Below are 57,671 nucleotides of genomic sequence, written 5' to 3'. Positions count from 1 at the left end.
GAGCCGAAGAGTAATATTATCTGTCATCATCGATTAACTTTCCTTTCCGTAATTCTTCTTGAAATGCACGCAGGCGGGAGAAGGTTTTGGATAACACCGTAATGTATGCATTCCATTCTGCCTGCCGCTTCAATTTTTTATAAAGAATGCGAAGGCGTTTTAAATACCGGACAGCGATGCGGTACGACTGTCTATTTTTTTGTTGTACGGTTTGCATGACCGCATGATGATAGAGAGGAAGCACAGCATCCTGCTCCTCTTTTTCGATTTCCTTTAATGTACCCCGCAAGGATTCAATCGTTTCATAGCCCATGAACATTTGGAGTTCCGTCCACGTACGGTACTGTTTTTTTTCTAGTAAATATTGATCGTATTCATAGAAACTATAGGGAAGAAGATCCTGGATCACCATTTCATAACCGGGCTCTTCATTGGTTTCTTCGGCAAATTGCGAATAGGTGGAAAGGTAGAAACGAACTAAATCTCGTTTTTTGTACACGTTTTCTTCTTTTTCTAAATAAATCTTCAGCTTTTGATAAGTAAAGGAAAGCCAATGTTTCACGCGATCCCATTCTAGCTTGGCGCAAACTTCATCTAACCAGTAGAAATATAATTCTACAAGTAGATAGGATTGCGAATCAAGTTGCTGCATAGCTACTTCATCTTGTCTTTGTAAAAAAGCAAGATGTGCATACGCTAACGTTTGTAAAAGCTGGTCTGGTTTCGTTGCAATGCGTGCTCGCTCTTCCTCTATCCATAAATCCCGGCGAAGCAATTCGTCCCAAATTTCACGATACAAAAAGAATCGTTCCTGTATGTAATCGGTGTAGGAAAAAAATAATGTATGAACGATTTGCCCAGTTGCAGTAAATATTTCATCGTATGCAAGTGGAATGGAATCACTCGCTAGTTTATGAATAATCATCGTGGCTTCCTCTACGAAACGCTGGGCAATCGAGGCTGGTTTATAGTATGAATGGATATGTTTGTTTTCAAAATCCTCCGCAATTTCAAGTAAGCGCTCAAAACAAAACAGAGCTGCATGTAATTCAAATAGTTCACGCAAAACAGCTACGCGCGGTGCCTTGCGCGTTAGTTTCATGTATAAATCTTCAAATAGGTTAATAAGAAGATATGATTGTCGAAATGGATATCGATTCTGCTCTGCAAGAAAAGAATCGAAGTCTCTTTGAAAATACGTATGCCAGCTGCTCGGATCCTTTTCCTCGTAAATAGAAGATTGCAGGAGCTGCTTTGCTGTTTTTAATTTAGGTAAAGTCGGCTTGTTCTTTTCCTTAAACCGCTTCATCACTTCTCCAACAAGACCAAAGCTTGCTGCTGTGTAAAATAAAACAGCAATCTCATGCTCACAATATCCATCTTGAAAGCAAGTGCAAACACTTCCATCAACGTTTGAAATGGGCAGTTCAACCGAACAAACGGTACCCTCACTGGACACGGTTCCCTTTAGCACATCATCTTCCAAGTACACATTATACACAAGACCCTGCCGATATAAATGTAACCCACTCGCCATCATCAACCGATCTGCCTCAGACGCTGGATCCATTCTTTCGATAATACGATCCACAATCTCCAGCACATCATCTTTACCAATTGAATCCTGTAACATAAAACTCCTCCATCGTCATTCCGCACTTTCATCTACTGTTGAGAATGAAAGAAATCCTTATCTTATCATTATAACCGAATTTACAAAGGAGTAGAAAAAAACGATGTAGATTTTTGGAAAGCCACTGAAAAAGTACTATGGTTTCAGTGGTCACATTCATGAGTTAGGAGGGGGACGATTTAGTAGGATTCGTGCCCGCCAGAGTGAAAAAAACTCTCTGACGGTAATGAACGGGAATCTCTTGTATTAAATTTTGTCGCTTAGTAAATGTAGGCAATAGTCCAAGTCTGCTTCTAAGTGTTGTTTCATAAGAAGTTCCGCAGATGCACCGTCTCTTGCTTTAATCGCTTCATATATTTTTTCATGTTCATCTATTAAAAAAGGTCGGTTGTAATACACAACGGTATGTCTAAATAAATATATGATGGATTGCATACGATCAATCATATTAATCATGACCGGATTATTACTTGCGTTTACAATGATGGCGTGAAAGTCTTCGTTCGCTTTCATAATTTCTTCAAGCGTTCCTTTTCTTCCGATTTCCACACATTCTTCAAGAGATTTCAATGCTGCTTCGTTAAGGTACATAGCAGCACATTTTGCTGAAAACCCTTCCAATAATATGCGAACTTGAAACATATTTCGCAAATCTTTTTCAGTTGGGCTTACTACCCTTTTATTTGAAATGAGCCCCTCTTGTTCTAATCTTCGAATCGATTCTCGGATTGGCGTTCGACTCACACCAAGTTCTGCTGCGAGTTTTTCCTCTACAATTTTGGTTCCATGTTCAATCTTACCATGTAGGATCATATCTCGAATCGTTTCATAGGATTGCTTATAAGCGAGACTTGTTTTTTCTATATTGTGTGACATATGATTCACCTCATTCTTGCTTTCTCTCACCTAAATTATATAGACAATACCAGTTTTATTCAAAGGTATTAGGCTGTTCAATCAACGTTTATTACGAAAAATAAAAATCTTTGTATACAAATTAATATAAATTGTATACAACATTTAACTTTATGTGTACAATATAGACATACTAAACAAGCAAGAGTGTGATTAAAGTAGCGTGTTTTGTAAGCGCTTGATTTATTGAAACTTACTACATGTAGAATTGGAGGAAATCATTTTGAATAAGAAAATTGGATTTATAGGGTTAGGGATTATGGGACGACCTATGTCATTAAATTTACTTAAGGCGGGCTACGATGTAACCGTTTACGATTTGAATAAAGAAGCAGTCGAAAATCTCGTTCAAGCAGGAGCTGCTGCGGCCAACTCTCCAAAAGAAGTAGGGGAGATGAGTGATTTCATTATTACGATGCTTCCGGCCTCTAAGCATGTACAGGAAGTTGTTTTAGGTGAAAACGGAGTGATACGCGGCGCCAAAGAAGGAACAGTCATTATCGATATGAGTTCGATTACTCCTGTTGTTTCGAAGCAAATTGCGAGTGAGGTTGCAAAAAAAGGTGTGGAAATGCTAGATGCGCCGGTGAGCGGCGGTCAGCCGAAGGCAATCGATGGTACGCTTGCTATTATGGTTGGTGGCAAGAAGGAAGTGTTTGAAAGTTCCCTACCTTTGCTTCACAGCATGGGAAAAGATGTTACCTTAGTAGGGGAAAATGGATGCGGCACAACTGCAAAATTAGCCAATCAAATTATCGTAAATTTAAATATTGCAGCGATGTCGGAAGCACTTGTACTTGCGGCAAAGGCTGGAATTGATATTGAAAAGATGTACCACGCAATCAGAGGAGGACTTGCAGGAAGCACGGTGCTCGATGCAAAGGTTCCGTTAATTCTGGATCGAAACTTCGTAGCAGGCGGCAGAATTGATATTAATCTGAAAGATATTACAAATGTGATGGAAACCGCACATGAAATGGATGTTCCGCTTCCACTCAGCAGTCAGCTTTTAGAAATCCTCCATGCCTTGAAGGTGGATGGAAAAGCGACGGATGACCATGGCGGTATCGTACAATATTATGAAAAACTTGCACATGTGGAAGTGGGGAGAGCATAAATGATGAGTACCCTTTCGCATCATGAAAAGAGAGTAGCAAAGGATGTTTTTAGTAGCATACCAGCAGTAGATATAGATCTTGTAAATAAAATGTATGAAAAAGAATTACTAGATTTAGATAAAAAAATTATCGTGCTCGATGACGATCCAACGGGTGTACAAACCATTCATGACATATCCGTCTATACAGACTGGTCGGTGGATAGTATTGAAAAGGGATTTCTCGAAAGCAATGCGATGTTTTTCATCCTTACGAATTCTAGAGGATTTACTGCAGCTGAAACAGAGAAGGTTCATAGAGAAATTGCTGCTACTATTTTAGAAGTTTCTAGTAAAGTAAAGAAAGACTTTATTATCATTAGCCGCGGCGATTCGACGTTAAGAGGTCATTATCCACTGGAAACAAGCGTCATCAAGGAAACGATCGAATCAAAATCAGATTATACGTTTGATGGAGAAGTTTTGCTACCGTTCTTTAAAGAAGGCGGCCGCTTTACGATTGATAATATCCACTATGTTCAGTACGGGGATGATTTGGTACCAGCTGGCGAAACGGAATTTGCAAAGGATCGAACATTTGGTTATACAAAATCGCATTTAGGTGAATGGATTGAGGAAAAATCAAATGGCGAATTTACGGCTGAACATACAACTTACATATCTCTAGAAAGTATTCGAGCGTTGGATATAGAAGCCATTACGAAGCAATTCCTTGCGGTGCACGATTTTAATAAAGTAGTAGTGAACGCAGTCGATTATGTGGATGTTAAAATTGTTACGATTGCTCTCATACGCGCCATCAAAGCAGGGAAACACTTTCTATATAGAAGTGCGGCGGCTTTAACGAAAGTACTTGGCGGTGTGAGCGACAAGGCATTATTAACGAGAGCTGAACTTATAAAAGAAGAAACCAATCATGGGGGACTTATCATAGTTGGCTCGCATGTAAAGAAGACTACTGAACAGCTCGAGGAGTTGAAAGCATGCAATTTCATTGAGTTTATTGAATTCAACTGTCATCTTGTCCTGCAGCCTGACCAGTTTCAAAATGAGATCAATAGAGTCGTAGAGACATGTGAACAGCTCATTGGCTCAGGCAAAACGGTAGCCGTTTATACAAAAAGAGAACGACTGGACCTAGGTGAAAATAAAAAGGAAGAAGAGCTTCTTCTTTCTGTGCAAATATCAGATGCAGTAACAAGTATTGTGCAAAGAATCAAAACAAGACCAAACTATATTGTAGCAAAAGGTGGCATTACATCAAGTGATGTCGGAACAAAAGGTTTGAAGGTACAACGGGCAACGGTTGCGGGCCAAATTAAGCCAGGCATCCCGGTATGGATAACGGGGGCGGAAAGTAAGTTTCCAGGCATCGCGTATGTTATCTTTCCAGGGAATGTCGGAACAAAGGATACATTAAGAGAAACAGTTGAATTGTTAAATAACTAAAAAACAAGGGTAGGATATAGTGATGGCTGTCTATATCCTACACCTTACTAAAATTTTATTGGGAAGAGGGACAGTATGCCAATATTTATTATTTGTGTAGGGATAGTATTGCTATTAGGGTTAATGATTGTTTTTAAAGTAAACGCTTTCATATCATTAATTATAGTTTCGTTAGCCGTTGCGATTATGGAAGGAATGACTCCTGTAGCAGCAATAGCCTCTGTGAAAGCAGGTTTAGGCGGAACGCTAGGAAGTTTAGCGCTTGTGCTAGGCTTTGGTGCGATGCTAGGAAAACTCATGGAAGATTCAGGAGGAGCGCAACGAATTGCTACCACACTGATTGCTACATTTGGAAAGAAACAAATCCAGACAGCAGCTGTTTTATCAGGCTTTATCGTAGGAATTGCACTATTCTATGAAACAGGCTTCATTGTATTAATCCCATTAGTATTTACCATTGCAACGGCAGCTGAACTACCTGTACTTTATATTGGCATGCCTGTCGTCGCAGCTTTGATTACGGCCCACGGATTTTTACCACCACATCCAGGTCCGACAGCGATTGCTGGAATCTTTCATGCGAACATAGGTAAAACATTACTATATGGCATTCCGCTTGCAGTGCCGGCAGTTATCTTAGCAGGTCCAGTTTATTCAAGATTCTTCAAAAAAGAAGAGTTGGAATGTAATATTCCGAAAGAACTCTTTAACCCGAAACAGTTCACAGAGGAAGAAATGCCGAGCTTTGGAATTAGCTTATTTACCGCAATCTTCCCAGTCATTTTGATGTCAATCCAAGCCTTTATTGAAATCTTTATACCGAAATCACCGTTACTACCTTTTGTTAATTTCGTAGGTGACCCTGCTGTTGCATTGCTCATCTCCATTATTATTGCGATCTTTACGTTTGGAATTAACCGAGGTAAGAAGATGCAAGACGTAATGAAATCCGTTTCCACCTCTGTTGCATCCATTGGGATGATCTTACTAATCATTGCAGGCGGCGGAGCGTTCAAACAAGTGTTAATTGACAGCGGAGTAGGGAAATACATTGCGAGTATGATGCATGGCAGCAGTTTATCACCGCTCCTATTGGCATGGTGCATTGCAGCTGTTTTGCGTATCGCACTAGGTTCAGCTACGGTAGCTGGTATGACAGCAGCCGGAATAGTAGCACCGCTTATCGGAGCAACTCATGTAAGCCCTGAACTTATGGTCTTAGCAATCGGTGCAGGAAGCTTAACATTCTCACACGTAAATGATGCAGGATTTTGGATCTACAAAGAATATTTCAATCTATCCATTGGGAAAACAATTAAAACGTGGTCTGTTATGGTTACCATAATTTCTTTGGTGGGACTAGCTGGCGTATTATTGTTAAACATGATTATAAAGTAATAGAAAATGAGAAAGCTATGATCAGCGAAACAACTGGTCATAGCTTTCTTTTGTATAACTAAAATAATAACTTATTAGCTTTATTTAACGGCTTTTTCGATTCATTTCCTTCAATCCCGAATATATTTCCGATGTATTTGACATACTCGTCAAATACAATGTGGCGGCCGTTTTTACTTTGCCACCAAGAATGAGGATCAAAACCAGGTGTGTCTACTGCAACATACGTGAAGGAAATGCCGGTACCTTGATACACTTTGTTAAAATTCATTTTTGTTCTTCTTGTATGAAAATTCGATGTTACAACGATAGCAGATTTCAAATGGTGTTTTGTCATAATTTCTTTTGTATAGAGAGCATTTTTATATGTACTATCTGCATTTGTTTCGAAAAATACGGAACGTTTTGGTACGTTTCTTGCGATGATATAAGCGTCCATATTATCTTCGTTTGCATTGGATAAAATTAAATACGGTGCATACTGTTGCTTATATAATTCAATTCCTTTTTGAATCCGATTTTCTCCGCCACTAAGCACGATAATGGCATCTGCCTTTTGCGGAGCTTCGTTTATTACTAAAAATGGTCCTATTACATAGCCGATTCCATATATTATAGTAAAAAGAATGAAGAGAACCATTACCCACACTACTTTTACATTCTGTAAAACACGCACCGTATCACCCCTATAGAGAGATTTTACTATATGTTAGGTAATAGTGGCTTGCATATTAGAAAGAATTAACAAAATAAAAACAACAATGTGTGAAAGATAAAGACTTGCTTTTTAAGTCAGTTAGTAAAACGCGATGAGAAAAAAACAATCGTACTATTTACGATTGTTTTTTTCTGGATTAACTTAAGTTATAAGCTTCAACTTGCTTGCAAATCTCATCAGCTGTATAACCGCTTGCTTCAATTACGGGGCCTTTTATAGAAGTGCTGCTAATACCCATTACATTTTGATGTTGCCCGGTAACTATGCAACAATCACAGCCTTGTATGTCATGTTCCGAACGTAATGGTATGACATCATATCCTTTTTCTTGTAACACTTGTTGTACATCACTTAGGGATTGTTCTACTCCAATACGTGCCATTTTCTCACCTCCTACCATCAGTAATGTGCATCATTTGTAAGAAAATATGCAAAGTAAATGGAGTAGATGTAGAATTGTTGATTTTGAATAAAGTCTGGTCGTTTACAAAAAATACTGTACATACGGATCAGACAAAATGGCATCAATTAGAGGGCTGGTTTTATTTTCGTAACGATAATCGGTATCTTTTAAAAATGGCTTTTGTGCACCTTTGATAGAGCCATATTGCTTAATTTCATAACGTTTGTTTTCTCCCTCTATTTGTATAACGAGCTTATAGCGAGTATCGTCGCCACGCAGGGAGAAGTCGATGGAGATGGCTGTATGTATGATTCCGTTCTCTTCATACGAGTGCTTGCGCGGAGTTCCAACCCAGTCTGGTTTGATATCATCGACATGCATGGTAGTATAGCTCCTTTTTCTATCTATTATATACAAAACGAGCAATCCCCCACAAATAAGAAGGATTGCTCGTTCGGCTATTGTAATATACGTACGGTTACTGTTTTGCGGCCCCATTGATTTGCTTGGTTAATAGAAGGCATTAATACATCAATTCGATTGCCTTTAATCTTGCCACCTGTGTCGCCGGCAATGGCTTCTCCGTAACCTTCCACCCATACTTTCGTTCCGAGTGGAATGACTTTTGGATCGACAGCAATCAACTTCATGCTTGGATTTTTTGTAATATCATATCCCGCTGCGGTTAGATCGCTATTGCCTGCTTCACTTGCACAATAAGCAGTTGCAACAACTTGCAATTCTGTAGCAGCCTTTACTTCTGGCTGTGCTTGAATGGTTCTTTTTTCATTTCCACTTGCTCGTTGTAGGGTTTGCATCGGTTGTTCATAGGTGAATGTATTTTTAATCGGAGCATGGATGCCCGTTGCTTGTTGGATTGTTAATCCGTCTGTATTTACCAAAGTTGATGCATTGGCAGAAGCTGAAAATAACCCGATTCCAAATATAGCTCCTGTTATAATCGTAAGTAATTTTTTCATATACATACCTCCTTGTAACGTGCTACGTGCCAATGATAGCAGAATACGAACTCCCATCGGTCGTTATCATACAATTAAAACAGAAATGTAATCTGGTGTAATTTCTTGTAATAAGTAACAAATTGAGAAATATCATGTGAGCGCAGCCCTATCATAGGCTAATCTGCTCCATTAGAAGATGCAGATGATGTCTATTTCCGGAGAAATAATAGGAATGATGTAATATACCTGTCTTTTTTGTCATGAATACGATTTGCAAGAGGAGTTCAATCAAATCTATGAAGAAATCGTTACAAATCTAGTAATTTTTCGTGAAATAGAGGTTGTCTTCATTGCTAATATACGATATAATTAATTTTGGAAGCGGTTACACATTGACTCGTCTTATATAGGAGTGGGAACACATCTATGAAAAGATACGAACGAAAATGGAAACATATTTGTTTGAAGCGTCAAGCTACTGTGCACCGCGAGCATGCATCAATTGATTTACAAAAAGCTGAGAAGACGGAAATCGAACGGAAGAAGTCTTCTGCTGCTTATAGAGAATGATACATCGGTCGTAGATTGGTTGGGGAGCCAATTCGAAGGACATGAACGTGAGAAACTAATGGGGTATGTTTTATATATGAAGAAAAGCAGAGATTGGGGAATCTCTGCTTTTTTCATTTTTCAAAAAGAATCTGGAAGCACTGCAAGGTAGAACCCTAATTAGCAGAAATATCAAACAAATAGTATAATAATAAGATTAAAAATTCCTATTATTTAAAGGTATGTAAAATTAAGATGTGGGAGGTTTTCTTGTGAGCAGGAGTTTTCTTATTTTGCATGGTCTTGGCGGAAGTGGTCCTGACCATTGGCAAACATGGCTTAATCATGAACTAATAAAATATGGTGAGAAGGTCTATTATCCCGACTTCCCGGAACCAGATCATCCTATGAAAAACGATTGGCTAGAGCGCCTCTCCATGATTCTTTCGGAAATTCCAGAAGATGATGAATTGATAGTGGTTGCCCACAGCTTAGGTTGCATTTTATGGTTGCATTATGCAACATCGTCTCCTAAAAGAAAGGGGAAAAAAGCAATACTTGTAAGTCCTCCTTCCCTACATACAGATTTTGAAGCAGTGAACACCTTTTTTCCACTGCCTGCTAGATTATCTGATATCACAAACGGGGCAGAAAAAACAGTTATCATTCAATCATCCAACGATCCTTACTGCTGCATAGAGGATACAATATATTATCAAAATTTAGGGATTCCACATATCACTCTACCTAAAATGGGACATATCAATACAGAGTCAGGTCAAGGACCTTGGCAGTTGATACTAGATTTGAGTTTAAAAGAATCAATTGCTCTAATCTAGGTAACCAAATTATGAAGTACAAAAGAGAGGATATCTATTGTTTGAGCCCTGGTCAAGTAGGTTCGGATCGTATCAGTATGGTTTTGGATCATATCCGAGGGGATTCGGATCATAAAGTATGGGAGTTGGATCGTATTTCATGGGGAACAGCTTGTTTGAGCTATGGTCAAGTAGGTTCGGATCGTATCGGCATGATTTTGGATCATATCCGGGGGGATTCGGATCATATTTCATACGGAACAGCTTGAAAAAACAAAAGAAGCTAACTATCCATGAATAGATAGTTAGCTTCTTTTTTTCATTCTTTAATACGGCTTTGAATAACCAAGGAAGTGGGCACTCCAGTATGAGTTATTTACAGAAGAAACGGCAACCCCGTTATCTGCTGCACTGATAAAGCTTCCATTTCCAAGATAAATACCCATGTGAGAGGCTCCGTTTGTGTTATACGTGCCTTGGAAGTATACGAAATCGCCTGGTTGTGGGTTATTTGTTTTCGTAAAACTGTTCCAATAACTATTTGCGCTTTGGCGTCCGAATGAGAAGCCAAATTTGTGGTAAACGTAATAAATAAAACCACTGCAATCAAAGCCGTTTGGCGTTGTTCCACCATATACATAAGGTGTACCTTCTAATGATTTTGCATAAGATAGCAATGTTGACACATTAGAAGATGGAGTTGCTTGGCTTTGCGCTGGTGCCTGTGTTTGTGCCTTTGCCGGTGCAGGAGCTTGCGTTTGTGCTTGTGCAGGTGCTGCTGTTTCCGTTTTGGCTGGGGCAGGGCTGGCTTGTACTTGTGCCGGAGCCGGACTTTGCGCTTGCGCACTTGTATCTACTTTTGTTTCAGATACAAAGTTTTGTCCGATATAGCCGGTTTGTCCGTTGTACGTAATTTTCAACCAACCGTTTTCACTGCCGGTTACTTGTACTTTGTCGCCAAGTGATACAGAGCCGATTGCATCGAATTGTGTACCAGCACCGCTTCTAACGTTTAACGAGCTTGTCGTTACGTAATAATCGCGCACAGTTGCTGTTTGTTCCTTCACTGCAGGTTTTGCTTGAACGGCTTGCGTGCTATCAGTCTTTGCCTGAACAGTTGGCGTACTTTCCGCCTTTGCTTGTTCTTTTGCTTTTACCGTAGCTTTTGCGACTTCAACTGGCGTTTGGGATACATAATTTTTGTTAATATAGCCGGTTTGTCCGTTATAGGTAACTTTTAACCAGCCGTTTTCTGTGCCAGTTACTTGTACTTTGTCACCGTGCGAAATCGTGTTTACAACATCAAACGTTGCACCAGCGCCGCTTCGGATGTTAAGGCCATCTGCGGTTACATAATAATCAGTTGTAGTAGGTACAAATTTTACATATTTTGCACTGACATATCCATCCTTGCCATTTCGATTAATTTTGTACCAACCGTTTTCGATGCCGGTTACTTGAAGCGTTTGTCCTTGCATCACACCTCCGGTCACTGGATAATAGGTTGCTGCTCCTGTCCGAACGCGTAAGGAGGCAACATCTACTATGTAACTACCATTTTGGTCAACGGACTGCAAAGTTTGCGGCGTGGTATCTTCATTTGTGCGAGATACATAGTCTTTGCTAACGTAGGCCGTTTGCCCCTCGTATGAAATTTTATACCAATCTTGTACTTCACCTAAGATATCGACCACTTCGCCTCTTGATAAACCACCAATGACGTCATGATTTGTACTTGGACCTGTTCGAACGCGTAGGGAAGATACAGTCACTTTATAATCGTTATCTGGCTTCGCGGCATTTTCTGTTACGAAATCTTTGCTAACATAAGCCGTTTGCCCGTTATATTGTACTTGATACCAACCTTGCACCTCTCCAAGAACCTTGATCGCATCTCCTTGCATCACGTGACCGAGAATTTCATCTGTCGTACTCGGACCTGTTCTGACATGAAGAAGATCTGCTTGTACCGTAAAACTATGTGTGGATGTTTCTGCTGAGACAGGGGCAGTTTGTACTTCAGGCGCGGCCTGTGCTACATCTGCGACTGCTCCCCCTACAACAGATACTGCTGCAATGCTGGCGAGAACATTTTTCATTATTTTATTACGATCCTTTCTATTATACTTTTTTACTAAAATATTGGGTTCCACCCCTAGAAAATACTAGAATAGCTATCTCTAAGAGTCAATATACATTGAATAATTGGTATATATAAACGAATGCTGATAAAATGCGTTTTCTACCATCTCGAACATAAAAATGAAGAAGTTGGACAAACTATTTTAAAATAGAAATTTCATGGAGTGATTCGTATGGAAACAAGGGGAAGAGGAAGGAAATAGAGCAAATGAAAAAGTGATTTCTGAGAAAAATGGTAGCTGTAGGCATTCATTTATCTTACATTTTTTAGCTGAAATTGGGTATCAAACAATGTGATAGAGAGGATGAAAATATGCATAATGTTTTCCTGAAAGTGAACCTATTTATAATTATGCTCCTGGCATGCACAAATGTGGGTGCGGCTGCTGAAACATCATCTGTACTGTGGTACCAAACATCAGGAGAGGCAAGAGCGCTATATTATCAAGGCTTTCAGCTTGGAAAAATGAAGCTGCTGGAAGCCATTCGAGATAAACCAAAGGAGCAGAAAAAGCCACTTGCTGTTGTGCTCGACCTGGATGAAACCGTATTCGATAACAGCCCTTTTTTAGCCAAAGCTATTCTTACAGAAACAAAGGCGTACCTACTTTGGAACGATTGGGTTCGGCAAGCAAAGGCTACCGCTCTCCCAGGAAGCATTGATTTTCTAACCTATGCAGATGGAAAGGGAATCAACATTTACTATGTGAGCAATCGTAATATTGCGTACATGGACGCCACGCTTGAAAATTTAAAGCGAATCGGTGCACCTCAAGCAACAAAGGAGCATGTACTGCTGCAGGTAAATGAAAAAGGAAAGGAAGCACGCCGGCAATTTCTTGCTGCCAAGCATACAATTACTCTCTATTTTGGTGACAATATCAATGACTTTCTAGCACTTGACGGTGAATCTGTAGCGAAGCGAAACGAAGCCGTTGATCAAAATCGAATGAAATTCGGACAAAATTTTATCATCTTTCCTAATCCAATGTACGGTGACTGGGAACAGGCGTTATATAACTATGAGATGAAGACAGAAGAGGAAAAACAAAAATTGCAACAATCTTACTTACGGCCGTATTAGGGTGGAGAGGGCCGAGATGTATCATCATCCGAACCATCTATATAGGAGAAAACTAAATGAATAAAGCTCTGCTTTAATAAAATGTTGAAATATTATAAAAATTACGGGTGAATAGTGTTCACCTGTAAAGACGTTTATATTATCCCATTTTGATGTAGGCAATACCAAATATTAATTACTAATGCGATACATGTCACTGCTATAATGCCAACTGTTAAAGGTAATGTTATTTTTAGGGAACGTTTTACAATTATATAAAATATAATAGCATCATTTAATGCAACAACTAATACACTTCTAATAATAAGTTCTGTTAAAATATTCATAGTATCAACTCCTTTTTATAAAATATCATAATAACGATATAATATGTTACAGTTAATCTATACTTTAATTATATCACCAATTTTTATACAAATATCGGTTTTCTTTAACATACATTTAGCATTTAAGCCAATTATCTAATGTTTTCTTGCTCTTGTAGGTTGCTGAATTAGTGAAGAAGTCAGTAAAAGTCTTTCTACAATATTTACAAATTAAAAAAGCCCACAATTTGTGGGTTTTTCTAGTATTGTTGTCTTCCTACTTAGGTTATAAATCTTTATCAGTGAAACATAACCCAGCTTATTCCCCAATACTCTCCTCAAACGCAACCTGCAGCTGTTTCGAAATCGGTCCCAGCGTGCCGCCTCCAACCGTTACTCCGTCTAGCTGAATCAAAGGCGTAACCTCGATGCCGGTTGACGTAAAGAAGCATTCATCGGCCTCAAGTACATTTGCTACTTCAAATTCTTCTTCTTTTACCGGAATAGATAGCGCTTCGGCAAGAGATAGGACATGTTGGCGCGCGATGCCGTTTAAAATGAGATTATCAGCAGGATGCGTGTATAGTGTGCCGTCCTTCACAAAGAAGAAGTTCGATGAGCTTCCTTCGGTTACGATGCCATTTCCGCGTACAAACAGCGCTTCGTCGTAGCCGGTGCGCTCTGCATTCGTGCGAGCAAGTACGTTTGGAAGCAGGTTTAACGATTTAATATCACAATGCAGCCAGCGAATGTCCTCTACGGTGCATGCTTTAATACCCGTTTGCATCTTTGCAACAGGACGTTCCATTTTTCCAACATATGCATAGAATGTGCCCGTTAATTCGTCAGAATAATGATGGTTGCGCGGTTGAACTCCGCGGGAAATTTGCAAATACACATAGCCAGAACCAGTAAATTGATTCTTCTTTACAAGTTCATACAAGGAATGAATGAGCTCATCCTTTGTGAAAAACGGGTGGATATCAATAGCGTTCATTGAGCGATACAACCGAGAAAGATGAGGCTCCAGTAAATGAAAGGCCCCGTCATAGATACGAATGACTTCATAAATGCCATCGCCAAATTGAAGACCACGATCTTCTATCGAAATAGAAGGCTGCTCCACTCTTGTGTCCATAAAGGTAGATCCAAATAATATAATTGGTTCCATAATGCGTCTCTCCTATCTTTATATATACTATAAGCATTTGCGAAAGAAACGATAATACCTTCTTTTTTGACAAAAAAAAACAACGCTTTTTATGGAAACAGCGTTGAAAGGAAAAGTGCTAAATTTGGAGGGTAGCACCTTTATGAATTACTTGTAGTATACAGGCATGATGTGAACTTTGTGTTAATTTCCTGTGTTATTTGCTTGTTTTTAAATAGATGGTTTATGCTAGAAAGAAGCACGTTTACATAGGGGAATATAGTAAAAGAGAGGACTGATATGATGGAACGCGTGCAACTAACAGAGAATGTTTCCTTTTCTCGTATGGTGCAAGGGTTTTGGCGTTTAGCCGATTGGAATATGAGTAAGGATGACATTCTTACGTTTATGGAGCAATGTATTGAGCTTGGCATTACGACGTTTGACCATGCAGATATTTACGGGGATTATTCATGTGAAGCCTTATTTGGCGAAGCGTTAAAACGAAAGCCTTCGCTAAGAGACTCCATGCAGCTTGTTACGAAATGCGGAATCAAGCTACTATCGGAAAAATATCCAGACCGTACAGTGAAGCATTATGATACAAGCAAGGAGCATATCCTTGCGAGTGCAGAAGCTTCTTTGCAAAAGCTTGGAACGGATCATGTGGACTTGCTTCTCATTCATCGCCCCGATCCATTTATGGATCCATCCGAAGTGGCAGAAGCATTCACGAAGCTGAAACAACAAGGAAAGGTATTAGCATTTGGGGTATCGAACTTCTTACCATCGCAGTTTGATATGCTAAGCAGTTACCTCGACTTCCCGCTCGTGACGAATCAAATTGAACTATCCGTCATGCAGCTCGAACACTTCGCAAACGGAACGATTGATAAATGTCAGGAAAAAAGAATTCCACCAATGGCGTGGTCACCGCTTGCAGGAGGTCGTTTGTTCAGCGACACTTCAAGAGAAGTTCAGTTCTTGAAAAATGATTTATCGAAAGTAGGAAAAGAAATCGGAGCTAAATCGATGGACCAAGCGATGTACGCCTGGTTACTTGCCCACCCAGCATGCATCATGCCAATCACTGGGTCCGGAAAAATCGAACGTGTTCGGTCTGCAGTAGAAGCAACAAAGCTTACCATGAACCGTCATCAATGGTTTGAAATTTATGAATCAGCGGTCGGACATGAGGTACCTTAATGTACGATTGAAAGAAGCTACTTAATGAGGTAGCTTTTTTCTTTGTTCGAAATTATATGCAAGCAAAATATTTTTACTATAAAAGATTTAACAGGAATGGTAAAATATATAATATTCCCTCTTTTTTAACACATTCTGCAGAACTATATCTCCTCTTAGGTTGTCAACTAGAATTGAACTTGAAGCCTAGGATAAAGGAAACAATCATTTTTGTATAGTAATTAGGTGAAGACAATGACAAAACTAAAAGTATTGCTTACAACCGAAGGGACATATCCGTTTCATCAAGGTGGTGTGATATTTTAGTCAAAAAATTAGATAAGGTCGATTATGTATTATACAGTGTTATAACGGATCCATTTATTACACAAAAATTTGAACTTTCTAAATCGGCTCAACTAGTTAAGGTCCCTTTATGGGGGACAGATGAATCGTGCGAGCATTTACCTGATCCATTTGCCCTTGTCTACTTAAAAAAGAAAAGATCAACGATGAAAGTGGTTCAAAGCTTATTTATTCCAATATTTCTAAAGTTAGTTCAGGAAATAATAAGTCCTCAAAAAAATCCCGAAATGTTCGGAAATATTTTATTGCAAATGTATCGTTATTTTCAAGAATATGAATATAAGGAGACATTTAAATCTGAATTGGTTTGGAATGAGTATAAGTCATTCATACTGAAGGCTGCTAATCATTCAGACCTGACATTGTCTGACCCCGATATATACGGATTAGTACAAAGTTTAGGATGAGTGTATCAATTTTTAAATATTGTAAATACACCGGTCCCGAAAACAGTGTAAGTCATGCATCAGCCGCCTTCTGCGGAATCCCTTGTGTCATTGCAAAGTTGGAACATGGGGTGTATTTAAGAGAGCAATATTTATCCCTATCAAAAAGAAATCTGCCAGCTTTTTTGAACACCTTTTTAATTCGGTTTATTCATTCCATTACAACTTTAAATTTTTTCTATGCAGATCAAGTTTCGCCGGTCTGTCATTATAATACAAAGAAGCAATCGGGCAATTTCGGTTGGCAATAAATGTGGATCCTCGTTCGCCGGCAGCATTTGTTTATTCTTCGGAAATTGTGAAATCATACCATTGTTTAGGCGAATATAGTAAGGCCATTGAAGAAATGGATAAACTACAGCATTTTATTCAAACACAACAAAAATATCAGTATGAAAACATAACGTAACCAGGAGGTGAGGAAAATGGATATGGAAAGAACCATTTATAAAAAATATGCTCTCATCGGATATGATGCAAAGGACGTACGCACCTATATTCAATCTCTACTTGCATCCGAAAAAGAAGAATATAATCTCCTAAAAGAGAAAGTACAGCATGAAAGGGAAGAAAATCAAAGACTCCTTGAAGAGTTGGAACGAAAAGAACAGATTCCGCCAATGAATCCAAATGCTGAAGAAATAAATGGAATTCTTATGGATCTTTTTGCGAATCACACTCAATCTATTTTGGATCTAAAAAATGAGTTGCAAGAAAAGGAAAAACAACTAGTACAGCAATTGAAGATAAAAACACAACAAAGAGAAATGTCTAAAAATCGGATAAAAGAGGCTCCCGCGTATTTCAAGGCTATGACGGAAAAATCATTCGAAATAGAGAAGGAGCTCAAGGATAAATGAAAAAACGAATGTTTGGAATACGAAAAGGTCCAGTAGACAAGTTGGTTGCCAAGCTGAAATGGGATTTTCTATCGCAAAAAAACGAACTTGAATATGAGCTACAGACTATTAAAAATGAAAACAAACAACTTCAAAATAGATTACAGGAGCTTAATAAAAAGTCTTATTCTTATCAAGAGGATTTGTGGAATTTTGGAAAAGAACGAATACAGAAGGTTATTTATCATTTGAGTAAACAAAAAGAAATTGAAATGGCGGAACTGCGAAAGATATATGCACAGCGGATGCAACGTAATCATCAACAATTACAGCATGTCATGCAAGAGATTGAGGAAAACGAACAATTTCTTCAGAAAATGTTAGATCACTTGACTTCTATGGTGGAACAAGCAAACTTTTATTCCAACTCCGATCAGAGGGATGATGATAGAAATCATCCATTTCCTAGTCAAATAGATGAGCAGGAAAGTAGTGTAACAACGATTGCCATGCAATATGAATTGGAAATGCAGATACAGGAACAAGAGGATGAAAATAAGGATGCACAAGTTCTTGTGCAAGAAAATAAAAAAGAAGTTGCGCCAGAACATGTACAAAATAATCTGGAGCCATCACTAACGGATACAACCAATTCTATTGAGGGAGTTTCCTCCTATTCGATGAAAAAGAACGTTCCAAAAGGTTAAATGAATCCTTTTGGGCGTTTTTTTATTTGTGAATCGAGAACCAATGGTAAGGTGGGTTGTTACTTTTCATTTATTTTGACGTATGTTTTTCAATTAAAATAGCAAGTAACAGAAATAAGCCATGTTACTTGCCTATTACAAGAATACTCTTTGCCGTATCAATAACATCTTTATTGATACTCGATAGATGATTAATTTTCATGATTCGTTCAATTTGAGCAAGTATTCGATCTAGTATGCGAAAGTTCCCACGTGTTACACGAATTAACTCTCGCATTACCTCATAGTTTCAAAATGATCCATTCCCTTATAATTACTGAGCTCTCTTAAGCGGTTTTCTAAAATAAATTGTAATTCATCTTCTTCCACCATCTTAAACAGCAGTATAGTGCAAGAAGGAATCCCTGCGTTTTCAGTAGAAAATAGTTTGGTGAACTTTAGAAACACCTCTGCTACAACAATTTCTTTAGCGCTTGATTTTGGAATCCGAAAGGGAAAGGTTAAAATAGCTACATAAGGACTTAGATAAATGCGATTTTCACTATAAGCTAAATTTTAAAAAATACTTGCTATAAAGTGAACTTTAAGGCTTAAGATACTCCTGTAACCAATTTATTAGGTAAAAGGAGTGTAATATATGCAAAAACGTGTATGGTTTATTACAGGTACTTCAACAGGATTCGGACGTTCTCTCACTAAAGAAGTAATTGCTAATGGTGATTATGTAGTTGCAACTGCCCGCAATATAAAAGATATCGAATCTTATAAACAACAAGCACCTGATCGCGTTCTTACTCTTGAATTAGATGTTCATAACGAAGAGGATGCAAACCAAGCGGTTCAAAAAGCTGTTGAACAATTTGGACGGATTGATATTCTTGTAAATAACGCAGGATATGGTTTGCTGGGAGCCTTCGAGGAACTGACAGACAAGCAAATCCGCCATCAATTTGAAACAAATGTTTTTGGTTTGATGAACGTTACACGAGCTGTTCTTCCGACACTTCGGAACCAACGTTCCGGCCACATCATAAATATTTCTTCTGTTTTGGGCCTTACTGCCTTTCCTGGACTTTCAGTATACTCTGCAAGTAAATTTGCAGTTGAAGGTCTTTCTATTGGATTAGCACAAGAGGTTGCACCACTCGGTATTAAGCTAACTTTGATTGAGCCAGGTGCTTTTCGAACGAAATGGGCAGCTACCACACTGGATAAAGGAACCAAACAAGATTCGGATTCCTACGAAGAAACAGCAGGTGGACTGCGTGAGTGGTTAACAGGTGTAAATGGTGTACAACCTGGGAATCCGGATCGTGCTGCAAAAATCATTTTCCAAATTGCCGATATGGAAAAGCCACCTCTTCATCTAGTATTGGGTCGTGAAGCTCTTCAAAATGCGAAAGATAAATTGGGTCCTCAACTCAATGACATTGAAAAATGGGCTGATGTTACAATATCTGCTGACTTTGATGAGCCCATTCCTTCTTCCTTTCCGGAATAAATCTTTGTATTATATATCCTTTTGGGGATAATATAATGCAATATCTTTTGATGATGTAGGAAACAGGACCGCTAAAGTATAGTCGGCAAAATCATTTTTCTGGCATTAAAAAGTAATCGAGAGCAATGGGGAAGAGTGGTAAAAAATATCTCTCAAAATATATACCTGCAGACACATTCTTTACGTTGTAGATGTGTTTGCAGTTTTTTTTTAATGAAGGGTAAAATCAAAAAATGCTAAATTATGCTGAAAAACAATAATGGAAAGTCGTATTTTCAAAATATTACACTTTTTTGGGACAGCACTGACAGCATCCATAATCAAATTACCTTGAGCAGGATATAGAAATAGGATAAACTTCCACTTAAAGTGAATTTGAATCATTTAACCTATGGAGTGAAATATATGAATTATAGTACTAAGGAATTTTCAATTAAAACTGGGCTATCAGCATCAACGTTACGTTATTATGAAAAAGAAAGAGTATTACCTTTTGTAAAGCGTGATGGTTATGGCAATCGTATTTATGATGATGAAAATGTTGAATGGATTGATTTTATTTTGGCATTACGATCTACGGGCATGCCTATAGCGGAAATAAAGCGCTATGTGGATTTGTATAAAGAAGGGGAAAAAACCATACAAGAGCGTAAACAGATGATACTTGACCATAAAGTAAAGGTCCAAAAAGAAATCATGCAAATGAATAAGTATTTAGATAAAATTAATTATAAATTATCACTGTATGACATACTAGAAGCGGACCTTGAGACAAAAAATATAAAAATTTAAATAAACTGTCGTTTTATTTTAACTCTTACTTCGCAGTGTGAAATTAATGATGGGAGCTCACCTAATAACTTTGTGAAGAAATGTACCTAACTAATGGTGGGTAATTAAACAAGAATTAAATTATTTAAAAGCTTAGAACATATTTTTGGTTATTCCATAGAACGGGCGCGACATGATCTTCTAATGAATCATATTTTGCTATCATTAACGGAATAAGTATGTTAATGATAGCAAAGAAACCCCGGCACAGCACTGCCAGGGTTCCTTCTTATTTATTCTCACTATCCTTAATCACCGTTTTCACCTTACCCGTTTTAATCTTATTCCCATCAAAGAAGCGAAGCAGATCGCCTTCAATAATTTTATCAGACATACGTAATTCGTTCTGGGCTTTGTCGGTTAAATCTTTTGCTTCATCTGCAGGAGGGGTTACCTCTTCGCCGGTTAAGCGGTTATAGAAAATATTATTGTAATAGAAATATTTATCGGTAACAAAACTGCCGTCTCGTTCGACTACGAATGGTTTACGATTTGGTGCAAATAAATCATGGCCAAATTCGATGTCATTCGATGTGTTGACGCCAAGTAAATGGAGGACAGTTGGTTTAATGTCCATTTCGCCGGCAGGTTTTGAAATGGTTTTTCCTTGCGTTTGTCCAGGCAAATGAATGAACAACGGTGTGCGTTGGAGATTCATTTGGTCATACGGCGTAATTTCTGATTTTCCTAAGAATTGGGCCATTGCTTTGTTGTGATTGTCAGAGATTCCGTAGTGATCGCCGTAGAAGATGACAATCGAATTATCATAGATGCCGGTATCCTTTAGACGCTGTATGAATGTTTTTAATGCCTCGTCTTCGTAGCGTGCTGTTACGAAATAATTGTCTAGCGTTTCGTCACCGGAATTGTAAGGCTCAATCATTTTGATGCTATCGTCATAGGTGAACGGAAAATGGTTAGTTAGCGTAATAAAACGTGTATAGAACGGTTGCTTGATGGATTGCATCATACTAACGGATTGGTCGAAATAGTCTTTGTCCTTTAGTCCCCAGCCGAGTTTGTTTTCAGGTGTAAGATTATAATCTAATTCATTGTAGAAACGATCATAGCCTAGAGATGGATACATGATATTACGGTTCCAGAATGTTGCGTTATTGGCATGAAATACGGCTGTATAGTAACCTTGTTGACGCAAAATTTCAGGTGATGCTACATATTCATTCGTTGCATGTGTGAAGAAAACAGAGCCACGGTCGAGCGGATATAAGGAGTTGTCAATCATAAACTCTGCATCTGACGTTTTCCCTTGTCCTGTTTGATGGAAGAAATTATCGAAATAATAGCTTTCCTTCATAAATTGGTTTAAGAACGGCGTCACTTCTTGTCCGTTCACTTTTGCTCCAATTAAAAATTGCTGCGTCGATTCGAGCGATACGATGATGACATTTTTTCCTTTTGCAGAGCCGAACAGCTTTGGATCAGGCTTTACTTCATTAGCTTTTATATAGTTTTGCGCGTCCTGCAATTTACTGCCATCGGCAAATACCTTTTGTGAGTTTGCTTTTGCTTGTAAGCTGATATCGTATACTTGATGCACATAAAGTCCTAAATTTTTTACAAGCATCACACGGTCAAAGGAACGTGTGAGTAGTTCGGGGCGTTCCATTTCAGCTAGTCCTAAATTGGCAAAGAAAATAGCCAATGTTACGATAAAATATACTGACTTAGCACGAATCGTAATTCGCTTTGTTGTGGCAAAGTTTTTCTTGTTCCGTGCGATATACAAAAACACAATGATATCTGCGAATACAGAGAATACTTGGAGGCTTAGTAAATGCTTTGCACTTGTGCCTAAATCACCGAAATTCGATGTTTGCATCAAAACGGGCAAGGTAACAAAGTCATTAAAGAAGCCATAGAAGGCTACATTTCCGACTAAAATAATAGTTAAGAGAAAATCAATCAGAATGGCAATATAGTTTCGTTTTGCCCCTTTTGCAAATAGAGAAAGTCCAACTAGAAAGAGCGATGCTGCTAATGGACTAATAAATAGGATGAATTCTTGAAAAAATGATTCTAGTTTTAAATCAAAGGTTATACGAGTTATAATGTATGTTTTTAACCATACTACAATAGCAATAAGTAAAATAAATCGTACATTTTTATATTGTTCATGAAGTGATTCCTTCATTTTTGTTTCATCTTCTTTCTATAAAAATAAAAAAACATAGCGATCCATGTTCAGCTCATAACTATGCGTGTCGGTTATTTTTGGGCTCGATTGTCATAGTTTTCAACCATTTACCGTTTTTGAAATTTCCATCGATTTTAAGCATAACAACAATATACTAAATTATTGAGTAAAAATAAACAAATTGTAAATTTTTCATAAATTATTTATTGGTGTTGCTACAATACCTTTGGTTAAAAGAAAATTTTTACAATAATCAACCTGAAATAGGATTATTATAAGGGTAGGTTTCCCGAAATGGGTTATTATTATAGGTAAAAAGTAAGGAGGGTGAATGATGGAACAGAAGTTTTCAAAGGAAGCTTTTTGGATTAAGGTAAAGCAAGTTGCTGTGCAGGCAGGTGCAATGGTCATATATTCGGGCTTGTTGCTTTATTATGTTTTGCAAAAGCCCGATCTTCCAAAGCGGTATAAGGTTATCATTATTGGAGCACTTGCCTATTTCATAGCCCCGATTGACGTCATTCCGGACATGCTTGCTGGAGTCGGGTATACGGATGATGTAGCTGTTCTCGGAACAGCACTTATGCAGGTTGCCATGCACATTGATGAGGACGTAAAGAAAAAGGCAAAAGAAAAGCTCCAATCGTGGTTTCAAGATACAGACACATCCAGCATTGATAATCGATTGCCAATTGGCAAATAGAGTGCCTTTCGCATGAGGTACTCTTTTTTTTAGGCAAATTGGTTGCTACCATGCAGGAAAATGATGAAGATAATTTCCTTAGTAATGGATTTTTAGTTCGCATGTAAGAGTTTAATAGCTTTACCATGACACCAAGGAAATCTCTATTTTATTTTTTAGGATGCTTTAGATTCTGCTTGTAAAAACAGGAGAATTTCTTTCGGAGTAATTCCTCTTTTTTTGGCTTCAAGCATGAGTTCAACCCACTCTTGATCCAATTCTTCTATTGGTTCATATTGGCTTACCATTATGTAATTCCTCCTCGGTTTTTAATCATTTAGATAGATGGGTACAGATTTTTTAAAGATGCAAGAGTTACAATTAATTTCCTTTATATACCTTATCTTCTATATATATTCGAAGAAAGGCTGACTTTTATGGGGGTACTATTCTACCAATATATTCCTCCATAACAGTGCACCCCCATTTTACAAACAACGGATAAACCTTCTTTCTATTTCCTATAATGGGGAATGTATTGTTTATCTAGTTTCTTGCTGTAATTGAATGCGTGCTTGAGTTTCCTGCTAGTAGCACATACAATTATCGGTAGATGGATACTGGAAAAGGTAAGGGAGATGCAGCAAATGAAAGATGGTATGAGTGACTACATGTCTCATTCAGGAATGAGTGAAAGTGATAAGCGGCTGTGGCAGCTATATATGCAAGTAATACACGCAGCAGGCGTGGGGGATGTGGATGCTTGGGTTCAGCTTGATGTGAGTATGACGCAAATGAAGGTGTTGATGCTCTTAAATGCGCATGGACAGATGTCGGTTAGCTCATTAGCAGAGCATATGAAAGCCTCCTTATCGAATATGACGGGGATTATTGATCGTTTGGAGGGGCTTGGTTTTGCCCAGCGGGTTCACGGTACAAATGATCGTCGTTCCGTCCTTGTGTCGCTGACGAGTAAGGCGAGCACGTTATTTCAAAATTTGACACAATCAGGTCATGAAAAGTTGCAACGGGCGATGTCGTATATGAATGAAGAAGAAAGAAGCAAAGTGGAGGAAGGGCTCGAAATTCTTACACGCTCGCTTCATCAAGCTGGAAAATAATTTGCTAAAAAATTGACAACTGTTTCAAACAAGTTCATCATATAACTAGTTAATGTGAAATGAATTATTCATGTTAACAGAATGAAATCGAGGTGAATTATTATGACAACTGCAAGTCAAAATCAGCGCTGGGCCATCATTCTTTTTTCAATCGGGGTATTTATGGCAGCCCTTGATAACGGGATTATCAGTAGCGCATTAACAACGATTAATCGAAGCTATGAGGTGTCCGCTTCTTGGGGAGCATGGGGCATTACATTGTACACGCTCGGACTTTCCGTTAGCGTACCAATCATTGGGAAGCTTTCTGACCGGTATGGACGAAAAAAGTTGTTTATGATTGAAGTAGTGTTGTTTGGACTTGGTTCTTTGCTTGTGGCATTAAGTGTTTCGTTTCCTATGTTTTTAGCAGCTCGTTTGGTCCAATCACTTGGCGGCGGTGGAATCTTTATTATCGGTAGCTCTCATATTTTAAGCACACTGCCGAAGGAGCAACAAGGGAAAGCACTTGGTGCACTTGGTGGTATGAACGGTATGGCAGCAGTTCTTGGACCTAATATTGGTAGCTTTTTGCTTGCATGGACAGGAAATTGGCATTGGCTCTTCCTAATCAACCTGCCTATTGCGATTACGCTTATTATATTAGCGTTCCGGTTCATTCAAGAAACGAAGGATCCGAAAAATGCACCTCTTGATTTAAAGGGAACCGTACTCTTGGCACTTGCTGTGTTAAGTATTATGTATGGTATTACCAATTTAAATGGTACAGATGTTATCAAGAGTTTAACGAATCCGTCCTTTTTTGCTTTTATTTTAGCTGGCATTGCATTGTTCCTCGTATTGTTAACACTTGAAAATCGTTTAGAACGCCGCGGAGGAGATCCGGTTCTTCCTTTCTCCTTATTGCGTACACCTGTCTATTTATGGACACTTGTGATCGGTGTATTTTCCGGTGCACTTATTGCAGCAATTATTTTCATACCCGCTTTTGTAGAACAATACTTAGGGGTTGATGCAGCACAGTCTGGGTATTGGATGACTCCACTCGCACTGGCATCTGGTGTTGGTGCAGGACTAGGCGGTGTATTTACCGATAAAAAAGGTCCTGTCTTTACTATCGTTTTATCGAGTATTGTTGCCTTTATTGGTTTCTCTCTCTTCCCATTTTGGGTATCGAATACATGGCAGTTTATTATCGCAAGCTGCTTAGCGGGCTTTGGATTTGGCATGACGCTCGGCGCTCCTGTCAATGTACTGGCAACAGAAGGAGCGGGTACAGACAAAGGTTCAGCGCTTGGAACATTGTCACTTTCTCGCCAAATTGGACTCACCATAGCACCAACAATTTACGCAGGGTTCCTAACGAGAAACTTCCAAACCATTGGAAATGAAATTATGACGAACTTACAAAATGCAGGAGTGAATCCAAAGATGATTCCTGCGGGTATGCTTGGCTCCCTCTCTCAAAATACGAGTGTTGGTGACATGTTAAAAGGTATTGAGAAAATACCAGATCCAAAGATTAAAGAAGTCATTATATCTACGATTCATACGGTAGTAGGAAACGGATTTGGCTCTCTCTTCTTATCAGCGGCTGTTATGTCAGCCTTGATGCTCATAGCTATCTTCGTTATCAGCTTACTGCGTGGAAAAGGTAAAAACGTAACCAACAGTGCAGAATAATAAGAATACGAAAAGGAGGTCGCCCATTTGGGCGACCTCCTTTTTTTGCAGTGCACTATTTCCCCTTCAAAAACGCACGATCCTTTAAAAAAAGGTTCCAGAAGAAGATAAAGCCTGGCAATAGAATGGCAATTCCGACTGCATACAGGACAAGCAGCGTGTAAAACGTTTCTTTCGTCGTAAAGCTTGTATAAACAGTGACGTTCGGATAGACGATGTACGGCAAATGCGCTTTGCCATATGCGAAGCTAGCCAGTAAATATTGAACGATTGTAGCAAGTATTGCGATACGCGGGTGTCCGAATGTCGGATAATTTCGGTTGTTCCACCAAAGCGACGAATAGCCAATAACGAAAAAAACAAGGGATGCTGCAAACCATGGAATCTCCTGTGCCAGATTAGTAAGTAACCAGCTTGAACCTGATTGATTGGCTACGAGGGCCAAAATGGCAGTAAGTAAAGTAGTCGGCCCAAGTAGAATGGCAGCCCGTCGGTACACCCGGTACGCATCCTCTGAAGCTTGCTCCCGCGAAAAATCAGCTAAAAACAAGGAGGATAGGAATAATTCGGACGTTAATCCAAATAGAATATAAAGGTATACGGTAGGATTACTAAGGAGCTTTCCATACAATAGCTTCTCGGTAGGACCTGAAAAATCAACGAACGTCCCTTCTGTCACGGGAAGTACCGTAATAAGAAGAGCCGGAATAAGCAGGCCGGTTATTCCTGAAATGATGCGCATCGTATTTTCATAACGCGGCAGCGAGTAGGAAAATACCATAAATGAACTGCGCACAGCAACCAGAACAAGAATAAGCGAGACAGGTGCGAACATGACCGTGGCAAGGGTGAAGGCCGCCTTTGGAAATAGTCCGATGAAGGCGACTACAACAAAAACTAGTACGGTATTGGTTAGCTCCCACGTCGGTGATAGATACCGGCTGGCAACCTTGCTTGCAAGTGTCCGATGGTTCGCATAGACCATCGACCAGAAACCAGCACCAAAATCGATGCTCCCAAGGATGCTATATGCAAAAATGAGAGCCCACAATATGAGAATAGCAATGCTTTGTTCGTTCATGATGGGGTTCCTCCATAGGATTCAAGCTCTGCTTGCAACGGATGGTGTCTGAAAAAGGTGCGTAGTACAATGACCGTAAGTACTGCAAAAAAGAAATACAACACGATAAAGAGCATGAACAGCGGGCCTACAAAATCTGCGCGCGTCGCTGCTTCTGATGTTCTTTGAAAGCCGTAGATCACCCACGGCTGACGGCCGCTACAACTGAAAATCCAGCCGAATTCGATGCCAAGCATACTGATAGGACCGATAGCTACAATCAGCCAAGTTAGCCATTTTGGTAAAGCCCGCCGCTGCGAGGGAAGATACCAAAGAAGAAGCCCAATACCTGCAATCACTGTTGTAAGAGTAGCTGCTCCGACCATGAGATTAAAGAAAACATGCGTGTAAAAGGGAGGCCACGTATCTTGCGGAAATTCATTTAATCCTTTTACAACGGTGTCTGGAGAAAAACCAGCTAGTATACTAAGTGCCCATGGTACTTCGACGCCGTACTTAACGCGGTGCGTAGCAGGGTCGACGAACCCACCAATCGCAAGTGGTGCATGAGATTGTGTGTCAAATAATCCTTCGGCTGCTGCTAGTTTTTCAGGGGAATGTTCATGTAAATTCATCGCTGATGCATGACCGGATACCCACATGAGAACCCCGCATAGAAAGGCAACAAGAAGGCTGATATGTAGCCCCTTTTTATGATAGGCTGTCTCACGATGATCTCTACGTTTCAATAGCTTGTAAGCAGCAATCGATGCAACCACACCTGCCCCTGTTGCAAATGCCGTAATGACCACATGCAAGGACCCGGTGAAAAAGCTAGGATTGAAAAAGGCTTCCCACGGATTGACATCATAAATCGTCCCGTCCGGTTTCATGGAAAAACCAGCCGGTGTATTCATCCACGTATTCGCGGAGGTAATCAGAACACCGGAAATCGTTGCGCCTAACATAACGATTGTAAGGGACAAAATGCGCAAGGAAGAAGAAAGCTTGTCTGCTGCATATACGTAAATCGACATAAACAGTGCCTCAAGGAAAAAGGCGAAAATCTCAATTTGAAAGGGGACAGCAATGACCTGACCTAACACTTTGGCAAACCCAGGCCAAAGTAACGAAATTTGCACACCCACAATTGTACCCGATGGAATAGCAACACCAAGTAAAATAGCAAATACCTTCGTCCATCGCTTTGCCATAACTGCATAATCGCTATCCTTTTTTACGTGATGCATCCATTCAAATAGTAAAATCATGAGAGACAGACCAATTCCTAACGTAGCAAAAATAATGTGAAAGGCGAGAGAAGTACCAAAAAAAGCGCGCGATAACTGAACTGAATTCATCAACAAATTCTCCTTCTTTTTTCCTTATTCTTCTTAATAAATAGAAAAATATACAAAAAATGTACAAAAAACACACGGAAGTATATGGATTTAATTGTAAATAAATGTTAGAATAATTAAAAATAACTCTATTTTTATAATGCCAAAATTGATTTCTGTCGAAAGCTGTTCTATAATGATATACGAACAAGGGTTCTTGGAATGTTTGTATTCGAAAAGGGGGCTTCTCATGTATCCAGAGGTTATTAATAAGATGGCGTTCTCAAAAGAGCACAAAGACTTATTGTTAAAGCTTTACAATAAAGAGATTACAAGAAAAGAATATGATTACTTGGTTAAAGGATTATATCGACCTTCCAAGGAACCAGTTGTAATAGAAGAATAAATAAAGCCGGCCTTTTCAACTCATTAGGGGATTTGAAAAACCACTTTAAAAATATAAAATATCTACATAAAAAAGCCAAGTGAGCGTTTGTCCTCACTTGGCTTTTCGTGTTTTTGGAGCGAAGGATGCTAGGGATGGAATGGGGAGCTTAATCATCATTTTCACAACAGGTCCGGTGATCATATGACCGAACGGAATAAAACTAAATGCCACAATCGTTGTGACGGAAAAGACCACCGTAACAGCAAATAAGAGAATGCTGTAAGCGAATGTATTGCTAGTAAGTTGAAATACTGCAAGGAATTTAGCACTTAGTCCAAGAAAGAAAACATGAGCCAAATACGATCCGTATGTGAACCGACTGATAAAAGTAAGGACCGTGTATACGAACGTACGACTGTGGACGATCGTCATAGCAAGTGCATACAGAAGCAAGATTTCGACTGTAATATAAATAAACATGGAAGGCTTCAAATAAGTAGAAACCTGAAGATGAATCGCTTGTATACCGTCAAAGGATAGAAGCTCGTACCCAACGATAACAAATAAAACGAGAAACAAGAATGTATTAAGCGGGACGTTCTTGATAATGAACTTGCGCCAAGTTGGTAAGGTGACAGCAGCCACGCCTCCTAGCATGAAATAGAAGGAATAAAATAGAAACGAACGATCTGTATATTTGAGGAACAAGGAACTCGTCAACGTGACCCCGTTAAAAATAAAGTGAGAAGACAGCCACATGAGTCCGAAATAGCCGAGAGCAAACAATGTCATAATCCGGTACAAGCTTTCTTTTGAATGCACGCGCTTGCGAACTGCATGAAACGTTAGAAACAAAAGCGGAAACAGAATATGGACTTGAAACATCATCACCACATACCATAAATGGGGGGCAGCTGACCCTGTCAACAATGTCTTAACCGTCCGAACGAAAGGAAAGGATGATTGCGATGTAATCATATAAATCATCGACCATATAACATAAGGAACGATGAGCGTATAGAATTTTTCCTTGATATAAAGTTTATAATTCACCTGTGTTTCATGATTATAAAATAATGAAAAACCAATGATAAAAATGAAGGCAGGCGCTGAGAATTTAGCAAAATTAAAAAACATACCAATCATAACAGCTTGCTCTGGATGTAGGTTCGGCTGCGTCATAGTATACATAAGAGAACTTTGTAATACAACGGCTAAAAATGCTAGACTCTGGATAATATCTAGCTCAGGAACCTTTTGTTTTGCCAATCGTGAAGTCATTTTCATCCTCTCCTTAATGTACAATATCGATTATAGTATCGTTTGTGACAAGAAGAAATGAATAGTTTGTGAAAACTATCACGATATTTTTAGAAAAATAGGAAGTATATCGTTAGCATGAAGTGGGAGCGTTTTATAAATACGAATAGGGAGCAGAAGATGTAGTTTGAATAGACTTGCTTGCAAGAGGGAGTTGTACAGCCAATCGTGACTTATCGCCGTCCAATCTGCACGGCAGTATGGTTTCGATGATAAGTCAGTATGGCGGTTTACAGTCTTACATCATGCCAAAAATTCACTTCTACATGGGCGGACGGACGATACGGAAGCAAGAGATAGCCTTTGGAACGTAGGGTCGATATAATTTGCGGCAATGCCTCTACGGTTAGCTTGCTATCGTGCATTAAAATTACTTCCACGTCTCGGGTTGATTGATTGGTTACGCGCTGTAGTACAGAGTTTATGCTACTTTGAGATTTCCAATCATACGTGTCAATGGTCCAGTCCCATAGTTTAAAATGGGCATTTACTAATGAATCCCGGTAAGTTTGGGTAAGGTACGGTTTGCTTCCATATGGTACCCGCACAAGTTGTGTACTTAAGCCAGTTGCAGCAAGAACAATGCCATGCGCTTCCTCCATTTCATGAACGAGCGTAGTAGGAGTGCCATTGTACAAACGCTTTATGTCGTGGGTCATGCTGTGGAGCCCAACGTAGTGTCCCTCCTGTAGCATTTGCTTCGTTATGTCTGGATCATACGACACGCGTGTACCAATCACGAAAAAGGTTGCCCGGGCACCTTCATCACGCAAAATTTTTAAAATTTGTGATGTGTACCGATTGGGGCCGTCATCAAAGGTTAAATAAGCAATTTTTCTTGGCGGCTGTTCAGACCGAAAAGGTGAAACAGTAGAGGAACTTGGATTATCATGAAAACTAAGAAGCCTGGAAGGTACGATTGCATTTACAACACTTGAAGAAGAAAAAACGAAAAAAACGACAATCATCACGCTAAAATGCATCCATTTATTTATCATGCTTATCACCTTGCACATAACAGAATCTTACCTTTAGGTTATTCTGTTTTGCTATCGTTAATCAAAGCATATTCTGGAAGCAACCTAGGGGAATCGTGAATGAGAGGAGTGAACCGGAAAGGTTGGATTACAAATACAGAAAACCGGTTCTTATGTCATTCATAAAAAAATGGGTGTCCCACATTTGGGATACCCATTTTTAAATGTTATTTTGACGTTTTTTTACTTTTCTATACATGCGGATAATCGGTTTGTACCGTTCACTTACGATTCCAGTGACCTCTGCAAATATTTCCGTTACAATCGTTAACACGATCAAAATGATTAGCGAAGTCCAAAATGTTGATCTTGAAAACATAAGGGCACTTGCACTATAGAAAATGCCGAATGCATATATGATAAGCACCGTCGTACGATGTGAAAAGCCGAGTGCTAATAAACGATGATGCAAATGTGATTTATCAGGAGCGGAAATCGGTTTATTGTTTACAATTCTTCGAATAATTGCAAAGGTTGTATCAAAGACCGGCACACCTAAAATAATAATTGGTACGATAAAACTGAACAATGTAACGCTTTTGTATAATCCAAGTAGTGACAAGACAGCGATGCAATAGCCGAGAAATAAAGCACCTGTATCCCCCATGAAAATTTTAGCGGGGTTGAAATTATAAAATAAAAAGCCGATATTGCTTGCTATAAGAATTACAGCAATTGTTAAAATAAGAACTGTATTTTGATTAAATGCCATAAAAGCAATTGTCGCTAGAGCTATGGATGAAATTCCTGCAGATAAACCGTCTAATCCGTCAATCAAATTAACAGCATTTGTGATTCCAATAATCCAAAGTACTGTGATTGGGTAGGAAAGATAGCCAAGACTATAGTCTCCAATAAAAGGAATGTTCAATAGTCCGATCGTTAAACCACTTTTTACAATCAGAATAGCAGCCAATAATTGACCAAAAAGTTTCCATCTAGGAGACAGCGTATAGATGTCATCCAAAATTCCTACAATTACAATGATGATAGCTCCTACCACAATCGTAGTCATTCGCTCATGATATAAACCGGCAACTAAGTATCCAACAACTGCCCCGATAAATATGGCAAGTCCGCCAAGTCGAGGAGTAATTTTAACGTGGACCTTTCTAGCATTCGGTTTATCAACCGCTCCGATTTTAAACGCAAGCTTGATTACGATAGGGGTTATAAGCAACACTGTAATGAAAGATGCAATGCATGCATAAATCATTTGCAAGCTCACTATTACCCCACCCTTAAAAATAGTTTCAAACATTTACGTAAAACTATGTGCAGGCTTTATTTACATGTTTAACTCATATGCTATCGTATCATAAACGCAAGAGAATTCAATCCTTTTTCATGTAAATTTCTTTACTAAACGTTGAAATATGTTACAATTTGTCACTATTTTTTCCTACAATCAATTAGGATATCCGGGAATAAAAGCGGATTAAGGGGAAATATGATACAATGGGTGTGTTTTCAAGGATAGGCTTATAAATTGAGTATAAAAATGTAAGACATACAGAAGGTTTCTATGGATGTTTCAGGGAAAGAAATTTTACATGAAATTGGGCGAGTTGGGTTCACTTTTTGTGTGATCTAGTTCCATCGGCTAGCTCTTTCCGGCCTTAGAACCTCCCACCAATAAGGCAAGAAGCGCCTTTTTGTGCGAGGAACCTCTGCCCTCCGGAGCTGAGCGAGCCGGGTCCACTTTACGTGATCTAGTTCCATCGGCTAGCTCCTTCCGGTCGGAAAACCTCCACCCATAAAGGCAAAGAGCGCCTTTTTGGGTGGAGAACTTCCGCCCTCCGGAGCTGAGCGAGCCGGGTCCACTTTACGTGATCTAGTTCCATCGGCTAGCTCCTTCCGGCCGGAGAACCCTCACCCAGTAAAGGCAAAAAGCGCCTTTATGGGTGAGGAACCTCCGTCCTCCGGAGCTGAGCGAGCCGATTCCACTTTACAATTTAGGAGGGTTTATGTTGAAGAAAATTCGTAAGGCGATTATTCCTGCTGCTGGGTTAGGTACTCGTTTTTTGCCTGCTACGAAGGCGATGCCTAAGGAAATGCTTCCGATTCTTGATAAGCCAACGATTGAGTACATAGTAGAGGAAGCGATTGATTCCGGGATTGAAGATATTATAATTGTTACCGGTAAAGGGAAGCGGGCGATTGAGGATCATTTTGATCATGCGTTCGATTTGGAACAGAATTTGATGGCAAAGGGTAAGTTTGATTTGCTTGAGAAGGTGCAGAAGTCTTCTGAAATTAATATTCATTATATTCGTCAGAAGGAGCCAAATGGGCTTGGTCATGCGATTTGGTGTGCGAAGCATTTCATTGGTGATGAGCCGTTTGCTGTTCTTCTTGGGGACGATATTGTACAGGCTAAGACTCCTTGTCTTCGTCAGTTGATGGATGAATATGAGAAAACGTATTCCTCTGTCATCGGTGTGATGCATGTAGAGGATAATCAGACGCATCGTTACGGCATTATTGATCCAATTGAACAAATAGGCCGGCGTTATCAAGTTCGAAAATTTGTAGAAAAACCAGCGCCTGGTACTGCACCGTCAAACCTAGCTATTATAGGAAGATATGTGTTAACACCTGAAATATTCATGTTTTTAGATAAGCAACAAATAGGTGCCGGCGGAGAAATTCAGTTAACGGATGCGATTGAAAGCTTGAACGGCATTCAGCGTGTCTTTGCGTATGAATTTGAAGGAGACCGGTATGATGTGGGAGAAAAGCTGGGATTTGTCGAAACGACCATCCAGTTTGCCCTTCAAAATGAGGAGCTTCGCGATCAGGTTCTTGATTTTATCACGGAAAAAGTGAAGCAAGCTACAAAATAACAAGTGGTGAAAAAGGATACTGTGCACAAGAGGTGGCCACTGAAAAAGTACGATGTTTCAGTGGCCTAATTCATGAGTTAGGATCTAGTATGGATTGAGTCCATAACGGTTGAAAAAGGAACCGAACGGTAACAAAAGAGCATGGATTGAGCCCGTAACGGGTGAAAAGGGAACTGAGCGGTAACAAAAGAGCATGGATTGAGCCCGTAACGGGTGAAAAGGGAACTGAACGGTAACAAAAGAGCATGGATTGAGCCCGCAAAAGGTGAAAAAAGAAGCTAGAGGTAACAAAATGCCCGCAAAGATCAGTTTCCGTCGTGCTTTTTTTCTTGAATTTGTATAAAAAGTGGTGAGTTATGTCTACAAAACGTAAATTAGTATCGAATTTTATGTCACTTGCAATTTTGCAAGGCTTGAATTATATTTTGCCCCTTATTACGGTGCCGTATTTGACGAGAACGCTTGGAGGGACAAATCAGGCGTTAATTTTTACCGGACAAGCGATGAACGTTATTTTTGTTACGGTGACGGATTATGGCTTTAATTTATTGGCAACGAGACAAATTTCGATTGTGAGAGATGATAAGGAGCAAGTGCGCCGGATTCACAGCACGGCCTTAACGGTGAAATTACTGCTCATGCTACTAAGCTTTCTCGTTCTTGTACTCATTTGTACGTTCGTGCCGCAGTACCATGAATATTTTCTTTTCTATCTCTTATTTTTCGGAATTACAGTTGGGACGGTTCTCTTTCCGGTCTATTTCTTCCAAGGCATGGAGGAAATGAAGTATATTACGATTTTAAATGCCATTTCTAAAACGATTTTTACATTAGGAATTTTTGCTTTTATTCATAGTCCGAAAGATGTGCTATATTCTCCGATTCTTTTATCGGCCGGTTATATCACTGTTGGCATTGTGTCACTTCTTATGGTTCGTTATAAATTTGGGGTTCGCTGGCTTACACCCAAATGGAGCGAAATTAAGGCGCAGTTTGTAGAAGGATGGAGCATCTTTGTTTCGAACGCAGCCGTCAGTATATTTACAGCAGGAAACACGGTACTGCTTGGCTTGCTATCGAACAAAGCAAATGTATTTGCCTACGGCGGTGCCGAGAAGCTTATTAACGCAGCCGTTAGTGTGGTGAATCCTGTTGCGGGTGCCTTGTATCCTCATATTAGCTCACTTGCCAATGAATCGAGAGAGAAGGCCATTCAATTTATACGGCGGTCAATTCCGGCTTTGCTGATCGTAACCGTACCGATTACAGTGATTACCTTTGTCTTTGCTGATTTAATCGTCACGCTTTTCTTCGGACAGCACTATACAGATACGGTACTGGCGCTTCGCATTGTTTCGGTGCTACCAATTATTATTGGATTCAATAATTTATTTGGTGTGCAGACCTTAGTTACATTCGGCTACGAACGAGAATTTATGCAGGTTATGCTCGTCACAACGTTTATTAATGTTGGACTTGCACTTGTGCTCGTACCATTTTTCGGTTATATCGGTACAGCGGTGACGGTTGTCTTAACCGAGCTTAGCATTACGATACGTGAATATATTATTTTGCGCAAAAGAGGCATTCGCATTTTGTAGAAAAAGGGAGACGTAAGGATGAAAATTTTACACGTTTCCGAAGCGCTTGATAAAGGCGGATTGGAAGAAGTCATTTATAATTTAGTGAAAAATACGAACGAAAAACGGTTCGATGTGAGGGTTGCTTCTTTTCGCGGTGGCGAAGTGAGCGACCGCCTAAGTAAACAAGGCTATTTGTACTATGAAATTTCAGCGCTGTCTAAGAAGGAACGCATACACGCGCTAAAAAAGCTAATAAAGAGCGAGGGCTTTGACGTTGTACAGGCTCATTTTTGCTTTGAAGCAATCGCCGCAGCTAAAGCATGCGGTGTAAAGGTGATTGAAACGGTTCATAACACGTATGGATTTTTCGTCAATCCGTGGGGAAAATTGAAATATAGCTATTATTTAAACCGCGTGAATGCCATTGTGACCGTTTCGGATGCGGTACTGGCCTTTAATAAAGAGCACTTTTATGTAAGAAAGCCTGAAAAGTATGTGTCAATTCGCAATTCAATTAATCCCGAACGGCTCCGCATATCGTCTCGGTCACCGGAAGAGATAAAGGAAAGCCTAGGTATTCCAGTGCAGAGCCTTGTCGTTAGTACGTTATCTCGCTTAGATGTGCAAAAGGGTCTTGAGTATTTTATCGATATGGCAAAGATTATAAGCAAGCAGATGGGGCACGTTGCCTTTGTTATTCCAGGGGAAGGAAACGAGGCCTATACAAATCAACTGAAGCAATATGCAAACGGCATCGATAACATCCATTTCATCGGTCACATTCCGAATATCAATGACTTATTTACTATTATGGATATCTTTGTTCTCTCCTCCCTTTGGGAAGGCGGCCCCCTTACACTACTGGAAGCCATGGCCTATGAAAAGGCTATTGTTGCAACGAAAGTAGGAAATACCGAAGAAGTCATACGTGACGGTTCTACTGGATTTTTAGTAGAAAGTAAGAACGCACAGGCACTAGCTGAAAAAGTAGGTACGCTTATTCAAGATCAAGCACTGCGATCTCAATTTGCAAAGAACGCGCATGATGACTTTTATGGAAGATTTAGCAATGATATCATGATACAGAAGTACAAACAATTGTATGAAACATTAGTATGAGAAGGAAAGTAGCTGTCTCCTCTGTAAACTTAAAGATGCGTAAACAGTAACGATCCCATATATTTCAATACCTTTTATATAATGTTGTACATTATATAATCCATGGTACATCACTAATTATAAAGTGGTGTACTTTTTTATTTAACAAGACCTTTAAATGACCTCATTTACTACCTATACTATAATCGAGTGGAAAATTAAGTGAAATTAAGTGAGTTAATAATCGTATTAAAGGTGGTGGCCGAATGAAAGTATATACAGCAAAAGAGGTAGCTGAACATTCGATATCGAATGTAAAGGGATTCACCATAACACCATTCGGACTAACGAACAGTTGTATGAGTATTACAAGCAACATAGCAAAACGTACAAACAAAAAGACAATAGCCAAAATACTATACTGACTCGTTCTTGCAAAACAATATATTGCTGAAAATAACACGAATTGGATGGCAAATCACTTTGAAATGTTTAAATAGATATATTCTTGATTACTGTTATTCAACAATCGGGCCATTTAATTGAATAACTTACTTTAAAGAAAACTGGATATTTATGTCGAAATACAGGCAACATTGTGAAATATTGAACTTATACGTTTCAAATTACTGAATAAGAAACCGAACCCTTTTTCCTTGTATACAATTACTGTCCAAAAAGGGAGTGGCACTTTGAAATTTACTTGGCACAAATTGAATTTTAGTTGGCATGTATTGATGTGTAATATCACATGGTTTCCTTCTATAATGAGTACCATATTGAAGAAGGAGGAATTAACTTATGAAAGTTATTTTGATTACAGGTGCAAGTAGCGGAATTGGTTACCAGACTGCACAACTATTAGCAAAGCAAGGTCATAAAGTATATGGTGCAGCACGTCGATTAGAAAAAATGGATAGTTTAGAGAAAGAAGGCGTTATTCCGATTAGTTTAGATATTACAGACGAATCCTCTATTAAAAATTGCGTGGATTCAATTGTTACAGCTGAAGGTCGGATTGATATTTTGATTAACAACGCAGGGTACGGGTCATATGGAGCAGTTGAAGATGTTCCTTTGGAAGAAGCTAGAAAACAATTCGATGTAAATTTATTTGGATTAGCCCGTCTTACACAAATGGTTCTGCCAACTATGCGAGCGCAACGCTCCGGTAAGATTATTAATACGTCTTCAATGGGCGGTCGGGTCACTACATTATTTGGAGCTTGGTATCATGCGACAAAATATGCTTTAGAAGGTTTTAGCGACTGTTTACGTATGGAAGTTTCTAATTATGGAATAGACGTTGTATTGATTGAACCGGGTGGGATTAAAACTGACTGGGGATTTATTGCCGCAGATCATTTGCTAGAAACTTCAAAAGGCGGAGCTTATGAAGAATTAGCTACAAAAACAGCGCAAAGTATGAAAAAGCGTTATTCCTCTAATATGTTATCAAAGCCTGAATTAATTGCGAAAACTATTGTAAAAGCAGTTCAGAAAAAACGACCTAAAACTCGCTATCTCATTGGTTTTGGCGCAAAACCGATTGTCTTTTTAAAAACCATTTTACCAGATAGAGTCTATGATAAACTGATGAAAAACATGTAATGAGGAATTAACCATGAAGATAACTATCACCAAACAGTTTCAACAATTTATTTCATCATTAGGTGTGTCTATGGGAGAGCTTCTACAAAAAGCCAATATTCCTAATATGCTTTGGAAAGAGACGTTAATCTTAACCAATCTTGAATATTATCGGCTTCTCCAAGAATTTGATCATGTAATGTCGGATGAGCAATTACTAGCCTTCAGTCAAATTGAAAATATCAATATGTTTATGCCGCCATTTTTTGCCGCATTGTCAGCAAAAAATGGCTATGAAGGTATTCAACGTTTAGCAAAATACAAAGGGTTGATTGGTCCAATAAAAATACAGATGAATGAGACATCAAATACTGTGAGTTATCATTTTTCATTTACTTATCCTAATCAGGAACTCCCTCGGTTTGCTTTATTAAACGAGCAGTTATTGCTCGTTAGTTTGCTTAGAACGGCTACGGGAAAAACAATTGTTCCCCTTCTAGTTGAGGGACCATATTTCTATAGTTTTCCTATAGAAGAGTTCTTTGCAATTCGTGGAACAAAAAGCGTGACGAATCAACTAATATTTAAATTAGAAGATCTGAATCATCCTTTTTTAACCGAAAACAATATTATGTGGGAGTATTTGGAACCAGAGTTTACAAAAAAACTCCAAGAGATTTCTCAACAGAAATCCTTTTCCCAAAACATCCAAGCAATTTTATTCACAGCCATTCCAAGTGCACATTACACGTTAGAAGAAATTGCTCACTCATTAGGGATTAGTGTAAGGACACTTCAGCGAAATTTAAGCGCTGAAAACACAACATTCAATCAACAGTTACAAGGGGTTCAAAAAATGCTTGCATTCCACTATCTTCAAGAGCCGAATTTAACTACTAGCGATATTTCATACTTACTTGGTTATGCGGATTCTAATTCTTTTGTCCGTGCTTTTAAAAAATGGACTGGACAAACAATTTCAGATTATAAATCACTTCATAAATAGAAAAAACTTAATGGAAAATATATTGTTAAACTGCGAGAGCGATGCTTTACTTAGCTGCTGTCGCCTTTTTTATTCACAAAACAGTTTGTGAAATTATGCACTTAAAAAAGGGTACTTGAGTAAAATAAACTAAGTCTTTTGAAGTCTATTTTCATTTATCACTATTCAGCAATCGGGCGCCTTTCTTGAATAGGAGGGCGTCTTTTTTTAATGCCTCAACACATTTAAGAGATTAAATCTTGTTAGGGTAAAGAAAAGATTGTGAAGATTTCTACTTAAACGGTCATATGTTGTACAAAAAGGATAGATATAAGCAGGTATATCCCCTGTTCATCTATCCTTTCCTTTTAACCCTATATAATGTGTGATATTACAAGGACACATTTAATTGTAAAGCTCTATATTTATTTTTTGACTTTTAATAAAATAAGCGGACGGCTACTTTTTTTTAAAAAGAATAGGCTAATTCCGACTTTACACATATGAAAAATAATGATAGTATCAAAGAAATTAATATAAACAATCTGACTAGATAACTAGAGGATTCTTCTTTCTTAGCTAATAAGGAAGTAGAGTCCTTTTTTGTTTCTACGCGGAAAAAAAGGGAGGAACCGAAAATGAGTTTGCAATTTGCATATTGGGCACCAAATGTAAGCGGAGGATTGGTTATTTCAAATATTGAACAACGAACGGGCTGGTCATTTGAAGACAATAAGCGTTATGCACAAGTGGCAGAGGAAGCTGGGTTTGATTATGTGTTATTACAAACACGGTTTTTGGCAAGCTACGGGGCTGAAAAGCAGTTAGAGGCGACGGCTTTGGCAGCAGGCTTGGCGAGTGTTACATCAAAGCTAAATATAATTACGGCGATTCTTCCTGGCCTTTGGCATCCGGGTGTGATGGCGAAAATTATTTCAACGATTGATCATATTAGCAATGGACGTGTATCTGTGAATATTGTAAGCGGTTGGTTTAAAGGTGAATTTCAAGCTTACGGTCTTCCCTGGTTAGATCACGATGAGCGATATCGCCGGTCCGAGGAATTTATTCAAGTGCTTCGGGAACTATGGACGAAGGAAATTGCGAATTATCAAGGGGATTTTTACCGGATTCATGATGCACCCTTAAAACCAAAGCCTGTTACGCAGCCACTTGTGTTTCAAGGCGGGAATTCAATAGCTGCCAAGGAGATGGCAAGCCGCGTTTCGGACGTTTATTTCATGAATGGAAATTCGATTGAAAATATAAAGCAACAGATTGATGAAGTAAGAGAATTAGCAAAACTACAAGGGCGCACAGTAAAATTTGGAGTGAATGGCTTTGTCATTGTCCGCGAAACAGAGCAGGAAGCACAGCAAGTTCTAAGGGATATTATCGCTCATGCAGATGATGAAGCGGTAGAAGGCTTTAAAAGCCAAGTAAAGTTTGCCGGAAAAGCATCTCCGCAAGGAAACGGAATGTGGGCCAATTCATCCTTTGAGGATTTGGTTCAATACAACGATGGCTTTCGTACGAAATTAATCGGGACCGCTGAGCAGGTAGCAGATCGGATTATCGAATTGAAAAAAGTAGGAGTAGATATTGTGTTAACCGGATTTCTTCATTACGAAGAAGAGATACAAGCCTTTGGGGAGCAGGTCCTTCCGCTCGTTCGGAAAAAAGAGGAACAGCTCAGCAAAGCAGCTATAAGATAATAGTAGTGAAAAAATAACAGCCGCCTATTGAGGCGGACACTGAAAAAGGTATCCCACTCTTACATAAATAGAGAAGGATACCTTATTTCTTTTCCTAACCAATCCCTTGTTTTAGTGACCACTTTGAGCAAAAAGCAAGGGAAGCCGGTAACCAAAGAGCTGTTTAGTGACCGCTTTGAGCAAAAAGCAAGGGAAGCCGGTAACCAAAGAGCTGTTTTAGTGACCGCTTTGAGCAAAAGGCAAGGGAAGCCGGTAATCAAAGAGCTGTTTAGTGACCGCTTTGAGCAAAAAGCAAGGGAAGCCGGTAACCAAAGAGCTGTTTAGTGACCGCTTTGAGCAAAAAGCAAGAGAAGCCGGTAACCAAAGAGCTGTTTAGTGACCGCTTTGAGCAAGAAGCAAGGTACCCGGTAACCAAAGCGCATCAAAGTTATCGTCCCTTTAGATGCGGCTGTTATTTTTATAGGGACGAAGCAAGAAATCCTCTTCTTTATAATAGTTTTACATAGTTTTAAAGCTACTGCTGTACTTTCTCGCTATAATGATGGGTAGGGAACATTGTTTCGGTTTGTATACATAGGGTTATGAGATATTTCTATACATATAATTTGAAGTAAGTAGTAAATTTTTGTACAGTAAGAGCAAAATGATGGGCGAAGAGGTGGCTTATGGAGATTTCGGTTGTAGGTACGGGGTATGTAGGTCTTGTAACAGGGGTAGGATTGGCACATATTGGTCATATTGTAACATGCTTAGATATAGATGAAGATAAGATTACGAAGCTTCAAGATGGGAATGTTCCAATTTATGAGCCAGGCTTGGCAGAGATGATGCAGGAGGCGACGCATGCCGGCCGATTAAAGTTTACGAGTGACCGGGCGCAGGCCTATCACCGGGCAGAGGTTATTTTTCTCGCAGTGGGAACACCTCCTAATAAGGATGGATCGGCAAATTTAACGTTTATTACAAAAGCATGTGAGGATATCGGGGAGTTTATGAAGCATGATGCGATTGTTGTAACGAAAAGTACAGTGCCGGTCGGGACAAATGATTATTTAGAAGGCATTATTACAAGTAGACTTCAAGAAGGAATTACGGTGCAGATGGCATCCAATCCTGAATTTTTACGAGAAGGGTCTGGTGTGTACGATTTCTTCCACGGGGATCGTATTGTTATTGGCGCAAAACTAGAAGAAACAGCTACCATAGTGGAAGAAATTTATAAGCCACTTAAGATTCCAACCTTTAAAACAGATGTACGCAGTGCGGAAATGATTAAGTATGCTTCTAATGCTTTTCTAGCAACGAAAATTAGCTTTATCAATGAGATTTCTAATATTTGTGAAAAAACAAATGCGAATATAGAAGATGTTGCCTACGGGATGGGACTGGATCAACGGATTGGCGATAAATTTTTAAAGGCCGGTATTGGTTACGGAGGATCTTGCTTTCCGAAGGATACGAAGGCGCTGCTTCAAATCGCAGGGACGGTACGCCACGATTTTGAATTGTTGAAAGCGGTAATTGAAGTAAATAATAAGCAGCAAATTTCGTTAGTGAAACGTGCTACTGATTTACTGGACTTACGTGGCAAGCAGGTTGCCCTTCTCGGTTTAGCCTTTAAGCCGAATACAGATGATATGCGTGAGGCACCTTCTATTGTTATTGCAGAATATTTGATTAGCAAGGGTGCTATTGTAAAAGCATATGATCCAAAGGCTACCGAAAATGCAAAGCATATGTTGCCGAAACAAATTATATTTGCCAGTCGTGTAGAGGAAGCCTTACAAGGTGCAGAGGCAGCGTTTCTTGTAACGGAATGGAGCGAAATTAAAAGTCTGCCGCTCGCTATGTATGTAGAATTGATGAAGCAACCGCTCTTATTTGATGGACGGAATTGTTATAGTTTAGAAGAAGCGAGCCACCATGAAATCGATTATTATTCCATTGGCCGTCCTTCGGTGCTGCGAGAATACAGCAGTAAATCCTAATATACGAGCGTTTTTTAATGCTGATTTACAGAGAGATGGTGGACTGCTATTCCCTGCCTTATTACTATGTAATATAATGGGGGAAGTACATCATCTTCGTCCAAGCGATGAATGAGAAAGTGAGTGGAATACATGACACAACCAATAAAGGTAATGACGATATTCGGAACACGGCCAGAAGCTATTAAAATGGCTCCGTTAGTTCTAGAACTACAAAAGCATCCAGAAACAATCGAACCAATTGTGACGGTAACTGCGCAGCATCGTCAAATGCTTGATCAAGTATTGAACATTTTCGGCATTACGCCTGATTATGATTTAAACATAATGAAGGATCGCCAAACGCTTATTGATATTACGACACGTGGCTTGCAAGGGCTAGATGAGGTCATGAAGGAAGCGAAGCCAGACATCGTCCTCGTACATGGGGATACAACGACTACATTTATCGCAAGTCTTGCTGCGTTTTATAATCAAATTCCGGTTGGACATGTGGAAGCGGGTCTGCGCACTTGGAATAAACGTTCTCCGTATCCAGAGGAAATGAATCGTCAGCTAACCGGCGTCATGGCAGATTTGCATTTTTCACCAACGACTAAATCAGCTGAAAACTTAAAGCTTGAAAATAAAAATCCAGACACGATTTTTATTACGGGGAATACGGCTATTGATGCGTTAAAAACAACGGTAAAAGAAACGTATTCAAATGAGGTGTTAGATAGCATTGGAAGCGATCGCCTCGTATTAATGACAGCACATCGCCGCGAAAACTTAGGTGAACCGATGCGCAATATGTTCCGCGCTATTAAGAGACTCGTGGAAAAATACGAAGATATTCAAGTTGTCTACCCAGTTCATATGAACCCAGTTGTACGTGAAATTGCTAACGATATTTTAGGAAATGATGCGCGCATTCATCTCATTGAACCGCTTGATGTGATCGATTTCCATAACTTTGCTGCGCGTTCGTACTTAATTTTAACCGATTCCGGCGGTGTACAAGAAGAAGCACCTTCCCTTGGTGTTCCCGTTCTTGTTCTTCGTGACACAACCGAGCGTCCAGAAGGAATTGATGCCGGTACATTAAAGCTTGCTGGAACGGATGAAGAAACGATTTTCACACTAGCAGATGAATTGCTTGGTAACAAAGAAGCGCATGATAAAATGGCGCATGCATCGAATCCATACGGGGATGGCCATGCATCAGAACGGATTGTTGCCGCGATTTTAAATCATTTTTCTGGAAAATAAGATATTACTTTTTGTAAACCGTTGCGAAGGGCCTCCTTTGCAACGGTTTTTTACTGTAAAATTTACGTAAATTGTTGAATTTTGTATGAATACATATCGCGTAATCTATGAAAATAGTAAGATAGGAAAGAAGACAGATAAATAAGAGGGAGGACATACATACTTGTGAATAGGTTTTGGAAGGTAGCATGTTCTATAGTTATAGTTTCTGAGCTAGTAGTCGCGCCCATTACTTCATCGCATGCAGCTGCTCCTATTTATACGAGTACTGGCGGAGAAGTACATTATAACTGGGGAGCAGGAGGACCACCTGGTATGCCTGCAGACCAGTTTGAAGCAAACTTTACACAGTCGAAATCACTTGCTGCTGGAGATTATTTTGTTCAAACATTGGCAGATGACCGGGTTCAAGTAGCGGTTGATGGAAAATCGGTTATTGATCGCTGGACGCCGTCGGCAGGTCAAATTGATCGTGCGCTTTTGCCGAATATGAGTGCAGGTAATCATGATGTAAAAACTCGTTATTATGAGGATTATGGAAATGCCGCTGTGTTCTCGGATGTCGTGCCGATGAATACGTGGCTCGCGTATTATTACAATAATGAAACGCTCTCTGGTCTTCCCGTCGCAGCGAAAACGATTGGACCTTCTCAACAGCAAGGCCTCTCTGTTAATGATGGATATAATTCTCCGATGCCAGGGAAGGTGAATAGTGATCATTTTTCTGCAAAATTTGCAACAGCAAAGCACATACAAGCGGGGCAATATATACTGCATGCAAAAGCCGATGATGGCATGCGGGTCTATATTGATGGTAAGAAGGTCTATGATGGCTGGGGTTACAATGGCTATCAGGATGATGTTGTAAAGGTAAATATTGCAGATCAGGCAACTACAAAGGATGTTCACTGGGTGGACGTAGAGTATTATGAAGCTTCAGGAGAAAGTAAACTTGAATGTTCGCTGACACCAGCCGATAGCACGGATAATACCTTTGTTCAAAACGGCGGAGATGTGCACTATAACTGGGGTTACGGTAGTCCAGCTGGATTTTCGTCTGATTATTTTCATGCCCAGTTTAATCAAACAAAATCTGTAGCAGCGGGCGATTATTTTATTCAAACGCAGGCAGATGATGGTGTGAAGGTGAATGTAGATGGCAATACGGTTATTGATCGCTTTACTCCATCTTCCGGTCAAATCGATACTGCTATCGTGCCAGGACTATCAGGCGGCACGCATACGATTCAAACGAACTATCTAGAGGAAACGGGAAATGCTTTCGTATTCTCAGACATGGTGCCGTTTGATAACTGGCTCGCATATTATTACAACAATGAAACACTTTCAGGCTCGCCGGTAGCTGCTAAGACGCTGGATGCTTCGGCGGATAAAGGCTTGCATCAAGATAATGGGTATGGTTCGCCGATGCCATCTGTAGCAGCGGATCACTTTTCCGCTCGTTACGTAACAGCTAAGCGAATGCCAGCTGGACAGTATGTTTTACGAGGCGGCGCAGATGATGGTATTCGTGTGTATGTAGATGATAAGCTTGTACTCGATCGCTGGACGTATAGTGCGTACCGAGAGGATGCTGTTATGGTTCCCGTTACAGACAATCCATCGCAACCTGACGCAACAAAAGATGTTCATACGATTCGCGTGGAATATTTAGAGGCAGCAGGAAATAGCAAAGTTGATCTTACCGTAACACCAAGTAATCAAGTAACAAGCCAAGGTACAACAGGCGTGTTTTATCCGAATACTACGCTTTCTGGTACCGGTGTTTTAGTGGATGGAATCAACGGGGTTGCCTTTAATTGGGGATACGGTGCACCGATTCCATCAATAGGGGAAGATCATTTCTCAGCAGCCTTCTATGAAAATAAAAATCTAGCAGCGGGTGATTATTTTGCCCAAACGGTTGCTGATGATGGTGTAAAGATGGAGGTTGATGGAAAATCTGTTATCGACCGTTTTACGCAGTCGGGACCACAGATCAATCATGCTCTCCTTGGACAATTGTCACAAGGCATGCACCAAGTGAAGACTTCCTACTTTGAAGAGGCCGGGGGAGCCGTTTTATTTTCTAACGTCGTTCCTTTAGATAGTTGGCTCGCCTACTATTATCCGAGTCAATCCGTAGACGGGGCGCCAACCGCAACCAAAGTATTGCCTACGTTAAATGAAAATAACGGTTTTGGTAGTCCTGTAAATGGAACCATTCCAGCAGACCATTTTGCTGCTCGTTATACGACAGCGAAGCATATGCCTGCAGGAAATTATAAAATTACAACCAAGGCGGATGACGGCGTTCGCGTTTATGTGGATGGTACACTCGTAACAGACCGCTGGCATGATAGCGGCGGAGACGAGACAACAGCCGTTGTCAATGTGCAGAATTCTACCACTGATTCAAGTAGTATGAAAGATGTTCACTGGGTCGAAGTACAATACTATGAAAATAGCGGGAATAGCTTTGTAAATGCAAGTATTACACCAACGACAGATTCAGTAACACCTCCGCCAGCGGAAAATGGTGCGTACAAAGTGGCAAAGATGTACAAAGTAAATAATGCAGTGCAAACCGACTATGTGAGCGGCTATAACACTTATAATGAAGCCGTACAAGCAGCGCAGCAACAAGGGGGAAATGCCGTCATAACTAATGGTGTTGTGACGTGGATAAAGGATGGGTTTGCTTACGCTAACGATATTACCATCGATATTTTAGTAGCGCCAGGCTCAAGTAACGCACTCACTTACGTTGTAAACGGAACGGAACTAAAGGTAGAATCCATTGAAGGCGACTGGGTAAAAGTGAGAGTAGCCGATACAGTTGGTTATGTGGATAAAAGCAAAATCGTTCTCGTTCCTACCGAAGCCGCAAGTAGCTCGTACTTTACCGTGCGAAATGGAGATTTATATTACTATATCTCGCACAATGGCTCCTATGACGTGCAGTTGTACGGAAAAGCACCAGCATTTTTACGGGAAGGGCAGAACCATTACAGTGTAAATGGCCACGATTTCAATGGCCAAGAAGCATATCAGTATTTCCAATACCTTTCGATTCATACGAAAACCAATTATACAGCGGATGAACTCAATGCTTATGTGAAGCAGGTTCACCCAGATTCTCCGTTAATAAATCTCGGACAAGCATTCAAGCAAGCCGAAGCAGATTATCATGTCAACGCCTTGATGCTGTTGTCTATAGCTATTCATGAAAGTAACTATGGGTTAAGTCAGATTTCTCGTAATAATCACAATCTCTTTAGTATCCATGCAACCGATCGAGACCCTGCCCAAAATGCAGACTACTATGCTACGTATGAGGATAGTATTAAAGATATGGCAACAAACTATGTAGGCCTAGGGTCCGGCTATTCGAATCCGCTCGATTGGCGCTACCAAGGTGCATACGTCGGTGACAAAAGCACGGGTATGAACGTAAGATATGCATCTGACATCGCTTGGGGATCTGGTATCGCAAGCGTCATGTACCGAATCGACAAAGCACTTGGTGGAAAAGACTGGAACGCTTACACCTTTGTAAAGCCAACAGAGTCTCCCTTGAATGTGCGTCCTGATCCATCAACAGGACAAACACCGTTGTACCAAGCAAAAGACAGCATGATCCTAACACAACTTTCGAACCAATCAGGGTGGTCGAAAATCATCTCAGACATCGCATCATCTGCAACGGGTCCGAACGGTGAACCAGCAGCCTATGTATCTGGAAGCTACATCCGTACGGTTTCAGTAGTAAAATAACAAGGGAAAGACTGCCTGAAAATCAGGGGCAGTCTTTTTACTATGGGGTGGAAAAATATCGGCGGGTTTGATCAAGTTAACGGCGGGGAAACCAAGTTTAACGGCGGAAAGCAGGTAACAGTGGAGGAACAGAAAGCGGAGAGTAAAAATAAAGGCGGGTTTGCTCAATTTAACGGCGGTCCCATAAGAAATAACGGCGGAGAAACCAAGTTTAACGGGTGCAAGCCGGAAACAGTGGAGAAATAGGAAGCGGAGGAGAAAAATAAAGGCGGGTTCCACCAAGTTAACGGCGGTCCCAGAAGAAATAACGGCGGGAAAATCAAGTTTAACAGCGGAAAGCTGGAAACAGAGGAGGAACAGGAAGCGGAGAGTAAAAATAAAGGCGGGTTTGCTCAATTTAACGGCGGCCTCAGAAGAAATAAAGGCGAGAAAACCAAATTTAACGGCGCCCTCCCCCCTATGTGTAACGCCCCTCAGGTTAAACATCATCCCATAAAAATACCTCCCAACCAGCTGGTGAGAGGTTTCATCATAGCTCTAAGCTTTGCATGAGTGCGTTGTGTATGTCATTAACACTTTTTGAATCTGGTGCGAAGTAGTAGATGCCATTGATGGTTTCGTCCTTGCCTTGAAGGGTAAGGGTTGAAATGGTGGATGTATCGAATCCGGCGAATTTTTGGTACAGTGCGAGTCCGTCGTTTATGTCGATGTCCGTTTTTATGTTATCTCCAATTGCTTTAGCTACATCATTGATTTTGAATACGGAGCTAGGTGAGCTGAGCTTGCTGACGACTGCGGCTAGCATTTGACGTTGGCGTTTGGTGCGTCCGAAATCGCCGCTTGGATCTTCCTTTCTCATGCGAACGTAGGCGAGTGCTTCTTCCCCGTTTAACTGCTGCGGTCCTTTTGTAAATTGGATTTCTTTATACCAATTGACGTCAGAGCGTTCTTTAAAATCGAAAGGAACATCTACGGTTACACCATCCACGGCATTTACAATTTCTTTGAATCCCTTGAAGTCAATTTTGATGTAATGGTCAACGGGTACGTTTAGAAATTGTTCGACGGTTTCAATTGCCATTTTTTCACCGCCATAGGCATGGGCTGCATTTAATTTATCTTTCGTATTACGTCCTGCTATAGTTACGCGGGAATCACGAGGTAGGCTAACCATCGTGACCTGCTTTGTATTCGGATTGACGGTGAGAAAAATTAACGAATCCGTTCTGCCATTTTCTCCATTCGTTGCGTAGTCTTCAATTCCCATTACGAGAACGCTAAATGGTTTTTTCGTCAAATCTACATTAACTGCACGTAGATTGGATTTATCTCTTTTAAAGCCACTATATATATGTAGAAGTGAGGAGTAGGAGCTAAAGGCGTAATAGCCGATCGAGAGAAACACGAGCATGAAAAGACTCACGATTACGACTCTGCGTCTTTTCCGTTTGATCCGTTTTCGCTGCATCAAGTACTCATGACGATCTATCTTACATACCTCCTTTTTGGAATATATTAATTTTCTATTTCTTCTTCCAAATATAACATATTCCCTTCTGCAATGCTCACCCTCCCATTGGTGAGTTCAGTCATCCATTCTTTGAATTGCTGCTTCTGTGTTTCCTCTACATAGGTTTCAAAGATAACATCCTCTACATAATGAATTTCCTTCAGTTTATAGGGAGAATGACGCAAATCATTTTCTACTTTTCCGAGCAGGGTATAATCAATTTTGGTGTTCATCACTTGCATGAGAATTCGATTGACAATGCCGGCCGCCGTGATTCCTTCACTGACACTTTTTCCATAGGCACGGATGAGGCCACCACCGCCTAATTTAATGCCTCCAAAATAGCGAGTCACTACGACAACAGTATCCTTTAAGTGTTTCTTTTTTAATACCTCTAGCATCGGTACGCCGGCTGTGCCAGATGGTTCCCCGTCGTCATGTGCTTTTTGAATTTGATCATTTTCCCCGATTAAATAGGCGGAGCAGTTGTGCGTTGCATTCCAGTTTTTCTTTTTAATCATTTGGATGAAAGCAAGTGCCTCTTCTTCTGTCTGGGCACGATTGACATAGCAGATAAACCGAGATTTCTGTATGATAATTTCGTGCTCCGTATATTCTTTTACAGTACGATATTGTGGCAGCAAGGATAGAACACTCCTATCTATAAAAAGTATATTTATTAATTGAATCGTATTATGGTAAAATAAAATATTGTTCCGTATCGATACTATGTATTCCAACATAATGGGAAGTTTCCCCTTATTGTAACGTGAAGAGTGATGTAGGAAAAGGTTTCAAGATAAAAACTACTATTTTGTAAAGGATGATATTGATATGAGAATAGCGATTGTCACGGATAGTACAGCTTATATTCCGCTTCAAGAACGGGAACAGCTAAGTATACATATGATTCCGCTAAATGTGACATTTGGAGATGCCTCGTATCAAGAAGAAGTAGACATGATGCCGGATCAATTTTATGCGAGGGTACGTGAGGAAGCAGAATTTCCGAAAACGTCTCAGCCAGCTGTCGGGTTATTTATCGAATTGTTTGAACGTTTAGCGAAAGAGTATGATGCCATTATAAGTATTCATTTATCTAGCGGTATTAGCGGAACGTATCAAACGGCAACAACGGTCGGCGATATGATAGAATCGGCAAAGGTATACACATTTGATTCTGAAATAAGCTGTTATGTACAAGGGTTTTATGCAATTGAAGCCTCTAAAATGGCGAAAAACGGGAAATCCCCCGAGGAAATTATCGCACGTTTGGAAGAAATGAAAGAATCGGTCGAAGCATACTTTATTGCGGATGATTTGAATCATTTACACCGTGGTGGACGGTTGAACGGAGCGGCTGCATTTGTTGGGAGCTTACTGCAAGTAAAGCCAATCTTGTATTTCCAAGATAAAGTGATTATTCCGTTTGAAAAAATTCGCACACGAAAAAAGGCACGCAAACGGATTATGGATGTATTTCATGAGCGAGCAAGTCAAGGTTTACCTATGAAGGCAGTTGTGATTCATGCTAATTGCGAGGAAGAAGCAAAAGAATGGCAGCAAGAAATTCAACAATTGTATCCGAATGTCGAAGTAAGCCTCAGTTACTTTGGGGCAGTAATTGGAACCCATCTAGGAGAAGGGGCCATTGGATTCGGATGGTATAAAAAATAATATTCTCGTCTTTATTTTATGTATTTTCCCTCGAAATGAGGGCATTTTTAAATAATAATATTTACAATTTGTTAATAATATAATCTATACTACTTACTTTTTATAAGAAACTATAATATAATAAAGAGGAGGTGACGAAGCATGGAAAATAATCCGTCGTTATGCCCGAAATTTGAGTCTGCGTTTTCGCTTCTTAGTAAGAAGTGGACAGGTTTAATCATTCAAACATTATTGCAGGGACCCCAGCGTTTTCGTGAAATTGCTGATATTATACCCAACATGAGTGATCGTATGCTATCAGAACGTTTAAAGGAATTAGAAAGCGAAGGAATTGTCATTCGTACTGTCTATCCAGAAGTGCCTGTTCGCATTGAATATACACTTACACAAAAAGGAAAGTCGCTGGAGAGTGTTATGCAGGAAGTGCAAAAATGGGCAGATGAATGGGTGACAAAAAAATAAAACGTTCCCCATTTATGTGAGATGTAAACACTCCTTTTTCGCAAAAAAAGTCAGCTTCTTCGAATGATTCGAAGGAAGCTGGCTTTTTTTGTTATCAAGCTGAAAACTTGGTTAATTGTCGTAAATCCATACATTTTATTATCTAAATCTACATATTTTTACATAGTTCGTAAGCATTCAACAAAGTTTTTGTGCATAGTGTTACATTTATTTTACAAGTCTGTAACAATAAAATAAGGTGCTGAAAATTATGATATAAATTAAGGGGGAAAAGGAAGGTGTGAAAAGGAATATGAAAAAGGTGAAAGCTGCAACATGTATACTCGCAGCAGGTTTAATGGTATTTTCAACAGCAGGTTTAAATGCATACGCTGCGCCAAGTGCTACTGAAATTCAAGCTACTTTACATACACAACAACAACAACAAGCTGATCTTCAAAAGCAAATGGACGATCTTAAGAAAACCATTCAAGACTTGCAAAATTCAATTCAAGACAATGAAAAGAAACTTACAGACACTAAAAACAGTATTACTGAAACCCAAAAGCAAATTCAAGATTTGACAATTAAAATTAACCAACTAGAAGAGATTATTCAAAAGCGTCAAGGAATTATTAAGAATCGTCTTAAAAGTATGCAAGAACAACCTACTTCTAACATGGTAACGGATGTAATTGTTAACGCAAAGAGTTTTGCAGATCTATTGGATCGTATTAGTAATGTTGGTCTAGTTTTGCAATCTGATAAAGATTTAATGGATGCACAGCAACGAGATCAAGATCAAGTAAAGGCACAGCGCGAAGAAATTGTGAAAAAGAATGCAGAATTACAAGCATTCATGGCTGATCTTGAAAAAACAAACAACCAACTTTCGGATCAACGTTCTAAGAAGCAACAAACGTGGAACGATTTGAATGACAAATTCCAAAAGCTAATTAATGATATTTCAAGCTCTCAAACGCAATTATCAGCAGCACAAACACAGGCATTAGAGCAATCATCACAATTTTTACAACGTACGTCAGCAGATCCAACACCTCAACCTACTCCTGCAGCAATTGCACAAACTGTTGCATCATCTAAATCAGCTGGCTCATCTAACAACGGTGGCGTTGTAGGAAAAGCAATGCAATATTTAGGTGTACCATATGTATTTGGCGGTGCATCTCCAAGTGGATTCGATTGCAGTGGATTTATTTCTTACGTGTATGGAGTTGGACGTCAAGATGTAAATGGCTATTGGGGCAGCGTAGCTCACATTAGTGGAAGTAGCTTGCAACCTGGTGATCTTGTATTCTTCCAAAATACGTATAAAGCTGGTCCTTCTCACATGGGTATCTACATTGGAAACGGCCAAATGGTCCATGCTGGTGATGCCGGAATCGAAGTGTCTAGTTTAAGTAATTCATACAACCAATCTCATTTCTTGGGATACGGTAGATTTTAAAATTTAATCTTTCACCTTTTAAAAACTTAAAACAAAGTCGGTAGCTTACAGTTTTCTATGTAAGTTATCGGCTTTTTTAGCATTTTACAATAAATAGGTAAAATCGTATGCTTTCTGTAAAAAGGGGGGATGCATATGAAGCACGAGCTTCAGCTCATGCTTGCAGGGAGGCGGTTGTTGCTTACAGAACTCTCGGTTTCTCGTAAAACACTAGAGGAAAATCGGGAGCATTTGCGAATGGAGAAGGCAATCTTACGGCAAGGTAATAGGTATCAATGTATTCGTTGTGGGAATAAAAAGCCGCATCTGTTTGCCTATACGCCTTGCTTTAGTTGTAAAAAGGAATGCATCTATTGCCGTAACTGCGTTGGGATGGGAAGAATGTGTGAGTGCTCTGAATTAATAAGTTGGTCAGGTCCTGTTGGTAGAAACATGTATCCGTCATCTATGCTACTGTGGGAAGGAACCTTGTCGGAAGGTCAATCCTTGGCTTCTACATCAGTTAAGGATGCAATCGTAAGGAGAGAAAACCGTCTCGTCTGGGCTGTATGCGGGGCTGGAAAAACCGAAGTCCTCTTTGCAGGTATTGATGCTGCTTTGCAGCGGGGAGACAGGGTTTGCATTACTACTCCGCGAACAGATGTTGTACTTGAGCTTGCACCGCGCTTTCAAAAGGTATTTCCCGCCCTCTCTGTCATAGCGCTATATGGAGGAAGCCCTGATCTTGGAAAATCATCCCCACTTACTATTGCTACCACTCATCAACTGCTTCGCTATTACCGTGCGTTCGATACGATTGTTATTGATGAAGTAGATGCATTTCCGTATTCCGTTGATGCATCCTTGCAATATGCGGTAACAATGGCAAAGACAGAGCATGCTTCGCTCATCTATTTGACAGCAACGCCAAGCGGAGCGATGAAAAAACAGGTTCATCGCTCGAAACTAAAGGCTGCTATGATTCCAGCACGCTATCACCGATATCCTATACCGGTACCAACGTTTATTTGGTGTGGTAACTGGAAGGGGAAGATCAAGCATGGAAAGCTGCCTGCAGTCGTTTGGAACTGGATACTATCTCATCTCACTGCATCCCGTCCTGTTTTTCTATTTGTTCCTAAAATTTCGTATATCGCCCCTTTAGCTACAAGCTTACAAACTGTAGATGCTCGTATTACGGGCGTTCATGCACAGGACCGTGACCGAAAGGAGAAGGTAGCTTCCTTTCGAAACGGCGATATTCCTCTCCTTATTACTTCGACAATTTTAGAAAGAGGTGTGACAGTGAAAAATTTACAAGTAGCGGTGCTAGGAGCGGAAGAGGATATATTTACAGAGTCGGCGCTTGTTCAAATTGCTGGTAGAGTTGGCCGAAACGCAGAGTATCCAACTGGTGATGTTCGTTTCTTCCACTGCGGGAAGACGGAGGCGATGGTTGCAGCAAGAAAGCATATTCAATCGATGAATAAACGAGCGAAGCAGATGGGATGGATACGATGAAATATTGTCTTATATGTTCTCGTCCACTTAACTTTGGAGATACTTGGTTTTCGTTTGTCTTTCCGAAGTATCACCCCCTTTTATGTGAGGAATGCCAAGGGAGACTCGAGCTCATTCACGGAGAAGTATGCGCGAAATGCGGACGTCCGATGGAATCCATCCATCATGCGTATAAGCGCGGTACTACATGTTTAGATTGCCATACGTGGCAGGAGCATGGTGACGTTCTTGCTTGTAACCGCTCTGTTTATGTATACAATGAATTCATGAAGGAAATGATAGCGCTGTTTAAGTTTCGCGGGGATGTCTTACTAGCAGAAGCTTTTTCTGCCCCGTTTCAAGCAGCATATAAAGAGTACTTTTCCTCGTATGCTGTAATGCCAATACCACTAAGTAGGGCTCGGCACCATGAACGAGGATTTAATCAGGCACATGTACTGGCAAATTTGCTACAAGTTCCCGTGCACACGAATGTACTCATTCGTACGCATACAGAAAAGCAGAGTAAAAAAACGAGGTACGAGCGGATTATGTCTGTCTCTCCATTTTCCATTTCTTCAGCATCTCTCCCTTGTGAACGAATTGTCCTAATTGATGATGTTTACACAACCGGTACAACGGTGCGGCAAGCGGCCAAATTACTGTATAGTAAAGGGGCTTTGCAGGTGGCATCTCTTACATTAGTAAGGTCTACCGGAGAATAAATAGCCTCTTTTTTGTGTCGAATATTTAATAAAAAAGGCGATAAAACTTCTTTGACTTTTCCTCTTTTTATCCGTTATATTCAAATTATGGGAAATCCATAAGTATATGATCGAAGGGAATGGAATGAATGGAAGGAAAAGTAAAATGGTTTAACTCTGAAAAAGGCTTTGGTTTTATTGAACGTGAAGACGGGGATGACGTGTTTGTTCACTTTTCAGCTATTATGCAAGATGGTTACAAATCGTTAGAAGAAGGACAAGCCGTTAAATTTGACATTGTAGAAGGCGCTCGCGGACCACAAGCTGCAAATGTAACAAAGCTATAATCGACGATTTACTAAAAATCGCTGATCGTATATAGGAAAGAAATAATTATGGACCTTTTGACGATGTCAGAGGTTTTTTTTATTCTTCCTAAATACGTTTCTTTTGATCCTGTAACAAAGTATTCACAGCTAAGGTATGTTTTCAATGTGAATCTAGGGTAAACTAATTATAAAGAAAGCGATTTCTTTTCTACAAAATCCGATAAAAAATTGAGAAAATTACAATTTTTTCGTCGAAAGAGGAAGGAAATCGGGTTCTTTGCACAGAATATATGGTACATAGTTTTGAAAGTTTGAAAGGAGGAGTTCACCTATGAAATATAGCATTCGTGGTGAAAACATTGAAGTAACTCCAGCATTAAAGGAATATGTAGAAAAGAAATTAGGTAAGCTTGAACGTTACTTTGATACATTTCCAGAAATAAAAGTGAACTTGCGAGTATACTCTGACAAGCAACGGGTGGAAGTAACGATTCCATTTCCAGACTTAATGCTTCGTGCAGAAGAAACTCATAATGATATGTATGCGTCTATCGATTTAGTAGTCGATAAATTAGAAAGACAAATTCGTAAACATAAAACAAAAGTAAACCGTAAAATACGTGAAAAAACAGCGTTTGCAACAACGGTAGCACCTGTTCAAACGTTGGAAGTTTCTGAAGATGAAATTGAATTAGTTCGTACGAAACGCTTCGATTTAAAACCGATGGATGCAGAGGAAGCAATCTTGCAAATGAATATGCTTGGACATAACTTCTTCGTATTTACGAACGCTACTACAAACGAAACAAGTGTTGTGTACACGCGTCGTGATGGAAAATACGGTTTAATTGAAACAAAATAAAGTAGAATAAAACAGGAGCGTAGCCTTTAGGCTACGCTTTTTTGCGTGCATGAAGGATAGTTGTCATATTAATACGCAGAGTGTTACAATTGTACATAGGTCTGTTCCGCTATCGATTGCAAGTGTATCTGACGATTTTTTATATATTTATACAAAGAGGAGCGTATCGCCATGATTGGTATTTTAAAAAAGGTGTTTGATGGGAATCAACGCCAAATTAACCGTATGCAAAAGACGGTAGATCAGGTAGAAGCGTTAAGTGAGCAAATGGCTGCTTTAACCAATGAAGAATTACAAGCGAAAACGCCTGAATTTAAAGAACGCTATGAAAAAGGTGAAACGTTAGACGACTTGCTTCCTGAAGCCTTTGCAGTTGTACGTGAAGCTGCAACACGTGTTCTCGGACTACGTCCATTCCCTGTGCAAATTATGGGGGCAATTGCACTCCATGAAGGGAATATCTCTGAGATGAAAACAGGGGAAGGGAAAACATTAACTTCCACATTACCTGTATACTTAAATGCGTTAACCGGTAAGGGTGTTCATGTTGTTACTGTCAATGAATACTTGGCACAGCGTGATGCAAAGGAAATGGGACAGCTTCATGAATTTCTTGGACTGAAGGTAGGCTTGAATTTAAATAGCATGTCTCGGGAAGAAAAACAACAAGCATACGCAGCTGATATTACGTATAGTACAAACAACGAGCTTGGATTCGATTATTTACGTGACAATATGGTACTTTACAAAGAACAACGTGTTCAACGGCCTCTTTACTATGCGGTAATCGATGAAGTCGATAGTATTTTAATTGATGAAGCAAGAACCCCTCTTATTATTTCTGGTCAAGCTCAAAAATCAGCGGATTTGTATAAATTTGCGAATGCCTTTATTCGCACCTTACGCAATGAAACGGATTATACGTTCGATGTGAAAACAAAGAATGTAATGTTAACAGAAGAGGGAATTAACAAGGCTGAAACAGCGTTTCACATAGATAATTTATTCGATCTAAAGCATGTTACCTTGTTGCACCATGTGAACCAAGCCTTGCGTGCGCATGT

General features: G+C 39.7%; 55 protein-coding genes and 3 pseudogenes (2 of these 58 running past the window's edge). 38 read left to right on the top strand and 20 right to left on the bottom strand.

The genetic code is table 11. The features are described 5' to 3' along the window. From ACAN53_RS12970 to ACAN53_RS12960, 3 genes are all read right to left on the bottom strand, one after another. Window positions 1-30 carry the 5' end (the start) of a DEAD/DEAH box helicase gene (locus ACAN53_RS12970; RefSeq protein ID WP_379970537.1) on the bottom strand. It extends 2,730 nt beyond the left edge of the window, so 30 of the gene's 2,760 nt are visible here — the first part of the coding sequence; the start codon lies at window positions 28-30; the stop codon falls past the left edge of the window. Then, window positions 17-1,633 carry an SWIM zinc finger family protein gene (locus ACAN53_RS12965; protein ID WP_379970536.1) on the bottom strand — a complete coding sequence of 539 codons (1,617 nt, stop codon included), beginning with the start codon at window positions 1,631-1,633 and terminating at the stop codon, window positions 17-19. The genes ACAN53_RS12970 and ACAN53_RS12965 overlap by 14 nt, the downstream gene beginning before the upstream one ends. A 246-nt stretch (window positions 1,634-1,879) precedes the next feature. Further along, window positions 1,880-2,509, bottom strand: coding sequence for a GntR family transcriptional regulator (locus tag ACAN53_RS12960; protein WP_379970535.1), 630 nt, complete (start codon window positions 2,507-2,509; stop codon window positions 1,880-1,882). Between the two features lie 262 nt (window positions 2,510-2,771). Between ACAN53_RS12960 and garR the strand changes: the two genes are divergently transcribed. The 3 genes from garR (at window position 2,772) to ACAN53_RS12945 (ending at window position 6,512) form a co-directional block, all read left to right on the top strand. Then, window positions 2,772-3,665: a 2-hydroxy-3-oxopropionate reductase gene (gene garR, locus ACAN53_RS12955; protein ID WP_379970534.1), complete on the top strand. Its 894-nt coding sequence runs from the start codon at window positions 2,772-2,774 to the stop codon at window positions 3,663-3,665. Window positions 3,666-3,668: 3 nt separating this feature from the next. Continuing rightward, window positions 3,669-5,114 carry a four-carbon acid sugar kinase family protein gene (locus ACAN53_RS12950; protein ID WP_379970860.1) on the top strand — a complete coding sequence of 482 codons (1,446 nt, stop codon included), beginning with the start codon at window positions 3,669-3,671 and terminating at the stop codon, window positions 5,112-5,114. A gap of 75 nt (window positions 5,115-5,189) precedes the next feature. Beyond that, the gene (locus ACAN53_RS12945) at window positions 5,190-6,512 is read left to right on the top strand and encodes a gluconate:H+ symporter (protein WP_379970533.1); all 1,323 of its coding nucleotides are present in this window, start codon (window positions 5,190-5,192) and stop codon (window positions 6,510-6,512) included. Between the two features lie 58 nt (window positions 6,513-6,570). On the opposite strand, the gene ACAN53_RS12940 is transcribed toward ACAN53_RS12945, so the two are convergent. From ACAN53_RS12940 to ACAN53_RS12925, 4 genes and pseudogenes are all read right to left on the bottom strand, one after another. Continuing rightward, window positions 6,571-7,188, bottom strand: coding sequence for a YdcF family protein (locus ACAN53_RS12940; protein ID WP_379970532.1), 618 nt, complete (start codon window positions 7,186-7,188; stop codon window positions 6,571-6,573). Between the two features lie 178 nt (window positions 7,189-7,366). Beyond that, the gene (locus ACAN53_RS12935; RefSeq protein ID WP_379970531.1) at window positions 7,367-7,612 is read right to left on the bottom strand and encodes a YkuS family protein; all 246 of its coding nucleotides are present in this window, start codon (window positions 7,610-7,612) and stop codon (window positions 7,367-7,369) included. A gap of 102 nt (window positions 7,613-7,714) precedes the next feature. Beyond that, a complete protein-coding gene (locus ACAN53_RS12930) occupies window positions 7,715-8,014 on the bottom strand; it encodes a DUF3910 family protein (RefSeq protein ID WP_379970530.1) in 300 nt (99 codons plus the stop codon). A gap of 77 nt (window positions 8,015-8,091) precedes the next feature. After that, a pseudogene (locus ACAN53_RS12925) lies at window positions 8,092-8,403 on the bottom strand (3D domain-containing protein); the annotation flags it as partial. Between the two features lie 618 nt (window positions 8,404-9,021). Here ACAN53_RS12925 and ACAN53_RS12920 point away from each other — a divergent pair. From ACAN53_RS12920 to ACAN53_RS12910, 3 genes are all read left to right on the top strand, one after another. Further along, on the top strand, window positions 9,022-9,165 hold the full coding sequence (locus ACAN53_RS12920; protein ID WP_379970529.1) for a hypothetical protein: 144 nt from the start codon (window positions 9,022-9,024) through the stop codon (window positions 9,163-9,165). A 251-nt stretch (window positions 9,166-9,416) separates the two neighbouring features. Continuing rightward, window positions 9,417-9,983, top strand: a complete 567-nt coding sequence (locus ACAN53_RS12915) for an RBBP9/YdeN family alpha/beta hydrolase (protein ID WP_379970528.1) — start codon at window positions 9,417-9,419, stop codon at window positions 9,981-9,983. 11 nt (window positions 9,984-9,994) lie between these two features. Continuing rightward, window positions 9,995-10,231: a hypothetical protein gene (locus ACAN53_RS12910; protein ID WP_379970527.1), complete on the top strand. Its 237-nt coding sequence runs from the start codon at window positions 9,995-9,997 to the stop codon at window positions 10,229-10,231. Between the two features lie 57 nt (window positions 10,232-10,288). On the opposite strand, the gene ACAN53_RS12905 is transcribed toward ACAN53_RS12910, so the two are convergent. Continuing rightward, on the bottom strand, window positions 10,289-12,061 hold the full coding sequence (locus ACAN53_RS12905) for an SH3 domain-containing protein (RefSeq protein WP_379970526.1): 1,773 nt from the start codon (window positions 12,059-12,061) through the stop codon (window positions 10,289-10,291). Window positions 12,062-12,417: 356 nt separating this feature from the next. Here ACAN53_RS12905 and ACAN53_RS12900 point away from each other — a divergent pair, with 356 nt between their 5' ends. Beyond that, complete coding sequence (locus ACAN53_RS12900) at window positions 12,418-13,188, top strand: 5'-nucleotidase, lipoprotein e(P4) family (RefSeq protein ID WP_379970525.1); 771 nt, start codon at window positions 12,418-12,420, stop codon at window positions 13,186-13,188. 134 nt (window positions 13,189-13,322) lie between these two features. Here the strand turns inward: ACAN53_RS12900 and ACAN53_RS12895 are convergent, their stop codons facing one another. The 3 genes and pseudogenes from ACAN53_RS12895 to dat all read right to left on the bottom strand — a co-directional run bounded on the left by ACAN53_RS12895 (window position 13,323) and on the right by dat (window position 14,664). After that, the gene (locus ACAN53_RS12895; RefSeq protein ID WP_379970524.1) at window positions 13,323-13,514 is read right to left on the bottom strand and encodes a hypothetical protein; all 192 of its coding nucleotides are present in this window, start codon (window positions 13,512-13,514) and stop codon (window positions 13,323-13,325) included. 105 nt (window positions 13,515-13,619) lie between these two features. After that, a pseudogene (locus ACAN53_RS12890) lies at window positions 13,620-13,725 on the bottom strand (IS1595 family transposase); the annotation flags it as partial. Between the two features lie 87 nt (window positions 13,726-13,812). After that, entirely contained in the window at window positions 13,813-14,664 is an 852-nt protein-coding gene (dat, locus tag ACAN53_RS12885; protein ID WP_379970523.1) for a D-amino-acid transaminase, read from the bottom strand. Between the two features lie 282 nt (window positions 14,665-14,946). Here dat and ACAN53_RS12880 point away from each other — a divergent pair, with 282 nt between their 5' ends. The 7 genes from ACAN53_RS12880 to ACAN53_RS12850 all read left to right on the top strand — a co-directional run bounded on the left by ACAN53_RS12880 (window position 14,947) and on the right by ACAN53_RS12850 (window position 20,479). After that, the gene (locus ACAN53_RS12880; protein ID WP_379970859.1) at window positions 14,947-15,849 is read left to right on the top strand and encodes an aldo/keto reductase; all 903 of its coding nucleotides are present in this window, start codon (window positions 14,947-14,949) and stop codon (window positions 15,847-15,849) included. A gap of 748 nt (window positions 15,850-16,597) precedes the next feature. Next, window positions 16,598-16,891, top strand: a complete 294-nt coding sequence (locus tag ACAN53_RS12875) for a DUF3492 domain-containing protein (RefSeq protein ID WP_379970522.1) — start codon at window positions 16,598-16,600, stop codon at window positions 16,889-16,891. After that, the gene (locus ACAN53_RS12870) at window positions 16,882-17,049 is read left to right on the top strand and encodes a hypothetical protein (RefSeq protein ID WP_379970521.1); all 168 of its coding nucleotides are present in this window, start codon (window positions 16,882-16,884) and stop codon (window positions 17,047-17,049) included. Before ACAN53_RS12875 ends, ACAN53_RS12870 begins: the two co-directional genes overlap by 10 nt. Before the next feature lie 16 nt (window positions 17,050-17,065). Continuing rightward, the gene (locus ACAN53_RS12865) at window positions 17,066-17,500 is read left to right on the top strand and encodes a hypothetical protein (protein WP_379970520.1); all 435 of its coding nucleotides are present in this window, start codon (window positions 17,066-17,068) and stop codon (window positions 17,498-17,500) included. Next, complete coding sequence (locus tag ACAN53_RS12860; protein ID WP_379970519.1) at window positions 17,497-18,186, top strand: GumC domain-containing protein; 690 nt, start codon at window positions 17,497-17,499, stop codon at window positions 18,184-18,186. Before ACAN53_RS12865 ends, ACAN53_RS12860 begins: the two co-directional genes overlap by 4 nt. 637 nt (window positions 18,187-18,823) lie before the next feature. Continuing rightward, entirely contained in the window at window positions 18,824-19,687 is an 864-nt protein-coding gene (locus tag ACAN53_RS12855) for an oxidoreductase (protein WP_379970517.1), read from the top strand. Window positions 19,688-20,092: 405 nt separating this feature from the next. After that, window positions 20,093-20,479 (top strand): MerR family transcriptional regulator, encoded by a 387-nt coding sequence (locus ACAN53_RS12850; RefSeq protein ID WP_379970516.1) that lies wholly within the window; start codon window positions 20,093-20,095, stop codon window positions 20,477-20,479. A gap of 268 nt (window positions 20,480-20,747) precedes the next feature. Here the strand turns inward: ACAN53_RS12850 and ACAN53_RS12845 are convergent, their stop codons facing one another. Continuing rightward, on the bottom strand, window positions 20,748-22,670 hold the full coding sequence (locus ACAN53_RS12845; protein ID WP_379970515.1) for an LTA synthase family protein: 1,923 nt from the start codon (window positions 22,668-22,670) through the stop codon (window positions 20,748-20,750). Window positions 22,671-23,007: 337 nt separating this feature from the next. On the opposite strand from ACAN53_RS12845, the gene ACAN53_RS12840 reads away from it, so the two are divergent. After that, entirely contained in the window at window positions 23,008-23,376 is a 369-nt protein-coding gene (locus tag ACAN53_RS12840) for a YkvA family protein (protein ID WP_379970514.1), read from the top strand. A 155-nt stretch (window positions 23,377-23,531) separates the two neighbouring features. Here ACAN53_RS12840 and ACAN53_RS12835 read toward each other — a convergent pair whose 3' ends face one another. Next, window positions 23,532-23,663, bottom strand: a complete 132-nt coding sequence (locus ACAN53_RS12835; RefSeq protein WP_379970513.1) for an anti-repressor SinI family protein — start codon at window positions 23,661-23,663, stop codon at window positions 23,532-23,534. Window positions 23,664-24,002: 339 nt separating this feature from the next. Between ACAN53_RS12835 and ACAN53_RS12830 the strand changes: the two genes are divergently transcribed. Then, the gene (locus ACAN53_RS12830) at window positions 24,003-24,476 is read left to right on the top strand and encodes a MarR family transcriptional regulator (RefSeq protein ID WP_379970512.1); all 474 of its coding nucleotides are present in this window, start codon (window positions 24,003-24,005) and stop codon (window positions 24,474-24,476) included. A 102-nt stretch (window positions 24,477-24,578) separates the two neighbouring features. After that, window positions 24,579-26,159 carry an MFS transporter gene (locus tag ACAN53_RS12825; protein ID WP_379970511.1) on the top strand — a complete coding sequence of 527 codons (1,581 nt, stop codon included), beginning with the start codon at window positions 24,579-24,581 and terminating at the stop codon, window positions 26,157-26,159. 55 nt (window positions 26,160-26,214) lie between these two features. Here ACAN53_RS12825 and ACAN53_RS12820 read toward each other — a convergent pair whose 3' ends face one another. Both ACAN53_RS12820 and ACAN53_RS12815 read right to left on the bottom strand, forming a co-directional pair. Continuing rightward, window positions 26,215-27,240 (bottom strand): cytochrome d ubiquinol oxidase subunit II, encoded by a 1,026-nt coding sequence (locus ACAN53_RS12820; protein WP_379970509.1) that lies wholly within the window; start codon window positions 27,238-27,240, stop codon window positions 26,215-26,217. Next, complete coding sequence (locus ACAN53_RS12815; RefSeq protein WP_379970508.1) at window positions 27,237-28,580, bottom strand: cytochrome ubiquinol oxidase subunit I; 1,344 nt, start codon at window positions 28,578-28,580, stop codon at window positions 27,237-27,239. Before ACAN53_RS12815 ends, ACAN53_RS12820 begins: the two co-directional genes overlap by 4 nt. A 229-nt stretch (window positions 28,581-28,809) precedes the next feature. Between ACAN53_RS12815 and ACAN53_RS12810 the strand changes: the two genes are divergently transcribed. Further along, complete coding sequence (locus ACAN53_RS12810) at window positions 28,810-28,965, top strand: hypothetical protein (RefSeq protein WP_379970507.1); 156 nt, start codon at window positions 28,810-28,812, stop codon at window positions 28,963-28,965. Between the two features lie 93 nt (window positions 28,966-29,058). Here ACAN53_RS12810 and ACAN53_RS12805 read toward each other — a convergent pair whose 3' ends face one another. The 3 genes from ACAN53_RS12805 to ACAN53_RS12795 all read right to left on the bottom strand — a co-directional run bounded on the left by ACAN53_RS12805 (window position 29,059) and on the right by ACAN53_RS12795 (window position 32,532). After that, window positions 29,059-30,228 carry an acyltransferase gene (locus ACAN53_RS12805; RefSeq protein ID WP_379970506.1) on the bottom strand — a complete coding sequence of 390 codons (1,170 nt, stop codon included), beginning with the start codon at window positions 30,226-30,228 and terminating at the stop codon, window positions 29,059-29,061. 269 nt (window positions 30,229-30,497) lie between these two features. Then, a complete protein-coding gene (locus tag ACAN53_RS12800) occupies window positions 30,498-31,265 on the bottom strand; it encodes a polysaccharide deacetylase family protein (RefSeq protein WP_379970505.1) in 768 nt (255 codons plus the stop codon). A gap of 199 nt (window positions 31,266-31,464) precedes the next feature. Then, a complete protein-coding gene (locus ACAN53_RS12795) occupies window positions 31,465-32,532 on the bottom strand; it encodes a glycosyltransferase family 4 protein (RefSeq protein WP_379970504.1) in 1,068 nt (355 codons plus the stop codon). 742 nt (window positions 32,533-33,274) lie between these two features. On the opposite strand from ACAN53_RS12795, the gene galU reads away from it, so the two are divergent. The 12 genes and pseudogenes from galU to ACAN53_RS12735 all read left to right on the top strand — a co-directional run bounded on the left by galU (window position 33,275) and on the right by ACAN53_RS12735 (window position 48,383). Then, on the top strand, window positions 33,275-34,150 hold the full coding sequence (galU, locus tag ACAN53_RS12790) for a UTP--glucose-1-phosphate uridylyltransferase GalU (protein ID WP_379970503.1): 876 nt from the start codon (window positions 33,275-33,277) through the stop codon (window positions 34,148-34,150). Window positions 34,151-34,506: 356 nt separating this feature from the next. Continuing rightward, window positions 34,507-35,751: a flippase gene (locus ACAN53_RS12785; RefSeq protein ID WP_379970502.1), complete on the top strand. Its 1,245-nt coding sequence runs from the start codon at window positions 34,507-34,509 to the stop codon at window positions 35,749-35,751. Window positions 35,752-35,769: 18 nt separating this feature from the next. Then, window positions 35,770-36,852, top strand: coding sequence for a glycosyltransferase family 4 protein (locus ACAN53_RS12780; RefSeq protein WP_379970501.1), 1,083 nt, complete (start codon window positions 35,770-35,772; stop codon window positions 36,850-36,852). A gap of 283 nt (window positions 36,853-37,135) precedes the next feature. Beyond that, window positions 37,136-37,331: pseudogene (locus ACAN53_RS12775) on the top strand (hypothetical protein); the annotation flags it as partial. Between the two features lie 301 nt (window positions 37,332-37,632). Next, window positions 37,633-38,442 carry an oxidoreductase gene (locus ACAN53_RS12770; RefSeq protein ID WP_379970500.1) on the top strand — a complete coding sequence of 270 codons (810 nt, stop codon included), beginning with the start codon at window positions 37,633-37,635 and terminating at the stop codon, window positions 38,440-38,442. Between the two features lie 13 nt (window positions 38,443-38,455). Beyond that, complete coding sequence (locus ACAN53_RS12765; protein WP_379970499.1) at window positions 38,456-39,427, top strand: AraC family transcriptional regulator; 972 nt, start codon at window positions 38,456-38,458, stop codon at window positions 39,425-39,427. A 617-nt stretch (window positions 39,428-40,044) separates the two neighbouring features. Beyond that, entirely contained in the window at window positions 40,045-41,121 is a 1,077-nt protein-coding gene (gene sfnG, locus ACAN53_RS12760) for a dimethylsulfone monooxygenase SfnG (RefSeq protein ID WP_379970498.1), read from the top strand. A gap of 123 nt (window positions 41,122-41,244) precedes the next feature. Beyond that, the gene (locus ACAN53_RS12755; RefSeq protein ID WP_379970497.1) at window positions 41,245-41,445 is read left to right on the top strand and encodes a hypothetical protein; all 201 of its coding nucleotides are present in this window, start codon (window positions 41,245-41,247) and stop codon (window positions 41,443-41,445) included. Window positions 41,446-41,786: 341 nt separating this feature from the next. Then, the gene (locus ACAN53_RS12750) at window positions 41,787-43,109 is read left to right on the top strand and encodes a UDP-glucose dehydrogenase family protein (protein WP_379970496.1); all 1,323 of its coding nucleotides are present in this window, start codon (window positions 41,787-41,789) and stop codon (window positions 43,107-43,109) included. A 132-nt stretch (window positions 43,110-43,241) separates the two neighbouring features. Next, the gene (gene wecB, locus ACAN53_RS12745; protein WP_379970495.1) at window positions 43,242-44,360 is read left to right on the top strand and encodes a non-hydrolyzing UDP-N-acetylglucosamine 2-epimerase; all 1,119 of its coding nucleotides are present in this window, start codon (window positions 43,242-43,244) and stop codon (window positions 44,358-44,360) included. A gap of 165 nt (window positions 44,361-44,525) precedes the next feature. Further along, complete coding sequence (locus ACAN53_RS12740) at window positions 44,526-48,137, top strand: PA14 domain-containing protein (protein WP_379970494.1); 3,612 nt, start codon at window positions 44,526-44,528, stop codon at window positions 48,135-48,137. Between the two features lie 42 nt (window positions 48,138-48,179). Further along, window positions 48,180-48,383: a hypothetical protein gene (locus tag ACAN53_RS12735; protein WP_379970493.1), complete on the top strand. Its 204-nt coding sequence runs from the start codon at window positions 48,180-48,182 to the stop codon at window positions 48,381-48,383. 283 nt (window positions 48,384-48,666) lie between these two features. On the opposite strand, the gene ACAN53_RS12730 is transcribed toward ACAN53_RS12735, so the two are convergent. Together ACAN53_RS12730 and ACAN53_RS12725 are read right to left on the bottom strand one after the other, a co-directional pair. Further along, on the bottom strand, window positions 48,667-49,626 hold the full coding sequence (locus ACAN53_RS12730; RefSeq protein WP_379970858.1) for an LCP family protein: 960 nt from the start codon (window positions 49,624-49,626) through the stop codon (window positions 48,667-48,669). 26 nt (window positions 49,627-49,652) lie between these two features. Then, window positions 49,653-50,291: a YigZ family protein gene (locus ACAN53_RS12725; RefSeq protein WP_379970492.1), complete on the bottom strand. Its 639-nt coding sequence runs from the start codon at window positions 50,289-50,291 to the stop codon at window positions 49,653-49,655. Window positions 50,292-50,481: 190 nt separating this feature from the next. Between ACAN53_RS12725 and ACAN53_RS12720 the strand changes: the two genes are divergently transcribed. The 8 genes from ACAN53_RS12720 to secA form a co-directional block, all read left to right on the top strand. Further along, window positions 50,482-51,324, top strand: coding sequence for a DegV family protein (locus ACAN53_RS12720; protein ID WP_379970491.1), 843 nt, complete (start codon window positions 50,482-50,484; stop codon window positions 51,322-51,324). Between the two features lie 141 nt (window positions 51,325-51,465). Then, window positions 51,466-51,786: a winged helix-turn-helix transcriptional regulator gene (locus ACAN53_RS12715; protein WP_379970490.1), complete on the top strand. Its 321-nt coding sequence runs from the start codon at window positions 51,466-51,468 to the stop codon at window positions 51,784-51,786. Window positions 51,787-52,078: 292 nt separating this feature from the next. Further along, window positions 52,079-53,233 carry a C40 family peptidase gene (locus ACAN53_RS12710; protein WP_379970489.1) on the top strand — a complete coding sequence of 385 codons (1,155 nt, stop codon included), beginning with the start codon at window positions 52,079-52,081 and terminating at the stop codon, window positions 53,231-53,233. A gap of 135 nt (window positions 53,234-53,368) precedes the next feature. Continuing rightward, window positions 53,369-54,733, top strand: a complete 1,365-nt coding sequence (locus ACAN53_RS12705; RefSeq protein ID WP_379970488.1) for an ATP-dependent helicase ComFA — start codon at window positions 53,369-53,371, stop codon at window positions 54,731-54,733. Further along, entirely contained in the window at window positions 54,730-55,437 is a 708-nt protein-coding gene (locus tag ACAN53_RS12700; protein ID WP_379970487.1) for a ComF family protein, read from the top strand. Before ACAN53_RS12705 ends, ACAN53_RS12700 begins: the two co-directional genes overlap by 4 nt. A 128-nt stretch (window positions 55,438-55,565) precedes the next feature. Then, window positions 55,566-55,763 (top strand): cold-shock protein CspD, encoded by a 198-nt coding sequence (cspD, locus tag ACAN53_RS12695; RefSeq protein ID WP_379970486.1) that lies wholly within the window; start codon window positions 55,566-55,568, stop codon window positions 55,761-55,763. Between the two features lie 313 nt (window positions 55,764-56,076). Next, entirely contained in the window at window positions 56,077-56,607 is a 531-nt protein-coding gene (hpf, locus tag ACAN53_RS12690) for a ribosome hibernation-promoting factor, HPF/YfiA family (protein ID WP_379970485.1), read from the top strand. Between the two features lie 171 nt (window positions 56,608-56,778). After that, a protein-coding gene (gene secA, locus ACAN53_RS12685) for a preprotein translocase subunit SecA (protein WP_379970484.1) crosses the window boundary here: on the top strand, window positions 56,779-57,671 show its 5' end (the start). It continues 1,624 nt past the right edge of the window; 893 of the gene's 2,517 nt are visible here — the first part of the coding sequence; the start codon lies at window positions 56,779-56,781; its stop codon lies beyond the right edge, outside the window.

The sequence above is a fragment of the Ectobacillus soli genome (genome assembly GCF_042610425.1).
Taxonomy (GTDB): Bacteria; Bacillota; Bacilli; order Bacillales; family Bacillaceae_G; genus Ectobacillus.
Note: the sequence above shows the minus strand (reverse complement) of the source record. Positions and strands in the feature narration are given on the sequence as shown.

Excerpts from the sequence above, each read along its gene's own strand:
- ACAN53_RS12965 (WP_379970536.1), bottom strand. The coding sequence starts at position 1,633 with ATGTTACAGGATTCAATTGGTAAAGATGATGTGCTGGAGATTGTGGAT.
- ACAN53_RS12960 (WP_379970535.1), bottom strand. The coding sequence starts at position 2,509 with ATGTCACACAATATAGAAAAAACAAGTCTCGCTTATAAGCAATCCTAT.
- ACAN53_RS12950 (WP_379970860.1), top strand. The coding sequence starts at position 3,669 with ATGAGTACCCTTTCGCATCATGAAAAGAGAGTAGCAAAGGATGTTTTT.
- ACAN53_RS12945 (WP_379970533.1), top strand. The coding sequence starts at position 5,190 with ATGCCAATATTTATTATTTGTGTAGGGATAGTATTGCTATTAGGGTTA.
- ACAN53_RS12935 (WP_379970531.1), bottom strand. The coding sequence starts at position 7,612 with ATGGCACGTATTGGAGTAGAACAATCCCTAAGTGATGTACAACAAGTG.
- ACAN53_RS12930 (WP_379970530.1), bottom strand. The coding sequence starts at position 8,014 with ATGCATGTCGATGATATCAAACCAGACTGGGTTGGAACTCCGCGCAAG.
- ACAN53_RS12920 (WP_379970529.1), top strand. The coding sequence starts at position 9,022 with ATGAAAAGATACGAACGAAAATGGAAACATATTTGTTTGAAGCGTCAA.
- ACAN53_RS12910 (WP_379970527.1), top strand. The coding sequence starts at position 9,995 with ATGAAGTACAAAAGAGAGGATATCTATTGTTTGAGCCCTGGTCAAGTA.
- ACAN53_RS12905 (WP_379970526.1), bottom strand. The coding sequence starts at position 12,061 with ATGAAAAATGTTCTCGCCAGCATTGCAGCAGTATCTGTTGTAGGGGGA.
- ACAN53_RS12900 (WP_379970525.1), top strand. The coding sequence starts at position 12,418 with ATGCATAATGTTTTCCTGAAAGTGAACCTATTTATAATTATGCTCCTG.
- ACAN53_RS12895 (WP_379970524.1), bottom strand. The coding sequence starts at position 13,514 with ATGAATATTTTAACAGAACTTATTATTAGAAGTGTATTAGTTGTTGCA.
- dat (WP_379970523.1), bottom strand. The coding sequence starts at position 14,664 with ATGGAACCAATTATATTATTTGGATCTACCTTTATGGACACAAGAGTG.
- ACAN53_RS12880 (WP_379970859.1), top strand. The coding sequence starts at position 14,947 with ATGGAACGCGTGCAACTAACAGAGAATGTTTCCTTTTCTCGTATGGTG.
- ACAN53_RS12875 (WP_379970522.1), top strand. The coding sequence starts at position 16,598 with ATGAGTGTATCAATTTTTAAATATTGTAAATACACCGGTCCCGAAAAC.
- ACAN53_RS12865 (WP_379970520.1), top strand. The coding sequence starts at position 17,066 with ATGGATATGGAAAGAACCATTTATAAAAAATATGCTCTCATCGGATAT.
- ACAN53_RS12860 (WP_379970519.1), top strand. The coding sequence starts at position 17,497 with ATGAAAAAACGAATGTTTGGAATACGAAAAGGTCCAGTAGACAAGTTG.
- ACAN53_RS12855 (WP_379970517.1), top strand. The coding sequence starts at position 18,824 with ATGCAAAAACGTGTATGGTTTATTACAGGTACTTCAACAGGATTCGGA.
- ACAN53_RS12850 (WP_379970516.1), top strand. The coding sequence starts at position 20,093 with ATGAATTATAGTACTAAGGAATTTTCAATTAAAACTGGGCTATCAGCA.
- ACAN53_RS12845 (WP_379970515.1), bottom strand. The coding sequence starts at position 22,670 with ATGAAGGAATCACTTCATGAACAATATAAAAATGTACGATTTATTTTA.
- ACAN53_RS12840 (WP_379970514.1), top strand. The coding sequence starts at position 23,008 with ATGGAACAGAAGTTTTCAAAGGAAGCTTTTTGGATTAAGGTAAAGCAA.
- ACAN53_RS12835 (WP_379970513.1), bottom strand. The coding sequence starts at position 23,663 with ATGGTAAGCCAATATGAACCAATAGAAGAATTGGATCAAGAGTGGGTT.
- ACAN53_RS12830 (WP_379970512.1), top strand. The coding sequence starts at position 24,003 with ATGAAAGATGGTATGAGTGACTACATGTCTCATTCAGGAATGAGTGAA.
- ACAN53_RS12825 (WP_379970511.1), top strand. The coding sequence starts at position 24,579 with ATGACAACTGCAAGTCAAAATCAGCGCTGGGCCATCATTCTTTTTTCA.
- ACAN53_RS12820 (WP_379970509.1), bottom strand. The coding sequence starts at position 27,240 with ATGAACGAACAAAGCATTGCTATTCTCATATTGTGGGCTCTCATTTTT.
- ACAN53_RS12815 (WP_379970508.1), bottom strand. The coding sequence starts at position 28,580 with ATGAATTCAGTTCAGTTATCGCGCGCTTTTTTTGGTACTTCTCTCGCC.
- ACAN53_RS12810 (WP_379970507.1), top strand. The coding sequence starts at position 28,810 with ATGTATCCAGAGGTTATTAATAAGATGGCGTTCTCAAAAGAGCACAAA.
- ACAN53_RS12805 (WP_379970506.1), bottom strand. The coding sequence starts at position 30,228 with ATGACTTCACGATTGGCAAAACAAAAGGTTCCTGAGCTAGATATTATC.
- ACAN53_RS12800 (WP_379970505.1), bottom strand. The coding sequence starts at position 31,265 with ATGATAAATAAATGGATGCATTTTAGCGTGATGATTGTCGTTTTTTTC.
- ACAN53_RS12785 (WP_379970502.1), top strand. The coding sequence starts at position 34,507 with ATGTCTACAAAACGTAAATTAGTATCGAATTTTATGTCACTTGCAATT.
- ACAN53_RS12780 (WP_379970501.1), top strand. The coding sequence starts at position 35,770 with ATGAAAATTTTACACGTTTCCGAAGCGCTTGATAAAGGCGGATTGGAA.
- ACAN53_RS12770 (WP_379970500.1), top strand. The coding sequence starts at position 37,633 with ATGAAAGTTATTTTGATTACAGGTGCAAGTAGCGGAATTGGTTACCAG.
- ACAN53_RS12765 (WP_379970499.1), top strand. The coding sequence starts at position 38,456 with ATGAAGATAACTATCACCAAACAGTTTCAACAATTTATTTCATCATTA.
- sfnG (WP_379970498.1), top strand. The coding sequence starts at position 40,045 with ATGAGTTTGCAATTTGCATATTGGGCACCAAATGTAAGCGGAGGATTG.
- ACAN53_RS12750 (WP_379970496.1), top strand. The coding sequence starts at position 41,787 with ATGGAGATTTCGGTTGTAGGTACGGGGTATGTAGGTCTTGTAACAGGG.
- wecB (WP_379970495.1), top strand. The coding sequence starts at position 43,242 with ATGACACAACCAATAAAGGTAATGACGATATTCGGAACACGGCCAGAA.
- ACAN53_RS12735 (WP_379970493.1), top strand. The coding sequence starts at position 48,180 with ATGGGGTGGAAAAATATCGGCGGGTTTGATCAAGTTAACGGCGGGGAA.
- ACAN53_RS12720 (WP_379970491.1), top strand. The coding sequence starts at position 50,482 with ATGAGAATAGCGATTGTCACGGATAGTACAGCTTATATTCCGCTTCAA.
- ACAN53_RS12715 (WP_379970490.1), top strand. The coding sequence starts at position 51,466 with ATGGAAAATAATCCGTCGTTATGCCCGAAATTTGAGTCTGCGTTTTCG.
- ACAN53_RS12710 (WP_379970489.1), top strand. The coding sequence starts at position 52,079 with ATGAAAAAGGTGAAAGCTGCAACATGTATACTCGCAGCAGGTTTAATG.
- ACAN53_RS12705 (WP_379970488.1), top strand. The coding sequence starts at position 53,369 with ATGAAGCACGAGCTTCAGCTCATGCTTGCAGGGAGGCGGTTGTTGCTT.
- ACAN53_RS12700 (WP_379970487.1), top strand. The coding sequence starts at position 54,730 with ATGAAATATTGTCTTATATGTTCTCGTCCACTTAACTTTGGAGATACT.
- cspD (WP_379970486.1), top strand. The coding sequence starts at position 55,566 with ATGGAAGGAAAAGTAAAATGGTTTAACTCTGAAAAAGGCTTTGGTTTT.
- hpf (WP_379970485.1), top strand. The coding sequence starts at position 56,077 with ATGAAATATAGCATTCGTGGTGAAAACATTGAAGTAACTCCAGCATTA.